Origin of the sequence: Pseudomonas syringae (assembly GCF_001698815.1) — a bacterium.
Classification (GTDB): domain Bacteria; phylum Pseudomonadota; class Gammaproteobacteria; order Pseudomonadales; family Pseudomonadaceae; genus Aquipseudomonas; species Aquipseudomonas syringae_A.
Map to the genome: position 1 here is coordinate 113570 of NZ_LGSI01000037.1, position 57334 is coordinate 170903.

The 57334-nt window shown below is 59.4% G+C and carries 52 protein-coding genes (2 of these 52 cut by a window edge); 27 read left to right on the forward strand and 25 right to left on the reverse strand.

Annotated elements, in window-relative coordinates; genetic code table 11:
- Positions 1-833: the 3' end of an ABC transporter ATP-binding protein gene (locus AFK24_RS10365; protein WP_065833144.1), read on the forward strand. Its footprint begins 979 nt before the window's first position; only the last 833 of its 1812 coding nucleotides appear in the window; its start codon lies off the left edge, out of view; it ends in the stop codon at positions 831-833.
- A gap of 209 nt (positions 834-1042) precedes the next feature.
- Here the strand turns inward: AFK24_RS10365 and AFK24_RS10370 are convergent, their stop codons facing one another.
- From AFK24_RS10370 to nac, 12 genes are all read right to left on the reverse strand, one after another.
- Complete coding sequence (locus tag AFK24_RS10370) at positions 1043-1876, reverse strand: ABC transporter substrate-binding protein (protein ID WP_065833145.1); 834 nt, start codon at positions 1874-1876, stop codon at positions 1043-1045.
- Positions 1877-1934: 58 nt separating this feature from the next.
- The gene (locus AFK24_RS10375) at positions 1935-2663 is read right to left on the reverse strand and encodes an amino acid ABC transporter ATP-binding protein (protein WP_170826316.1); all 729 of its coding nucleotides are present in this window, start codon (positions 2661-2663) and stop codon (positions 1935-1937) included.
- Positions 2664-2685: 22 nt separating this feature from the next.
- Positions 2686-3429: an amino acid ABC transporter permease gene (locus tag AFK24_RS10380; protein ID WP_065833147.1), complete on the reverse strand. Its 744-nt coding sequence runs from the start codon at positions 3427-3429 to the stop codon at positions 2686-2688.
- A gap of 6 nt (positions 3430-3435) precedes the next feature.
- Positions 3436-4137: an amino acid ABC transporter permease gene (locus tag AFK24_RS10385; protein WP_065833148.1), complete on the reverse strand. Its 702-nt coding sequence runs from the start codon at positions 4135-4137 to the stop codon at positions 3436-3438.
- Positions 4138-4257: 120 nt separating this feature from the next.
- Positions 4258-5010, reverse strand: coding sequence for an SDR family oxidoreductase (locus AFK24_RS10390; protein ID WP_065833149.1), 753 nt, complete (start codon positions 5008-5010; stop codon positions 4258-4260).
- A 166-nt stretch (positions 5011-5176) separates the two neighbouring features.
- Entirely contained in the window at positions 5177-5944 is a 768-nt protein-coding gene (locus tag AFK24_RS10395) for a LamB/YcsF family protein (protein WP_065833150.1), read from the reverse strand.
- Entirely contained in the window at positions 5941-6372 is a 432-nt protein-coding gene (locus AFK24_RS10400; RefSeq protein ID WP_065833151.1) for a hypothetical protein, read from the reverse strand. Before AFK24_RS10400 ends, AFK24_RS10395 begins: the two co-directional genes overlap by 4 nt.
- An 11-nt stretch (positions 6373-6383) precedes the next feature.
- Entirely contained in the window at positions 6384-7355 is a 972-nt protein-coding gene (locus AFK24_RS10405; protein ID WP_065833152.1) for a biotin-dependent carboxyltransferase family protein, read from the reverse strand.
- A complete protein-coding gene (pxpB, locus tag AFK24_RS10410) occupies positions 7352-8023 on the reverse strand; it encodes a 5-oxoprolinase subunit PxpB (RefSeq protein WP_065833153.1) in 672 nt (223 codons plus the stop codon). Before pxpB ends, AFK24_RS10405 begins: the two co-directional genes overlap by 4 nt.
- Positions 8020-9372 carry an acetyl-CoA carboxylase biotin carboxylase subunit gene (accC, locus tag AFK24_RS10415; RefSeq protein WP_065833154.1) on the reverse strand — a complete coding sequence of 451 codons (1353 nt, stop codon included), beginning with the start codon at positions 9370-9372 and terminating at the stop codon, positions 8020-8022. The genes pxpB and accC overlap by 4 nt, the downstream gene beginning before the upstream one ends.
- Positions 9373-9402: 30 nt before the next feature.
- Positions 9403-9849 carry an acetyl-CoA carboxylase biotin carboxyl carrier protein gene (locus AFK24_RS10420; RefSeq protein WP_065833155.1) on the reverse strand — a complete coding sequence of 149 codons (447 nt, stop codon included), beginning with the start codon at positions 9847-9849 and terminating at the stop codon, positions 9403-9405.
- A gap of 104 nt (positions 9850-9953) precedes the next feature.
- Positions 9954-10868 carry a nitrogen assimilation transcriptional regulator NAC gene (nac, locus tag AFK24_RS10425; protein ID WP_065833156.1) on the reverse strand — a complete coding sequence of 305 codons (915 nt, stop codon included), beginning with the start codon at positions 10866-10868 and terminating at the stop codon, positions 9954-9956.
- 299 nt (positions 10869-11167) lie between these two features.
- Between nac and AFK24_RS10430 the strand changes: the two genes are divergently transcribed.
- The 10 genes from AFK24_RS10430 to AFK24_RS10475 all read left to right on the forward strand — a co-directional run bounded on the left by AFK24_RS10430 (position 11168) and on the right by AFK24_RS10475 (position 27954).
- Positions 11168-12376 carry an aspartate transaminase gene (locus AFK24_RS10430; RefSeq protein WP_065833157.1) on the forward strand — a complete coding sequence of 403 codons (1209 nt, stop codon included), beginning with the start codon at positions 11168-11170 and terminating at the stop codon, positions 12374-12376.
- A gap of 10 nt (positions 12377-12386) precedes the next feature.
- Positions 12387-13937, forward strand: coding sequence for an MFS transporter (locus AFK24_RS10435; RefSeq protein WP_065833158.1), 1551 nt, complete (start codon positions 12387-12389; stop codon positions 13935-13937).
- 52 nt (positions 13938-13989) lie between these two features.
- Positions 13990-15321, forward strand: coding sequence for an OprD family porin (locus AFK24_RS10440; RefSeq protein ID WP_065833159.1), 1332 nt, complete (start codon positions 13990-13992; stop codon positions 15319-15321).
- Positions 15322-15585: 264 nt separating this feature from the next.
- Positions 15586-16623 carry a zinc-dependent alcohol dehydrogenase family protein gene (locus tag AFK24_RS10445; RefSeq protein ID WP_065833210.1) on the forward strand — a complete coding sequence of 346 codons (1038 nt, stop codon included), beginning with the start codon at positions 15586-15588 and terminating at the stop codon, positions 16621-16623.
- Between the two features lie 81 nt (positions 16624-16704).
- A complete protein-coding gene (locus AFK24_RS10450) occupies positions 16705-17781 on the forward strand; it encodes an HlyD family secretion protein (RefSeq protein WP_065833160.1) in 1077 nt (358 codons plus the stop codon).
- Positions 17778-20513: a ribosome-associated ATPase/putative transporter RbbA gene (gene rbbA, locus AFK24_RS10455; protein WP_065833161.1), complete on the forward strand. Its 2736-nt coding sequence runs from the start codon at positions 17778-17780 to the stop codon at positions 20511-20513. The genes AFK24_RS10450 and rbbA overlap by 4 nt, the downstream gene beginning before the upstream one ends.
- Before the next feature lies 1 nt (position 20514).
- A complete protein-coding gene (locus AFK24_RS10460) occupies positions 20515-21630 on the forward strand; it encodes an ABC transporter permease (RefSeq protein WP_065833162.1) in 1116 nt (371 codons plus the stop codon).
- 134 nt (positions 21631-21764) lie between these two features.
- Positions 21765-24263: a phosphoketolase family protein gene (locus AFK24_RS10465; RefSeq protein WP_065833163.1), complete on the forward strand. Its 2499-nt coding sequence runs from the start codon at positions 21765-21767 to the stop codon at positions 24261-24263.
- Between the two features lie 15 nt (positions 24264-24278).
- Positions 24279-26792, forward strand: a complete 2514-nt coding sequence (gene glgP / locus AFK24_RS10470) for an alpha-glucan family phosphorylase (RefSeq protein ID WP_065833164.1) — start codon at positions 24279-24281, stop codon at positions 26790-26792.
- Between the two features lie 154 nt (positions 26793-26946).
- Positions 26947-27954 (forward strand): alpha/beta fold hydrolase, encoded by a 1008-nt coding sequence (locus tag AFK24_RS10475; RefSeq protein ID WP_065833165.1) that lies wholly within the window; start codon positions 26947-26949, stop codon positions 27952-27954.
- 132 nt (positions 27955-28086) lie between these two features.
- On the opposite strand, the gene AFK24_RS10480 is transcribed toward AFK24_RS10475, so the two are convergent.
- From AFK24_RS10480 to AFK24_RS10510, 7 genes are all read right to left on the reverse strand, one after another.
- On the reverse strand, positions 28087-29289 hold the full coding sequence (locus AFK24_RS10480; protein ID WP_065833166.1) for an acetate/propionate family kinase: 1203 nt from the start codon (positions 29287-29289) through the stop codon (positions 28087-28089).
- Positions 29286-30713, reverse strand: a complete 1428-nt coding sequence (locus tag AFK24_RS10485; RefSeq protein ID WP_065833167.1) for a bifunctional enoyl-CoA hydratase/phosphate acetyltransferase — start codon at positions 30711-30713, stop codon at positions 29286-29288. The genes AFK24_RS10480 and AFK24_RS10485 overlap by 4 nt, the downstream gene beginning before the upstream one ends.
- A 43-nt stretch (positions 30714-30756) precedes the next feature.
- Entirely contained in the window at positions 30757-32046 is a 1290-nt protein-coding gene (locus AFK24_RS10490) for an MFS transporter (protein WP_065833168.1), read from the reverse strand.
- Positions 32047-32148: 102 nt separating this feature from the next.
- Complete coding sequence (locus AFK24_RS10495; RefSeq protein ID WP_065833169.1) at positions 32149-33378, reverse strand: OprD family porin; 1230 nt, start codon at positions 33376-33378, stop codon at positions 32149-32151.
- 91 nt (positions 33379-33469) lie between these two features.
- The gene (locus AFK24_RS10500) at positions 33470-34783 is read right to left on the reverse strand and encodes a dicarboxylate/amino acid:cation symporter (RefSeq protein ID WP_065833170.1); all 1314 of its coding nucleotides are present in this window, start codon (positions 34781-34783) and stop codon (positions 33470-33472) included.
- Positions 34784-34839: 56 nt separating this feature from the next.
- Positions 34840-35703, reverse strand: a complete 864-nt coding sequence (locus tag AFK24_RS10505) for an amidohydrolase family protein (protein WP_065833171.1) — start codon at positions 35701-35703, stop codon at positions 34840-34842.
- A gap of 116 nt (positions 35704-35819) precedes the next feature.
- Positions 35820-36704 carry a LysR substrate-binding domain-containing protein gene (locus AFK24_RS10510; protein ID WP_065833172.1) on the reverse strand — a complete coding sequence of 295 codons (885 nt, stop codon included), beginning with the start codon at positions 36702-36704 and terminating at the stop codon, positions 35820-35822.
- 160 nt (positions 36705-36864) lie between these two features.
- On the opposite strand from AFK24_RS10510, the gene AFK24_RS10515 reads away from it, so the two are divergent.
- Entirely contained in the window at positions 36865-37704 is an 840-nt protein-coding gene (locus AFK24_RS10515; RefSeq protein WP_065833173.1) for a TauD/TfdA dioxygenase family protein, read from the forward strand.
- A 48-nt stretch (positions 37705-37752) separates the two neighbouring features.
- Here AFK24_RS10515 and AFK24_RS10520 read toward each other — a convergent pair whose 3' ends face one another.
- Positions 37753-38370 (reverse strand): TetR/AcrR family transcriptional regulator, encoded by a 618-nt coding sequence (locus tag AFK24_RS10520; protein ID WP_065833174.1) that lies wholly within the window; start codon positions 38368-38370, stop codon positions 37753-37755.
- A gap of 336 nt (positions 38371-38706) precedes the next feature.
- Between AFK24_RS10520 and AFK24_RS10525 the strand changes: the two genes are divergently transcribed.
- A complete protein-coding gene (locus AFK24_RS10525; protein ID WP_065833175.1) occupies positions 38707-39372 on the forward strand; it encodes a DUF3313 domain-containing protein in 666 nt (221 codons plus the stop codon).
- Between the two features lie 20 nt (positions 39373-39392).
- Here AFK24_RS10525 and AFK24_RS29880 read toward each other — a convergent pair whose 3' ends face one another.
- From AFK24_RS29880 to AFK24_RS10540, 3 genes are all read right to left on the reverse strand, one after another.
- Complete coding sequence (locus AFK24_RS29880; RefSeq protein WP_080482117.1) at positions 39393-39824, reverse strand: GFA family protein; 432 nt, start codon at positions 39822-39824, stop codon at positions 39393-39395.
- Between the two features lie 55 nt (positions 39825-39879).
- The gene (gene chrA, locus AFK24_RS10535; RefSeq protein WP_065833177.1) at positions 39880-41079 is read right to left on the reverse strand and encodes a chromate efflux transporter; all 1200 of its coding nucleotides are present in this window, start codon (positions 41077-41079) and stop codon (positions 39880-39882) included.
- A 64-nt stretch (positions 41080-41143) separates the two neighbouring features.
- Positions 41144-41713: a cytochrome b gene (locus tag AFK24_RS10540; protein ID WP_065833178.1), complete on the reverse strand. Its 570-nt coding sequence runs from the start codon at positions 41711-41713 to the stop codon at positions 41144-41146.
- A gap of 170 nt (positions 41714-41883) precedes the next feature.
- On the opposite strand from AFK24_RS10540, the gene AFK24_RS10545 reads away from it, so the two are divergent.
- From AFK24_RS10545 to AFK24_RS10575, 7 genes are read left to right on the forward strand one after another with little or no spacing between them, the layout of a single operon-like run.
- Positions 41884-42561 (forward strand): thermostable hemolysin, encoded by a 678-nt coding sequence (locus tag AFK24_RS10545; protein WP_065833179.1) that lies wholly within the window; start codon positions 41884-41886, stop codon positions 42559-42561.
- Positions 42551-44032, forward strand: coding sequence for an AMP-binding protein (locus tag AFK24_RS10550; RefSeq protein WP_065833180.1), 1482 nt, complete (start codon positions 42551-42553; stop codon positions 44030-44032). Before AFK24_RS10545 ends, AFK24_RS10550 begins: the two co-directional genes overlap by 11 nt.
- The gene (locus AFK24_RS10555; RefSeq protein ID WP_065833181.1) at positions 44029-44721 is read left to right on the forward strand and encodes a TenA family transcriptional regulator; all 693 of its coding nucleotides are present in this window, start codon (positions 44029-44031) and stop codon (positions 44719-44721) included. Before AFK24_RS10550 ends, AFK24_RS10555 begins: the two co-directional genes overlap by 4 nt.
- Positions 44708-45517 carry an SDR family oxidoreductase gene (locus tag AFK24_RS10560; protein WP_065833182.1) on the forward strand — a complete coding sequence of 270 codons (810 nt, stop codon included), beginning with the start codon at positions 44708-44710 and terminating at the stop codon, positions 45515-45517. The genes AFK24_RS10555 and AFK24_RS10560 overlap by 14 nt, the downstream gene beginning before the upstream one ends.
- Complete coding sequence (locus AFK24_RS10565) at positions 45514-46158, forward strand: tetratricopeptide repeat protein (protein ID WP_065833183.1); 645 nt, start codon at positions 45514-45516, stop codon at positions 46156-46158. Before AFK24_RS10560 ends, AFK24_RS10565 begins: the two co-directional genes overlap by 4 nt.
- 12 nt (positions 46159-46170) lie before the next feature.
- Entirely contained in the window at positions 46171-46833 is a 663-nt protein-coding gene (locus tag AFK24_RS10570; RefSeq protein WP_020291224.1) for a response regulator, read from the forward strand.
- Complete coding sequence (locus AFK24_RS10575; protein ID WP_065833184.1) at positions 46830-48197, forward strand: ATP-binding protein; 1368 nt, start codon at positions 46830-46832, stop codon at positions 48195-48197. Before AFK24_RS10570 ends, AFK24_RS10575 begins: the two co-directional genes overlap by 4 nt.
- Here AFK24_RS10575 and AFK24_RS10580 read toward each other — a convergent pair whose 3' ends face one another.
- Entirely contained in the window at positions 48198-49628 is a 1431-nt protein-coding gene (locus AFK24_RS10580) for a mechanosensitive ion channel family protein (RefSeq protein WP_065833185.1), read from the reverse strand.
- Positions 49629-49734: 106 nt separating this feature from the next.
- On the opposite strand from AFK24_RS10580, the gene AFK24_RS10585 reads away from it, so the two are divergent.
- The 3 genes from AFK24_RS10585 (at position 49735) to AFK24_RS10595 (ending at position 52844) form a co-directional block, all read left to right on the forward strand.
- Positions 49735-50634 carry a LysR family transcriptional regulator gene (locus AFK24_RS10585; RefSeq protein WP_065833186.1) on the forward strand — a complete coding sequence of 300 codons (900 nt, stop codon included), beginning with the start codon at positions 49735-49737 and terminating at the stop codon, positions 50632-50634.
- Positions 50635-50888: 254 nt separating this feature from the next.
- Complete coding sequence (locus AFK24_RS10590; protein ID WP_065833187.1) at positions 50889-51893, forward strand: MBL fold metallo-hydrolase; 1005 nt, start codon at positions 50889-50891, stop codon at positions 51891-51893.
- An 81-nt stretch (positions 51894-51974) separates the two neighbouring features.
- Positions 51975-52844 carry an AraC family transcriptional regulator gene (locus AFK24_RS10595; protein WP_080482118.1) on the forward strand — a complete coding sequence of 290 codons (870 nt, stop codon included), beginning with the start codon at positions 51975-51977 and terminating at the stop codon, positions 52842-52844.
- Between the two features lie 9 nt (positions 52845-52853).
- On the opposite strand, the gene AFK24_RS10600 is transcribed toward AFK24_RS10595, so the two are convergent.
- A complete protein-coding gene (locus AFK24_RS10600) occupies positions 52854-54062 on the reverse strand; it encodes an MFS transporter (RefSeq protein WP_065833188.1) in 1209 nt (402 codons plus the stop codon).
- Between the two features lie 418 nt (positions 54063-54480).
- Between AFK24_RS10600 and AFK24_RS10605 the strand changes: the two genes are divergently transcribed.
- The 4 genes from AFK24_RS10605 to AFK24_RS10620 all read left to right on the forward strand — a co-directional run.
- Positions 54481-56052: an ATP-binding protein gene (locus AFK24_RS10605; RefSeq protein ID WP_065833189.1), complete on the forward strand. Its 1572-nt coding sequence runs from the start codon at positions 54481-54483 to the stop codon at positions 56050-56052.
- A gap of 24 nt (positions 56053-56076) precedes the next feature.
- Positions 56077-56691 (forward strand): response regulator transcription factor, encoded by a 615-nt coding sequence (locus AFK24_RS10610; RefSeq protein ID WP_065833190.1) that lies wholly within the window; start codon positions 56077-56079, stop codon positions 56689-56691.
- A 94-nt stretch (positions 56692-56785) separates the two neighbouring features.
- Positions 56786-57151: a response regulator transcription factor gene (locus tag AFK24_RS10615; protein WP_065833191.1), complete on the forward strand. Its 366-nt coding sequence runs from the start codon at positions 56786-56788 to the stop codon at positions 57149-57151.
- Positions 57152-57168: 17 nt separating this feature from the next.
- Positions 57169-57334 carry the 5' end (the start) of a trifunctional serine/threonine-protein kinase/ATP-binding protein/sensor histidine kinase gene (locus AFK24_RS10620; RefSeq protein ID WP_080482120.1) on the forward strand. 5381 nt of this gene lie beyond the right edge of the window, so only the first 166 of its 5547 coding nucleotides appear in the window; it begins with the start codon at positions 57169-57171; the stop codon falls past the right edge of the window.

The following is a 57334-nucleotide window of genomic DNA, read 5'->3' on the forward strand; positions in this document are numbered from 1 at the left end:
ATCTGGCCGATCTGTATGAATACCTCGGGCAACCCGTCACCGTGGAAGTCGGCGGCGTGACCGAAGGTACCTTGCCCGGCGATGGCCTGCGCTTTGAGGGAGTGAGCTTTACTTATCCGGGTTCCAGCCATACGACCCTGGAAAACATAGACCTGCATCTGGCGCCCGGTCGCAGCGTTGCGCTGGTGGGCGAGAACGGCTCCGGCAAGACCACGCTGATCAAGCTGTTGACCCGTCTGTATCGACCGAATCAAGGGCGCATACTGCTTGATGGCAGCGATCTCAACGACTGGAATGAAGATGCTTTGCGGCGGCGTATCGGCGTGATCTTCCAGGACTACATTCGCTACCAGTTCATCGTCGGCGAGAACCTCGGCGTCGGTGATATCGACGCTTTCGGCGAAGAGCAGCGCTGGCGTGATGCTGCCAGCCAGGGCATGGCGGCAGAGTTCATCGAGCGGCTGGACAAGGGCTACGCAACGCAACTGGGCCGCTGGTTTGCCGGTGGCCAGGAGCTGTCCGGCGGGCAATGGCAGAAGATCGCCCTGTCCCGGGCCTACATGCGCCGCAATGCGGACATTCTGATCCTCGACGAACCCACCGCAGCCCTTGACGCTGGCGCGGAGGCGGCGGTGTTCGAGCATTTTCGCGAGTACGCGAAGGGCAGGATGACGCTGCTGATTTCCCACCGTTTTTCCAGCGTGCGTAATGCCGATCACATCGTGGTACTGGACCAAGGACGCGTCCTGGAACGCGGCGACCACGCCAGCCTGGTGGCTGCGGGCGGGCGCTATGCCACGCTGTTTGACTTGCAGGCGCGTGGATATCGCTGATGAACAATCAGGCCGCATACCGGCCTGACTCTATGGTTGGGCTTGCGACTTTCAGTGTCAGGGAAGCCACTTCGCGAACGAGGATTGCCAATTTGTAGGAGCGAGGCTTGCCCGCGAACCGGATTTTCAGTCGACTTTATCTATCGCCTGAAACGAAGCCTTCGCGGGCGCGCCTCGCTCCCATGAACGATCAGGCTATCCCCGAACCATCAAGGCAGCGGGTCGAACTTCAGCGCGCTCAGGCTTTGTACCTTGTCCTCACGGACCATCTTGTATTCGGTATTGGGGCCAATCCAGCGTTCCCAGATGGCGTCGATCTCGCCAGCATCGTCCATTGCCTTGAGGGATTCATTGACCTTGGCCAGGAACGCCGGTTCGTCTTTGCGCATACCGGCACCAATGGGTTCCAGGGCCATTGGCTCTTTGACGATAGCCAGCTCAAGACCCGATGCCTTGGCCTGATTGACCAGTTTGATCGCGGTCATGGTGTTGGTCACCAGCCCGACAACCTTGTTCTGTTGCAGTGCCATGTAGGCAGAACCGGTGTCCTGGAAGGTTACCGGAGTTGCGCCAGCGATACGGATCGACTGTTCGGAAGTTGAGCCCTTGGTAGAGCTGATGCGTTTGTCCTTGAAGAAAGCCTTGTCCTTGTCGGCGTTGGCGGCGTGGACCACCAGGGTTTCCTTGGCAATGTAGTACGGGTCGCTGAACTGGATCTGGTCGGCGCGGGTTTTGGTGTACGCCAGATTGGCGAAGAGCACATCGACGCGGCCCATTTTTACTTCCGGAATCCTGGCTTCCACCGACATTGGCTTGAGCTCCAGCTTGACCCCCAGCTTCTTGGCCAGCGCAGTACACAGATCGACGTCCATGCCCACCAGCTCGCGGGTTTTCGGGTCCGGCGCGGAGAACGGCGGAACATCGGCATACACGCCGCAGCTCAACGACTGCCTGGTCATGATGTCGCTCAGCTGATCGGCGTGGGCGAGGGTGGCTGCCAGGGGACTGAGTGCTACGACGGCGAACAAATGCTTGATACGCATGGGAATGCTCCAGAAAAAGTAAGTTTGGGTAAGACCGGATCCAACGGCAGTTAGAAAATCAATGCGCACGCAAGTCCGCGATAAAACGCTGGGCGCGCGGGTGTTGGGGCTGACTGAAAAAGCTCTCTGGGTCGCTTTTTTCCAGAATCTGTCCGGCATCCATGAACCAGATGGTGTCGGCGACTTCACGGGCGAAGTTCATTTCATGGGTCACGCACATCATGGTCATGCCGTCTTTGGCCAGACCTTTCATGACACTCAGGACTTCACCGACCATTTCCGGGTCCAGGGCACTGGTGGGTTCGTCGAACAGCATCACCGGCGGCTCCATGGCCAAGGCCCGGGCAATGGCCACGCGTTGCTGCTGGCCGCCGGATAATTGCGCGGGGTAGGCGCCAGCCTTGTGCGCCAGGCCGACGCGCTCCAGCAGTTCCATGGCCCGTTGTTTGGCGGCCGAACCCTTCAGTCCCAAGGTCTTGGTGGGTGACAGGATGATGTTGTCCAGCACCGACAGGTGCGGAAACAGGTTAAAGCTCTGGAATACAAAACCGACCCGGCTACGCAGCCGGTTCACATTGGCGTCGGTGCCATTTACATCCTGGCCGTCGAACAGAATCTGGCCTTCCTGGATGTCTTCCAGGCGATTGACCGTGCGGATCAGCGTCGACTTGCCGGAGCCTGAAGGGCCGCACAGCACCACCACTTCACCGGTATTCACCTGGGCCGTGAGATTGGTCAAGGCCTGGTACTCGCCGTACCACTTGTTGACGTTGGAAAACATGATCATTGGACGCATGAGTCAGCCCTGTTCAATTAATAGGGGGCAGCAAAGGGCTGTCGACGGCGGCAGCGGTTACGGTACCCAGACGCTTGCGGGCAATGCGCCGCTCCAGCCAGTCGGCCAGATGGGTCAGGGCGAAACACAGCAGGTAATAAATGACCGCAAGGATGAAGAACACCTGAAACGGCTTGGTCAGCAGTTGGTTGTTGACCTGATTGGCGGCGAACGTCACTTCCTGAACGTTGATCACATAGCCCAGAGACGTTTCCTTGATGATGGATATGAACTGGCTCAGCAGGCTGGGCAAGGCGTTGTAAAGCGCCTGGGGCAGGATGACCCAGGTGGTGGTGCGCAGGTAGCTCATGCCCAAGGCGCGGGATGCTTCGTATTGGCCGCTCGGCAATGCCTGGATGCTGCCGCGAATGATTTCGCACAGATACGCGCTCTGGTAGATCACCAGGGTGCAGAGCATGGTGGTGAACCCGGTGATGTTGTGGCCGATGAGCAAGGGGACCAGAAAGTAGGTCCAGAAGATCACCATGAGCAGCGGAATTCCACGCAGCACATACACCCAGACCGTCGCGCAATAGCGCAGCGCTTTCCACGGCGAGATTCTAGCGACAGCCAGCAGCAGGCCGAACGGAAAGGCCAGCAACAAGGCCAGTACCGCCAGAATCAGCGTACTTGCCAGCCCACCCAATGGACCGTGAGGGTATTGGCCGATCAGGAACAGTGTCCAGTTTTCCTGGAGGATCTTGAAGATATCGAACATGCTCGCTTACCTCGCCAGGGCTTTGTTGAACCGCTTGGCCAGCAGGGCGCCGAGCCCCATCAGCAGCAGCGAAATGGCCAGGTACACCACTGAGGCAACCAGAAAGGATTCGAAGGTTCGGAAGGTGTAGTTCTCGACTTCTCGCGTTGCATATGTCAGCTCCATCACTCCGATAGCCATGGCCAGACTGGTGTTCTTGAACAAGAGCACGGTGTGGTTGATCAACGACGGCAGAGAGTTGCGCACGCCCTGGGGCAGGATCACGTAGCGCATTGAACGCACATAGCCCATGCCCAGCGCTCGCGAAGCCTCGGTTTGACCGACCGGAATGGCCCGCAGGCCACTGCGGATGTCTTCACTGAAATAGGCCGCCTGACACAGGCCCAGGGCGATGATCGAGAACAGGTATTCAGTGTTGTAATTGGCCAGCCAGATCTGCGTCGAGGTGGACAGCAGTGTTGGGATACCGAAATACCACAGCATCAGTTGCACCAGTGTCGGCACGTTGCGGTGGTAGGAAACATAGGCCGCAACGATGCGGTTCGCGTATTTGTTGCCGGTCAGGCGCACGGTCACCAGAACGAGCGCCAGTGCCATGGCCAGGCACCAGGCGAGCAGCGCCAGTTGCAAGGTCATTTCGATGCCCTTGACGATCAGTTCGGCGTATTCACCTTGCAGGATCGGGGCTAAATCGAAGTCATGCTTCATGGTCAATCCCTATCAGCATTGGGTAGGGGCAGAAAAAGTGCCAGACATTGGCCTGGCCAAGGAGCGCATCGACGGATGAGTCCGTTCTGTTCGCAGTGCAACGGCGCAGCGCTGGCAGGTTCAGCCGTGGTAATCCTGCGGGCGGACGGTCGACAGGCCACCGGGGACTTGCAGGGTCGGAGTGATTTCCATATGACCGATGTTGACGGCGACCGGAGCGGCAATGGCGAAGGCGATGGCATTGGCGATGTCCGCGGCCACCGGCAACTCGAAGCCCTCGACGAAGCGCTTGTAGGTTTCTTCGGAATCGCCGTGGACATGGGCGAAGATGTCAGTGGCAACGCGGCCAGGGCAGATTTCAGTAACCCGTACGCGTTTGCCGAAGGCATCGATACGCAGTTGGCGGGAAAGCATGCTCACGGCGGCCTTGGTGGCGTGATAGGTCGAGTTACCGCCAAAGTTATAGGCCGCAGCAATGGAGCTGATATTGATGATGTGGCCACTGTCGCGTTCGACCATGCCTGGCAATGCCAGACGCGCCAGATGCAGCACGGCGCGCAGGTTGACATCGATCAGAAAATCGATGCCCTCGGCATCTGCCGCAAGGATCGAGCCCGGACGATCCACCCCGGCGTTGTTGACTAGAATATCGAAGCTGTATTGACCGAACAGGGCGGTCAGTGCGGGCAGATCGGTAACGTCGATAGCGTGGGCAATACAGCCGGTGCGTGCGGCCAGATCAGCAAGTTTGTCGGCGCTGCGGGCAATGGCATGAACTTCGATACCTTCCTGACAAAGACGCTCGACCACGGCTGCGCCGATGCCGGAAGAAGCGCCAGTGACCAGTGCGGTTTTGTAATCGGAAAATGGCATTGCGGTTACCCCTGAATCCATTGGTTCACACGCCTGGCATGTGAGCGATCAATACGGTTGTGTTTAGCTAATGTACCGACTCTATCCAGCGTAAACCCTGGCGACCAAGACGGAATGGCTGTGTGGCTATAAGGGTCTCTTATGACGTTGACCCAGAGCGGCCGGCTCAGGCCATCAGCTGTGAGACCGGCACGATTTGCCCCCCCGCAGTTTCGATTTCGCGATGCACGGTGCGAGCCAGTTCAACCGCGCCTGGTGTGTCGCCGTGGAGCAATATTGAACAGGCGTTGACCTTGATCACCTTGCCGCTGATGCTCGTCACAGTGCTGTCTTCAAGTAACTGACGGACCCGCTGCAATACGGTCGTTGGGTCCTTTATCACCGAGTTGGCGATTTTGCGTGGCACCAGCAGGCAATCGTCGCCGTAAGCGCGGTCGGCCAGAAACGTGGTAGCGACCCGCAAATTGCACAGGGCGGCAGCGCTTTCGATGGCCCTGCTGCTTGAGGAGCTGATGATAATTGCCGGGTCAAAGGCGGCCACGGTCCGAATCAGCGGCGTTGCCAGCTCGATATCAGCGGCGGCCATGTTGCCCAGGGCGCCATGAAAGCTCATGTGCGTCATGCGATGCCCGGCGACTTTGGCAATAGCCGCCAAAGCCCCCAACTGGTAAGTCACATACGTGCATAGCTCGGCGATGTCGATATTCATCTGACGTCGGCCGAAACCCTGCAGGTCGGGGAAACCCACATGGGCGCCCAGATCGATGCCTTTGGCTTTGGCCATGCGTGCAGTGTTATTCATGATCAATGGGTCGCCGGCATGAAAGCCGCACGCGACGTTGGCCGAGGAAATGATCTCCATCAACGCCTCATCCTCGCCCATGCGCCAGGCACCGAAACCTTCACCCAGGTCCGCATTCAGATCGATCTTCATGGCAGCATTACTCCGGCTTCAACAGGACAAAGACTGATCAGCGTCTGGCCGTAACCCACGGCGGTGCCGCTGGGTACGAGCAGGCGGCAGACCTTTCCGGCGTGCTGGCTGCGTACCGCAAGCAGCAGCGAGCCGATTGCCAGGAGTGCCACCAATTGTCCCACCACCACGTCGCTGCCCATGGGCGCGAGCACTATGTTGTCGTCGGGGTGTGCATCCAGAAACCGTCCCAACGAAGTTGCCTTGATGTCGAGCAGGCTTGAGACAGGCCCGGCTTCCGGGTTTGCCGGATCGGGAGCTGCCGAAGAGGGGGCGTGGGCAATGCCTAGCTTGAGGGTCAGCTTGAATCCCGGTTTCTCGATTTCTGCGCCGCAGAGGCCTGCCTGTTGCAGGTCCGCCGCCAGCTGGCGAATTTCTTCAATATTCATTGTCAGTATCCTCAACGCCGGGCCAGGCCATGCAGGGCCACAAGACGCCGTGTTTCGGCGAGATAGCGCAGGTTGTGTTCAAGGGCGTCCAGCGCCTGGTCATAACTGCATTCGATAAAGCGCACCCGGCTGCCAATGGCGGCCTGACCCAGGCGCCACAGGTCGGCCTCGATCACTGTGCCGAATTTCGGGTAGCCGCCGCTGGGTTGAGCATCACGCATCTGGATAATGGGCTGGCCGCCATGGGGCACCTGAATGACGCCCGGCACGATGCCGTGGGAGCGAACCTCCATGGCGCGCTCAGGCAGGATCGGCGTGCCGGCGAGGCGATAGCCGTAGCGATTGCTCTGGGCGGTGATTTTCCAGTCCCCGGCCCAGAACGACGCTCGGGAGTCGGCGGTAAAACCCAGATACTCGGCGGCGGGCAACACACGAATGGCGGGGATGTCATGCACGGCCAGAGGCAGCGCCCGAGCGGCACCCAGCACGCCGAAATCCGTCGGCCCGGCGAGTAATCCCGGCTTGCAGGCGCCCAGTTGATCACCTTGCTGCAAGGCGCGGCCCTGGAAACCGCCAAACTCACCGCGCAACTGGGTGCTGCGTGAGCCGAGTACCAGCGGCACGTCGATCCCGCCTGCCAGGCACAGATAGGCTCGGCAGCCCGAAGCAGGGCGGTCGATGGTCAGGATCTGGCCTTTGTGACCTTGCATGACCCAGTTCGGCGGGAATGCGCTGCCGTCCAGATTCGATGCGCAGGCTGCGCCAGTCACCGCAAAGGCACAGTCCGCCAGCAGGCGTACCTGGAAGGGAAATACCGGAATCTCGATAGCCGCTGCAGCATCGTCATTGCCCAGCATTATATTGCCGGTCACAACGGCCAGCGCGTCCATTGCACCTGAAGTGCCCACCCCATAACCCAGGCTGCCGATTCGGCCCAGATCCTGAACGGTGGCCAGGGCCGTGGCGGATAGAATCTCGATCATCGAATGATCCTCTCGATGCGAAAGCGCAGCAGATCACCCGGCTGCAGGAGCGCCGGAGGGGATTGTTCCGGGTCGAAGAAGACCATTTCGGTACGGCCGATGGTGTTCCAGCCGCTGGGACCGGCGGACGCCGAAACCCCGGTCTGCACGCCACCGATAGACACTGAACCGGCGCCTATGCTGATCACCGGAACCTGGCGCCTCGGTGTCGCGATACGCGCATTCATGCCTCCCAGATAGCAGTAACCCGGATGGCTACCCAAGGCGTACACCGGATAAAGCGGCTCGCTGTGCAGGTGAGCAATAGTCTCGATATCCAGCCCGGTGTGGGCAATCACGTCATTCATGTGTGGCCCGTGTTCGCCGCCGTAAGTCACCGGCAACTCGATGATGCGGCCCTCCAGTGGCAAGGGTTCGCAGGCTTCCCAGGTTTCCAGCAGGCGTCGGGTCAGTGCGCCGAGCTCCCTCGGCGCACGGGTGAACGTCAACATCAGGTTATTCATGCCCGGCACAGATTCGCGAATTTCCGGCCATTGCACGGTCACTCGGGCCATCGCCCAGAGGCGCTGTTGCGGGGCCAGGTCCAGGCTGCCTGGCGCCTCAAAAAGCAGGGCCGTGGTGCCCAACAGACTGATGGTCGGACTCGGGTCCGCAGGGGAGATGCTCATTGGGTGCTCCGTTGCTGCAGCCAGTGCTCCAGATGGTGAATGTCAACGCCACCGTGGCAAAAATCCGGGTCTTGCAGAATCTCGCGGTGCAAGGCGATGTTGGTGGAAATACCCTCCACGTAGAGTTCACTCAACGCCAGGCGCATACGTGCCATGGCTTCTTCACGAGTGGCGCCGTGGCTGATGACCTTGGCGATCATTGAGTCGTAATAAGGCGGCACCCGGTAGCCGGTAGTGACATGGGAATCGACCCGCACACCAAAGCCGCCCGGCACTTCCCAGCGGGTGATCTGGCCCGGAGTCGGCATGAAGGTCAGCGAGTCCTCGGCATTGATCCGGCATTCCAGGGAATGGCCGTTGGCAACGATGTCGCTCTGGCGCAACTCAAGACGTTCGCCTCGGGCCATGCGCAGTTGCTGTTGAACAATGTCGATGCCGGTCGTCATTTCGGTCACGGGGTGCTCTACCTGCAGGCGGGTGTTCATTTCAATGAAGAAGAACTGACCGTCTTCAAAGAGAAACTCGAAGGTGCCGACGCCCCGGTAGGCGATCTGCTGGCAAGCCTTGACGCACCGCTCTCCGACATGGGCGATCAGTTGCGGATCAATGCCGGGCGCGGGCGCTTCTTCCAGCACTTTCTGATGGCGGCGCTGCAACGAGCAGTCGCGACTGCCCAGCCACACGGCGTTGCCGAACGCGTCGCACAGGACCTGAATTTCAACGTGTCGCGGGTGACCAAGGAATTTCTCGATATAGAGCTCCGGGTTGCCGAACGCCAGGCGGGCCTCTTCACGGGTCAGGGCGATCGCGTCCAACAGGTCTGCTTCGCGCTGGACCACGCGCATACCGCGCCCGCCGCCACCGCCCGCCGCCTTGACGATTACCGGGTAACCGATTTCCTGCGCCACCGCCAGGATGGCTTGGGGATCGCTGGACATGCTGGAATCAGGGCCGGGAACGCAAGGTACACCGGCTTCGCGCATGGCACGTTTGGCAGCGACTTTGTCGCCCATGGTGCGAATACAGGCAGCGCTGGGGCCAATGAATGTCAGGCCGGCATGCTCGATACGTTCGGCAAAGCCAGCACTTTCGGAAAGAAAACCGTAACCGGGATGGATTGCCTGGGCGCCGCTGATTTCTGCAGCGAAGAGCAGCGCGGCTTGGTTCAAATAGCTTTGAGTGGGGGCGGCAGGTCCAATGCAAATCGCCTCATCGGCTTGTAATACGTATTGTGCGTGACGATCGGCTTCGGAATAAACCACCACGGTTTTCAAGCCCAGGCCACGGCAGGCGCGCTGGATACGCAAGGCAATTTCGCCACGGTTGGCGATCAGCACTTTTTCGAACATTTGGATGCACCTAAAGAGTTCGGGTCGTGATCAACCGAGACGGAACAAGGGTTGGCCTGCTTCGACCTCAGTGCCCCCGGTGGCCAGAATCGCTTCCACGACACCTGAATGCGGGGCCTTGAGCGGATGGAACATTTTCATCGCTTCGATAATTGCCAGTGTCTGACCGGCCTCTACGTTGTCGCCGACTGTGACAAAGGGCGCTTCGCCCGCCGCAGGAGTCAGATGCAGGACGCCATAGAGGCTGGCTTTGACCGCATTGTCAGCGGTTGCGGGCACGACCGGTTTGGCGGGCGGCGTTGGTGTGTTCGTTGCCAGACCTGGCTGCGCATTGGCGGGCAGCGATGGCGCTCGCGCCACAGCAGTAGTGCCCTCTTTGAACAGACGTATCGTGCTGTCGCCTTCTGTCAGGCTCAGTTCGATCAGGTCGGACTCAGCCAGCAAATCGATCAGTGCCTTGATGCGTTCTTGGTCCATACCCTTGCTTCACCTTTGCAGCGTGTCGTATTGAATGGAGTTCAATCTAACGAGGGCTGTCCGGGACCGCCAAGACGGTTTGGCTTTGGGGTGATAAGGCTCGCTTATGACGCGGAAACGGTCTGGTTGCGCATCTCTGCGACCAGCTCCAGAAGGATTGCCTTGACCGCCTGGGCCGGGACCGACAGCGGCAAATGACCGGACAGGCACAGGGCCAGCGGCGCTTGGATGCCAGGTTCGACAATATGCAGCATGCGCGCACCGGTGGCGGCCATCAGCACTCTGGCAGCTGATTCGGGGAGGATGGTTGAACCGAAGCGCTCAGCAACGGCTGCGGTAAGGGTCGCAGATGATTCCACCTCGGCCACCACATTGGCGCTCAGACCGATGCTGACGAAAGCTTCGTCCACCAGCTTGCGCATGATGTTGTAAGGGCGCGGCAGGAGCATTGCCATGGGCGCCAGCTCGGCAAGGGATATTTCATCCCGCTCGCTCAGGTGAGCTTCGGCGCTGACCAGATACAGGTTTTCCCTCAGCAGCGGCACAAAACTCAGGCCATGGACTTCACGCCCGCCGTACAGAACCGCCATGTCCATGCGCCCGTTCATGATCAGTTCGCTGAGGGTGGTGCCAAAGTTCTCGTTGAGGTAAAGCAGGATCCCCGGGTAGCGCTCGCGAACCCGCCGCAATAGCGGCAGCGACAAGGTCGACGCTGCGGTGCCCGGTGCAAGGCCCACCGATACTTGACCGGACAGGGCATGGCCGGTGTCGTTGACGTCGCTGATGGCCTGTTCGCACTGACGCAATATGTGTTGGGCATGGCCATAGAGAACCTTGCCCGCTTCGGTGGGCGTCACGCCGCGCTTGGTACGAATCAACAATTGCTGATGCAGTTCGGCTTCCAGAGTCGCCAACTGTTGGCTAAGGGCCGGTTGGGCAATATGCAAGACATCGGCGGCCTGAGTCAGGCTGCCGATATCGACGATTTTTACGAAGTACTTCAGGCGGCGAAGATTCAAAAGACAGGACTCATGGATGAAATGGCATCCAGACGGGTTTAGCAAAAGGCAGGCCATGAAGCGCTACAGGTTTGAACGCTCAGCTATTGAGCTATAAGCCTTTGCTATGACCAGAGGTGCCGCTGCGGATTTTGCTTTGAGGAGGCGCAGTAAATCCTGATGTGTTCCATTTTGGTGCGCCGGTGTTCGGTAGGCTGTCATAAGGACTTCCTATTAGCCCAGAACGAAACTGTCTTATCTGCTTGAGGATAGCGACTCGTAACGTAGTGCCTCGAATGTCACCTCCGAGGATTACGACCTTGAACGCCTCCCGCATCGCCGCCCGCGTGCAACGCATCAAACCTTCGCCGAGCAGTGCCGCCGCCGACCGTGCCATTGAACTGCGGCGCCAGGGCAAGTCGATCATCAATCTGGTAGTAGGTGAGCCCGATTTTGATACGCCGCAGCACATCCGTCAGGCCGCCTGTGCCGCTATCGAGCGCGGCGAAACTCGCTATACCTCGAACGCCGGCACGCTGGAGCTGCGTCAGGCTATCGTGGCCAAGCTGGCGCGGGAAAATGATCTGGAGTACTCGGCTGCTCAGGTCGTGGTGACCTGCGGGGCGAAGAGCGCGATTTTCAATGCATTCGCCTCAACTTTGGGCGCAGGTGATGAGGTGCTGATCCCCGCGCCTTACTGGGTTTCATACCCGGACATGGTGCTGGCTTGCGAAGGCGAGCCGGTGACCATCCCCTGCCCGGAAGAGAACGGCTTCAAGCTGACCGCAGAACAGCTGCGCGGCGCGATTACCGAGCGGACCCGCTGGTTGCTGCTCAATTCACCGAGCAATCCGACCGGCGCCAGTTACAGCGTGGATGAACTGAGGCTGTTGGCTGACGTGTTGCTGGAGTTTCCCCATGTCCTGGTCATGACCGACGACATCTACGAGCATATTCGCTTTGAAGGTGCCGATAACGGCCACATTCTTGGTGTCGAGCCTGCTCTCCGCGACCGCGTGTTGGTCATCAATGGCGTTTCCAAGACCTATGCCATGACCGGCTGGCGTATTGGCTACGCTGCAGGCCCGGCGGACTTGATCAATGCCATGGCGACGTTGCAGTCGCAATCGACCAGCAATGCGAGCTCAGTGGGCCAGGCCGCAGCGCTTGCTGCCTTGAGCGGCGATCAATCGTTTGTCAAAGAAAGCGTCGTGATCTACCAGCAGCGCCGCGACCGTTGCCTGGACCTGATCAACGGCATTGAAGGACTGAGCTGTCTGAAACCCGATGGCGCGTTTTATCTGTATGTGAACTGCGGTGCATTGATTGGCAAACGTACGCCGGCCGGGCACATCCTTGCGACCGACACGGATGTCGTGATGTATCTGCTGGAAAGTCAGGGCGTGGCCGTGGTCGCGGGTACGGCCTACGGCCTGGCGCCGTTCTTCCGCATGTCGATTGCTACCGCTCTGGAAACCCTTGAACAGGGTTGCAGCCGAATCGCCACCGCTGTTGCGGCCTTGGGCTGAGGCGTTGGTCATGACGACTCAGGCGAGTGCGTTGAGCTTCAGGCAGGCGTTGCTGGCAATGCTCGGCATCTCGCTGGTGCTGATGCTGTCGGCTCTTGACCAAACGGTGATTGGCAATGCCTTGCCAAGCATCGTGGCCGAACTGCAAGGGTTTGAGCTCTATGCCTGGGTCGCCACGGGTTATCTGTTGACTTCAATCGTGACCATTCCGGTATTCGGTCGGCTGGGTGATTACTACGGTCGCAAGCCGTTTGTGGTGGCCGCAACCATCGTGTTCACTTTGGCGTCACTGGTGTGTGCCCTGGCCAATGACATGTGGGTACTGGTCGTCGGCCGCGCATTGCAAGGTGTCGGTGGCGGAATGCTTATCGGCACCGCGTTCGCCTGCATTCCCGAGTTGTTTCCGGACACCCGGCAACGGCTGCGCTGGCAGATGATGCTCAGTGCTTTGTTCAGCGTGGTCAATGCTATCGGTCCTGGCCTGGGGGGATACCTCACTGGAGCCTATGGCTGGCGTTCAGTGTTCTACCTGAATCTGCCGCTGGGTTGCCTGGCGCTGTTTTTCGCCTGGCGTTACCTGCCTCATTACCGGCCGGTGCAGGTGACCGGCATCCGCCTCGACTGGCCAGGCGCACTGTTGATCGCCGTGGCGTTGGGCAGCCTGCAATTGGGCGCGGAGTGGATGGGCCATTCGAGCACAGTGCTCAGCGCGGCGCTGGGCTTGATTTGCGTCACAGCGGTATTGGCGTTATGGCACTGGGAGCGTCGTTGCGACTCGGCGCTTTTGCCGCCGGCGATGTTCGCCATGTCCAGCCTGCGCATCCTGTTTGTGCTGTCGATGCTGGCCGGGGCGATCATGTTCACGCTGTTGTTTTACCTGCCGCTGCTGTTGCAGGGCAGTTATGGGTATTCGCCGCAAGACGCCGGTTTGTTGATCACCCCTCTGGCGCTGAGCATCACCTTGGGCGCTATTGTCAACAGCCGCATCGTGACCCGACTGAGCAACCCGAACCTGTTGCCACTGGCAGGTTTTCTGGCGCTGCTGCTGGCTTGTGCCGGTCTGGCCATCGCAGGTCGTGGCGCGTCGTTTCACACCTTGTTGCTGCTGATTTTGCTGGCGGGTGTGGGTTTGGGTTTCATCCTGCTCAACCTGACGGTATTTACCCAGACCTTGGCCGAACGGCAGTTTCTGGGTATTGCCACGGCGCTGACCCAATCGCTGCGGCTGGTGGGTGGGTTGCTGGGCACTGCGGCGATGGGGGTTTTGGTCAATCTGTTGTACGTCTCCCAGCTGAGTCAGGCCTTTTTGGCACAAGGGCATGAACGTGCGATTGCTCGTTACATCGATCCACAGATTTTGCTGACATCGACGGTTGTCGATACAGCCGAAACTCATTCGTTGCTGGAGCTGGCCCGTGGAGCGTTGGCTAATTCAGTGGGCGTAGGCCTGTTGATGTGCGCCGGCCTCGGCGTTATTGCACTGTTGGTTTTATATCGCTTACCTCCGGTAAGACTGGTCACTCTCCCGACACTCGTTGCTCCCCAAAATAATAAGACTTAACTGCCCAATTCCGCACTGCTTACAACTCTAACTGACAGTAAAGGATATTCCGATGGAGCTCCTCAATCGTTCACCGCGTGTGGTAGCTGGTATTTGCGGCATGGTCATGGTCCAGCAGGCATTCAGTGCTGGTTTCGTGGAAGACAGCAAGGCCAGTATTCTGGCTAGAAACTTCTTTAGTAATGCAGATAACCGAAGTGGTGCGGCAGATCCAAACTACACGCAAGAGTGGGGGCAGGGGTTCATTTTCGATTTCCGCTCCGGTTATACCCAAGGGGCTGTAGGTTTTGGTGTTGACGCTCTCGGTATGCTGGGTATTCGCCTGGATTCCGGTAAAGGTCGTCATTACAACCCGACGAGCACCGCATTCAACGGCAATATTTTCCCGACGGACAGCGACGGGCGTGCCGTGGATGAGTTCGGCAGCGTTGGGCTGACGGCCAAAGCCCTGATCTCCAAGACAGAGTTTCGTTACGGTACGCTGGTCCCGATGCTGCCAGTGGTAATGTCCACCGATCGTATGTTGCAACAGACGTTCAATGGGGGGCAGGTTCAATCCAGAGACATCGACAACTTCACGTTTACCCTGGGTCAGTTGGAACATGTAAAAGGTCGTGGATCAAGTAACCAGATGGGCATGTCGATTCCCGGCGCTAACAATGCAGTTACCGGTGAGTTCGTTAACAAGTTTTACTACGGCGGCGTGGACTACAAGCCGACCAAAGACTTGTTGCTGCAGTACTACTACGGCAACCTGGAAGATTTTTATAAGCAGAGTTTTCTGGGTCTGAAATATGACCTGCCAGTAGGGCCTGGTACTTTGCGTTCTGATCTGCGTTACTTCGACAACAAATCAGACGGCGCCAATGGCAATGATCCAGCGTTCTACACCTTGGGTTATTACGGTAATGGTGTAACCAAGGGCAAGGTTGACAGCCGGCTGTCGAGCGCCTTTTTCACCTATATGGTTAGCGGTCACACCATTGGTGCCGGTTTCCAGCAGGTCAGCGGCGACAGCGATGCGGTCTGGCTGAACCAGGGTGATGGATCCACCGCTTATTTCATGACCGAGTCGATGATCGGCAAATTCCAGCGTGCCGGTGAAAGCACCTGGCAGGTCCGTTATGGCTACGACTTTGCGCAAGTCGGCATTCCTGGCCTGAGCTTTTTGGGTATGTACGAAAGTGGTTCGAACATTCGTACGCCAACAGGCGATACAAAGGAGTGGGAACGCAACCTGACCGTCAGCTATGTGGTGCAATCCGGTCCTCTGAAAAAACTCAATGTCCAATTGCGCCACGCCTCGTTGCGCACTGAAGTCACTACCCAACGTGACAGCGATGAACACCGGGTGATTGTGTCCTATCCGCTGGACATCCTGTGATTCGGAGTGCCTGACGGCTGGGTGAGCGCCTTGAGGACGAGACGCTCGCCAGCCACGATCTGGAGAAATCATTGACGCAATGACTGATCCAGATCATGTCAGGGTCGGACAGGTGCTGCTATACATCAGTGTGCATTGATTGCTGTGTCGCGCGTAGCGCTGCATCGGCGGTCAGGTTTGCTCAGGTTTCCGTGGTCTCAGTGTCTGAGCCGTCACGAGTGAGCGATATCCCTAATGTCCGTCTTGATGGAAGGAGTGATATTCGTGAAAGCTCTCGTCTACCAAGGGCCTGGTGAAAAATCCTGGGTCGATAAAACCGATCCTGTCATTGAAAAGCCCACTGACGCGGTAGTGCGCATCCTGCACACCACGATTTGTGGCACTGACTTGCATATCCTCAAGGGCGACGTACCTGCTGTAACTCAGGGGCGAACCCTCGGGCATGAAGGCGTAGGCGTGATCGAGGAAGTCGGTTCCGCCGTGCGCAATTTCAAAAAGGGCGATCACGTGCTGATCTCCTGTGTCACCTCGTGCGGCAGTTGCCCCAACTGCAAGCGTCAGCTTTATTCCCATTGCGCCGATGGCGGCTGGATTCTCGGCCACTTGATCGATGGTACCCAGGCTGAACAGGTACGCATCCCTCACGCGGACAACAGCCTGTATCCGATTCCCGCAGGTGCCGATGAACAGGCGCTGGTGATGTTGAGCGATATCCTGCCCACCGGTTTCGAAATCGGTGTGCTGTCGGGCAAGGTCAAACCCGGCGATGCAGTGGTCATTGTCGGTGCCGGTCCGATCGGCATGGCGGCGCTGCTGACGGCGCAGTTTTACTCGCCCGGCATGGTGATCATGGTCGATATCGATGCTAACCGTCTGGAGGTGGCCATGCAGTTTGGCGCAACCCATGCGCTCAATCCCGGCCAGGACGATGTGGTCGCCCGGATCTTTGAACTGACCGATGGCATCGGCGCCGACGTCGCCATCGAAGCCGTGGGCATCCCCGCGTCGTTTGATACCTGTCAGCAAATCATTGCCCCGGGCGGACATATCGCCAACGTGGGCGTGCATGGCAAGAGTGTCGAGTTGCATCTGGAAAAACTCTGGATCCAGAACATCAATATCTCCACAGGCCTGGTCAATACCAACACCACGCCGATGCTGATGAAGACCGTCCAGGCCGGGAAGATCGAGCCCGGCAAGCTCATCACGCACCGCTTCGAACTTGGAGACATCATTCAAGCCTACGAGGTCTTCGGCAATGCCGCCAAGGAGAAGGCCATCAAGGTGGTGTTGTCTTCTTAAACCGGTATTCAACCCGCCTCAGCCACAGTGATTAACCGGTTCACGGACGTCCGTTGTCCATCGAGCACTAAGGAAAAGTGGATGCACGTTGAATTCAAGAAGCAGTGGATAAAGTACGCGTTGGGCTGCGTCATCATTGTCGGTTTGGGAATCTGGATGTGGGTGGCGCTGCGGCCCAGCGGGTTGGGGGAGGGTTTCGCCAGTGGCAACGGGCGCATCGAGGCCACTGAAATCGATGTCGCCACCAAGCTGGCCGGGCGGATATTGACCATCGCAGTGGATGAAGGCGACTTCGTTCAGCCCGGACAGGTCATTGCCACCATGGATGTGCAGGTGCTGGATGCGCAACTTAAACAGGCTCAGGCTCAGGTTCGGCAGGCCGACAACGCGGTGCTGACCGCTGAGGCGGTGGTTGAACAGCGCGAAAACGAAAAGAATGCCGCCGAAGCTGAGGTCAACCAGCGTATCGCCGAGTTGACTGCTGCGCAGAAGCGCTATGGCCGCACCGATCAGTTGATCAAGTACAACGCCGTGGCCCGCCAGCAACTGGACGATGACCTGGCGGTACAGCAGAGCAAGCAGGCGGCAGTCGCATCGGCTCGGGCACAGGTCTGGTCGGCGAAGGCAGCAATCATTGCCGCAAAATCGCAGGTGATCGAGGCGCAGTCGTCGGTTGAAGCACTTCAGGCCGGCGTTGATCGCTTGCAGGCCGACATCACCGACAGCCAACTCAAGACCGATCGCGTGGCCCGTGTGCAGTATCGGGTTGCCCAGCCTGGCGAGGTGTTGGCGGCCGGCGGCAAAGTCCTGAATCTGGTGGACCTGAATGATGTCTACCTGACGTTCTTCTTGCCCACGGGTCAGGCGGGACGTGTCGCTCTGGGTTCGGATGTGCGGGTGATTCTGGACGCTGCGCCACAGTATGTGATCCCGGCACAAGTCAGTTATGTCGCCAGCGTCGCGCAGTTCACGCCCAAGACCGTGGAAACCACCAGTGAGCGGGAAAAACTGATGTTCCGGGTCAAGGCGCGGATCGATCGCAAACTTCTGGAGAAACACCTCAACCAGGTCAAGACCGGTTTGCCTGGTGTGGCCTGGCTCAAACTTGATGCCAATGCGCAATGGCCGGCCGATCTTCAGATCAACGTGCCGCAATGACGGCGCCTGGGCTTAACGTCGTGGAGCTTTCCGGAATCGGTTTGCGCTATGGCAAGCAGGCCGCTCTGGATAACGTGGCGCTGCAGATTCCCGCTGATTGCATGGTGGGGGTAATCGGCCCTGACGGGGTGGGAAAATCGAGCCTGCTGGCGCTGATTTCCGGCGCGCGCAAACTGCAGCAGGGCAGCTTGCAGGTGCTGGGCGGCGATATGTCCAGCGCGGCGCATCGGCGCCAGGTTTGCCCGCGCATCGCCTATATGCCGCAGGGTTTGGGCAAAAATCTGTACCCGACCCTGACCGTGTTCGAGAACCTGGATTTTTTCGGGCGGTTGTTCGGCCAGGACGAAGCGGAACGCAACCGCCGTATTGACGATCTGGTGCGCAGTACGGGCCTGGACGGGTTTACCGATCGCCCGGCGGGCAAGCTGTCCGGAGGCATGAAGCAGAAGCTCGGCCTGTGTTGTGCGCTGATTCACGACCCGGACTTGCTCATACTCGATGAGCCCACCACCGGCGTCGATCCCTTGGCGCGCAATCAGTTCTGGGAGCTGATCGCACGGATTCGCAACAACCGGCCGGGCATGAGTGTGCTGGTTTCCACGGCGTACATGGACGAAGCCCAGCGCTTTGACTGGTTGATCGTAATGGACGCGGGCAAGGTCTTGGACACCGGAGCGCCCGCTGAACTGTTGCAACGTACGCACAGCGAGAATCTGGAGCAGGCGTTCGTTGCCTTGCTCCCGGAAGAGAAACGTCGCGGCCACCAAACACTGGTGATCCCTCCACGCAAAACCGAAGACGCCGCAGCAGTGGCCATTGAAGCCCATGGCCTGACCTGTCGTTTCGGGGATTTCGTCGCCGTCGATCACGTGGATTTCCGCATTGAGCGCGGCGAGATTTTCGGTTTTCTCGGCTCCAATGGCTGTGGCAAATCCACGACCATGAAAATGCTCACCGGTTTGCAGCCTGCCAGTGAGGGCAAGGCGCTGCTGTTCGGTCAGGAAGTAAACCCCAAGGACATCGAGACCCGCCGCCGGGTGGGCTACATGTCCCAAGGATTTTCTCTGTACGGCGAATTGACTGTCTTACAGAATCTGGTGCTGCACGCCCGGTTGTTCCATCTGCCCAAAGAGCAACAGGGGCCGCGCATCAAGGAAATGCTTGAGCGTTTTGACCTGACGTCAGTCACCGACAGCCTGCCCAATGATTTGCCATTGGGCGTGCGGCAGCGGTTGTCGCTGGCAGTCGCGGTGATTCACAAACCGGAGGTGTTGATCCTCGATGAGCCCACTTCCGGCGTGGACCCGGTCGCTCGGGACAACTTCTGGGAATTGCTGATTCAGTTGTCCCGGGAGGAGGGCGTGACGATCTTCATCTCCACGCATTTCATGAACGAAGCGCTGCGTTGCGACCGGATATCGATGATGCACGCCGGCCGCGTCCTGGACAGCGGCACCCCTCAAGCCTTGATGAGCAAACGCGGCCTGCCGACGCTGGAAGCGACATTCATTGCCTACCTGGAAGATGTCGCCGATACACGGGCGGCCCCCGGTATGCCGGACACTTCGGCGCAGTCAGGCGTCACCGCGAAAACCCTGCCGCGTTCGGGGTTCAGCTGGCAGCGCCTGTTCAGCTACAGCCGCCGCGAAGCCATGGAACTGCGCCGCGATCCGTTTCGCGCGACGCTCGCACTGCTCGGTACCGGTCTGTTGATGCTGATCATGGGCTACGGCATCAACCTGGACGTCGAGAACCTGCGCTATGCCGTACTCGATCGAGACCAGACTGGCGCGAGTCAGGAGTACATGCTCAATCTCTCGGGCTCGCGCTACTTCATAGAGAAACAGGCGCTGCATGACTACGATGAGCTGGATCAACGCTTGCGTAGCGCAGATATCAGCCTGGCGGTGGAGATCCCTCCCGGTTTCGGTCGTGACTTGAAACGCGGCAGCCATCCGCAGGTGGGTTTCTGGGTGGACGGCGCCATGCCGACCCGAGCGGAAACCATCAAAGGCTACGTGGCTGGCATTCATGCGAGCTATTTGCAGCAACGATTACTGGAAACCACCGGCACGGCGCAAAGCAGCCCCGTTGATATCGCCTTGCGCTATCGCTACAACCCGGATGTGCAAAGCCTGCCGGCGATGGTGCCAGCGGTAATTCCGCTGTTGCTGATGCTGATTCCGGCCATGCTCACTGCGCTGGGCGTGGTACGGGAAAAGGAACTGGGCTCGATCACCAACCTGTACGTCACACCGGTAACGCGCCTGGAGTTCCTGCTGGGCAAGCAACTGACCTACATCGCGTTGGGAATGATCAATTTCTTCATCCTGTTGGTGCTGGCGCTGCTGGTCTTTGACATTGCCGTGAAGGGCAGCCTTGCCACCCTGATCATCGGCGCCTTGCTGTACATCATCTGCGCCACTGGCATGGGCCTGCTCATGTCGTCGATTCTCTCCAGTCAGATCGCGGCGATTTTCGGCACGGCGATCATTACCTTGTTGCCTGCGACCCAGTTTTCCGGGCTGCTTGACCCGGTTTCGTCCCTGGAGGGCATCGGTGCGCTGGTGGGCAACATCTATCCGACCAGCCACTTCCTGACCATCAGCCGCGGAGTGTTTTCCAAGGGGTTGGGGCTGGCGGACCTGTATGCCTATTTCATTCCTTTGCTGATCGCCATTCCGGTTCTGACGTTGCTCAGCGCCGCCGGCCTCAAGAAGCAGGAGGTCTGAAATGTCCAACCTCTCCAACATCCTGCAACTGGGCATCAAGGAACTGCGCAGTCTGTATCACGATCCAGCGTTGCTGCTGTTGATCGTTTTTTCGTTCACCCTGGGTATCTATGCTGCGGCCACCAAGGTTCCCGAGTCGCCCCATCGCGCCACCATGGGCGTGATCGACGAGGATCAGTCCCAAGCCTCGAACCGGATTATCAATGCGTTTCAGATGCCGTACTTTCTCAAGCCGGTGCCGATCGATTTCGCCCAGATTGATCGGGGCATGGACGCCGGGATCTACACGTTCACCCTGAATATTCCAGCGCGCTTTCAGCAAGACTTGCTCGCCGGCCGCCAGCCAACCCTTCAGGTCAACGTTGATGCGACCCAGATCAGCCAGGCGTTCACTGGAGCCGGTCACATACAGCAAATCATCGGCACAGAAGTCGCTGAATTTCTCAAACACTATCGCAGCGCCACGGTGGAGGAGGTCACGGCCGTGGTGCACATGGAATTCAACCCGAACCTGGTTTCCACCTGGTTCGGCGCCATTAACGAGGTGATCAACCAGATCACCATGCTGTCGATCATTCTCACCGGCGCTGCGCTGATTCGTGAGCGTGAGCACGGGACCATTGAACACTTGCTGGTGATGCCCATTACACCGCTGGAGATCATGATCGCCAAGGTCTGGTCCATGGCGCTGGTGGTGCTGGCGGCAGCGGCGCTGTCGATGTTTTTTGTCGTCGAAAAATGGCTGCAGGTGCCACTGCATGGTTCTTTCTTGCTGTTTCTGGGTGGCGCGGCCCTGCACTTGTTCGCGACCACCTCCATCGGGATTTTCTACGGCACGCTGGCGCGTTCCATGCCGCAGTTGGGGCTGCTGATCATCCTGACGTTGATCCCGCTGCAGATTCTCTCTGGCGGCGTGACGCCCAGGGAAAGCATGCCCGTGGCGGTGCAGAACATCATGCTGGTGGCGCCGACCACGCATTTCGTCGAGCTGAGCCAGGCAATCCTGTTTCGTGGGGCTTCGCTGTCGATCATCTGGCCGCAACTGCTCGCGCTGCTGGTGATTGGCAGTGTGTTCTTTTTCGTCGCCCTGTCACGTTTGCGTAAATCACTGAATTAGCGGTCGGTTGGCGTTGCTGTCATCGGCTGTTCGTCGCCTGCTACCGGACCAATCCGGCCCAATCGGGCTGAGCCGTCTACGCTGCACCTTTGCCCTGGCATTCGAAGCCTTTACAACGATCCTCTGGAGCCGTCATGTATACCTTCAATCCACTGCTCTCCAGCGCTGACCAAGCGCCCGCGTCAACCACCCTCAACGCTTCCCCCGACAGTACCGGCCCGCTGAGCGACGAGTTGCTCCAGCGAATGCATCGCTACTGGAATGCCGCCAATTACCTGTGCGTCGGCCAGATCTACCTCAAGGCCAACGCCCTGTTGCGCGAGCCGTTGACGGCCCAGCACATCAAGCCTCGTCTGCTGGGGCATTGGGGCACGTCTGCCGGGCAGAACTTTATCTACGTGCACTTGAACCGGCTGATCAGCGAACGGCATGTCGAGGTGGTGTACATTTCCGGCCCCGGTCATGGCGGGCCGACCCTCAACGCGTGCGCGTGGCTGGAAGGTACCTACAGCGATGTGCATTCCGATATCACGCCGGACGCCAACGGCATGCTGCGTTTCTTCCGCAGCTTCTCCACGCCGGGCGGGATTCCCAGTCATTGCGGGCCGCATACGCCCAACTCTTTGCATGAAGGCGGCGAGCTGGGCTATTCGCTGGTCCACGCGTTTGGTGCGGCGTTCGATAACCCGGATCTGCTGGTGGCGTGCGTGATCGGCGACGGCGAGGCTGAGACCTGCCCGCTGGAAGGCAGCTGGAAAAGTATTCGCTTCCTCAACCCGCTGCGTGACGGCGCGGTGTTGCCGATCCTGCACCTAAATGGCTACAAGATTTCCGGCCCGACGGTTGAGGCGCGCACCGACGACAACGACTTGATCGCCTTGTATAGAGGACGTGGTTACGAGCCGATCATCGTTGCCGGAGACGATTTGCCGGGCATGCATCAACGTTTCGCTGCTGCACTGGACAGTTGCTATGGGGATATCCGTGACATCCAGCAACGTGCCCGACAGTACGGCGACGTGGCCCGCGCGCGCTGGCCGATGATCATCCTGCGTAGCCCCAAAGGCTGGACCGGCCCGAAAGTTGTCGATGATCTGCCGGTCGAGGGCACCTTTCGCGCGCATCAGGTGCCGCTGGCCAATGTGATTCAGAACCCTGCGCACCTGGTTCAGCTGGAAGCCTGGATGCGCAGTTATTCGCCGCAGACGCTGTTTGACGAGGCGGGCGCGCTGGTTGCGGACCTCAAGGCGCTGAATCCGCCGCTTGCGCTGCGCATGGGCGCGGTGCCCCACGTCAACGGTGGGCGGGTGCTGACCGCGCTGGACTTGCCGGATTTTGCCAACTACGGGCTGGAAGTGCCTGGCCCCGGCCAGGTGATTGCCGAAGCGCCGCGCAAGCTCGGGGAATACCTGCGCGACGTGATTCGCGCCAACCCGGACAATTTCCGCGTGTTCGGGCCTGATGAAACCAATTCCAATCGTCTCAACGCGGTCTTTGAAGCCACCAACCGGACCGCTGCCGGGCCGCTGTTGAGCATCGATGAGCACATCGCCGCTGACGGCCGGGTGATGGAAGTGCTCAGCGAGCATTTGTGCGAAGGCTGGCTGGAAGGCTATCTGCTGACCGGGCGCCACGGCATGTGGTCGACCTATGAAGCGTTCGCCCAGGTGGTGGATTCCATGGTCACCCAGCACGCCAAATGGTTGCAGCAAAGCCGGGAGTTTCCATGGCGCCGGCCGCTGGCTTCGCTCAACGTGCTGCTCACCAGTCACGCCTGGCGCAACGACCACAACGGTTTCAGTCACCAGTCCACCGGTTTTGTCGATAACGTCCTGCAGCGCCGTTCGGATGTGGTGCGTATCTACTATCCGCCGGATTCCAACTGTCTGGTCAACGTGTTCGATCACTGCCTGCGCAGTCGCAGTTACGTGAACGTGGTGACGTGCGGCAAGCAGCCGGACTTTCAATGGCTGGATTTCCAGGCCGCGCTCAAGCATTGCTCCCAGGGCGCTTCGATCTGGAAGTTCGCCAGCAACGACGACGGCGAGCCGGATGTGGTGCTGGGCTGCGCCGGGGACGTGCCGACCACCGAAGCCGTCGCTGCTGCCTGGCTACTGCAAAAGCATGTGCCGGGCATTCGCGTGCGTCTGGTCAACGTGGTTGATCTGGGCACGCTGAGCAGTCCGCAACAGCGTCCGCATGGCATGGATCACGTCTCCTTCGAGGCGCTGTTCACCCGGGAAGCACCGGTGATGTTCGCCTTCCACGGCTCGACCTGGGTGATCCATTCCATGGTCCATGGCCGGGCCAACGAGGCGCGTTTTCACGTGCGCGGCTTCTCCGATCAAGGCACCACTACCACGCCATTCGACATGGTGGTGCTCAACAGCATGAGCCGTTATCAACTGGCGCTGGATGCGCTGAGCCACGTACCGCGTCTGCGGCTGCAAAGCCAGGATGCGATCAGCTATCTCGAAGGCCAGCTGCGCGCGCATCACGCCTACATTCGCGAACATTTCGAGGACTTGCCGGAGATCCGCAACTGGCGCTGGACGGACGACTTCAGCGAGTCCGACAGCCCGCCGCCGTTGGCCAAAGGGCATACCCGGGGGCAAACCTTCACTGACGCTTGATCCGGAGGATATTCAATGCCGCACAGCACCTGGCACGATCCGAGCTTCGAAACGCTTCGCCAATTGGCTTTCGACCAGTCAATCCGCTGGTCAAGTCTGAACGATGACATCTGGCGCAGCCTGGACAACGCGTTATGGGAGCTGACCCATAATCCGTGCCTGGTGCTCAATTCAGTGTCCTCGCAGCGTATTGCCGTGCTGCTTGCGGAAAATCACTTCCATGGACGGGTCGCGCACATTGCGCGCTCGCATGCAGAGATATTGGCCCGGCCTTCCTGGTTCGACGATCACAAACAGGCCAGTCATCTGGGCTGCGTGGCGTACTTTTCCATGGAATACATGCTCAGCGAGGCGTTGCCGATTTATTCCGGCGGGCTGGGCAATGTTGCGGGGGATCAACTCAAGGCTGCGAGCGATCTGGGGGTGCCGGTGGTGGCGGTGGGCATGCTCTGGCAACACGGATATTTTCGTCAGGAAATCGGTCCGGATGGAGCGCAACAACCGCTGTATCCAGTCAATGACACTCGGCAACTGCCGGTCGAACCGCTGTTACGTCCTGATGGCAGCCTGTTGCGCCTGGCATTCGAGTTGCCCGGTCTGACGGTATGGCTGCGGGGTTGGCGGGCGACAGTGGGCGGTAATCGATTGCTGCTGCTGGACAGCAACGACCCGGCCAACCCACCGCCAGTGCGCCTGATCACCAGCCAGCTGTATGGCGGCGATCTGGAGATGCGCCTGCGTCAGGAGATCGTTCTTGGCATTGGTGGCTGGCGCTTGCTGGAGGCTGCCGGCTACGTGCCGGATGTCCTGCATTTGAACGATGGGCATGCCGCGTTCGCGGTACTGGAGCGAGTGCGCAGTTACATGCAGGCGCAACGCGTCAGTTTCAGCGTAGCCTTGACGGCCACCCGTGCCGGTAATCTGTTCACCACGCATACGCCGGTCAAGGCCGGTTTTGACTGCTTCCCCGCGCAACTCATCGACAAATATCTGGAGCGTTATATCCAGCAGGAGCTGGACCAGCCTGTTTCGGCGATCCTTGCCCTAGGGCGTCAAAACGCCGACGACGCACAGGAACCGTTCAATATGGCCTACCTGGCTGCGCGTTGCTGCGGCGCGATCAATGGGGTCAGCAAACTTCATGGCGCCACCAGCCGGCATATCTTTCAGAACCTGTTTCCACGCTGGCCTACCCCTTCGGTGCCTATCGGCCATGTCACCAACGGCGTGCATCATCCCACCTGGATTTCCCGTGAATCGGAAGAATACTGGCAAGCCCTGCATGGTGAAATGCTGCCTTGGCGGGGCTTCAGCGAGCCCCGTGTCGCTGAATTCTTCAAGCAGGTCGATGACGCACAACTCTGGGACTTTCGCGGCCGGGCGCGCAGCTGGCTGATCCAGTTCGTGCGTACGCATCTGGCCCGCAGTGCGGCGGTGCACGGTGCATCGCTGGCGGTGATCGAGTCCATCGGCAATCTGTTCGATCCCGACGTTCTGACCCTGGGTTTTGCCCGACGCTTCGCCAGCTACAAGCGCCCCAATCTGCTGCTGCAAGACCCGGATCGACTGCTGCGTATTCTCAATCATCCCAGCCGTCCGGTGCAGTTGCTGATTGCTGGCAAGGCGCATCCCGCCGATCAGCAGGGTCAGCAGTTGATCGCTGCCTGGCAGGCATTCATCGCCCGGCCGGACGTGCAGGGCCGGGTGGCGTTTCTTGATGACTATGACATGCGTGTGGCGCGCAACCTGGTGCAGGGGGTCGACGTGTGGGTCAACACGCCGCGCCGTCCGTGGGAGGCCAGCGGCACCAGCGGCATGAAAATCCTGGCCAATGGCGGACTGAATCTTTCGCAACTGGATGGCTGGTGGGCCGAGGCTTGCACCGATGAAGTGGGCTGGGGCATCGGTGACGGTGCCGAGCACGATGAAACCCATGACATTGTCGATGCGACGCAGCTCTATGAAGTGCTGGAACAGCAGGTTATTCCGGCGTTTTATGAGCGCGACGGGCAGGGGTTGCCCAGGGAATGGATCAGGCGCATGCGGGCCAGCATGGGCAGCCTGGCAACGCACTATTCAGCCGATCGGGCCGTGCGCGAGTACACCGAGCGTTATTACCTGCCGGCCGCGATTGCCTACCGGGCGCGTTCGGCCCTGGATAATCGGCTGGCCATTCAGCTCAATGATGGCTGTGAACACATGCACCGGCATTGGTCGGGGATTCGCTTCCTGGAACAACAGGTGTCGCGTCAGCCCGGACGTTACCGGGTGACCTTGCAAATGGATCTGGCGGGGCTCTCACCGGTTTTTCTGCGGGTGCAGCTGTACGCCGAAGGCATCAATGGCGCCCCGGCCAAGGCTTGGGATTTGCGCGTCGATACGGCTGGTAGGCGCGATGGTTTGTACACCTACAGTGTAGAAGTCCCCGATGATCGCCCGGAGCAGGCGTACACCGCACGAGTGATCGCAGATGCCTCGGCGGGGTTGAATGTGCCCCTGGAAATAGGGTTGATCGCCTGGCAGCGCTAACAAATCGGCAAGGCTGGCGAATCCCTGGCAGTACCGGGTGTCTACTTCCTGCCGCCACCTGTGCAGTGGTCTTGCACATCCACAGGGTTCCGACCGCAACGAGCGTTGCGCCCTGTGGCGTCGCGGTTCGAATTTATCTGCCAGGAGAATCTCTATGCGCGCTGCAACAATCGCCGGCTTCATGCTGGCCGCCGCTTTGCCTTGTGGGGCTATGGCCGACACGCCGGGTTACGGCAAACAGCTGGAAGGGTTCAAATATCCTTATGCGCTGAGTAAATTCGAATTCCAGTCTCAGGGCAAAAGTCTGGAAATGGGCTACATGGATGTCGCGGCCAAGGGCAAGGCCAACGGTCACACCGTGGTGCTCATGCACGGCAAGAATTTTTGCGGCGCGACCTGGGAAGACAGCATCAAGGCCCTGAGCGAGGTGGGCTATCGCGTGGTGGCGCCGGACCAGATCGGTTTCTGTACCTCAAGCAAACCTGAGCATTACCAGTACAGCTTCCAGCAATTGTCGACCAATACCCACGCGTTGCTGGCGAAACTGGGCATCGACAAGGCCGCCGTGGTGGGCCATTCCACCGGCGGGATGCTCGCCACGCGTTATGCATTGATGTACCCGCAGCAGACCGAGAAGCTGGTGCTGGTCAATCCGATTGGCCTGGAAGACTGGAAAGCACTGGGCGTGCCGTATCGCAGCGTCGATCAGTGGTATGAGCGTGAACTGAAGCTCAGCGCCGACGGTATTCGCAAGTACGAACAGAGCACCTATTACGCCGGGCGCTGGAAACCTGAATTCGACAAGTGGGTGGACATGCTCGCGGGCCTGAACAAAGGTCCGGGTCATGAAGCGGTGGCGTGGAACTCCGCGCTGATCTACGACATGATTTTCACCCAGCCTGTGTTCTATGAATTCGCCAAACTTCAGGTGCCAACCCTGTTGATGATCGGTGACGCCGACACCACTGCGATCGGTAGCGATATTGCCCCGCCTGAGGTGAAGGCAAAAATCGGTAATTACAAAGTGCTGGGCAAACAGGTCGCGCAAATGATCCCCGGTGCAAAATTGCTGGAATTCCCCGGCATGGGCCACGCGCCACAGATGGAAGAGCCGGCGCAGTTCAACAAGGCGCTGATTGCGGATCTGGATGGAAAGCCCTGATTGCGGCAAACACCGAATCAGGTAGGACCGGACTTGTCCGGGAAGAGGTCGGCGCAGACATCCGGTTGCCTGATCGGACGTCATCGGGGACAAGTCCCCTCCTACAGGTGGCTACGGTTGCGCCGTGGTGAATCAGTTGGACGATTCGGTCAACCGATAAGCCTCCAGCGCGACGACCCATTCTTCATTGGTCGGCTCGACCACCACCTTGACCTTGCTGGCGGGCGTTGAGATGACCGGCGCGTTCGCCTGGTTGGCGGTTTCATCAAGTTCGACGCCCAGATACTGCAGCCCCGCGCACATGCGTGAGCGAATCGCGGCGTTGTGTTCGCCGATGCCGGCGGTGAACACCAGCATGTCCAGGCCGCCCAATGCCGCTACCAGCGCCCCGGCTTCGTGAATGAAGCGGCGCAGGTACAGCGCAAGCGCCATGGCTGCGCGAGGTTCATCGGCTTCGACGGCGAGCAACGCGCGCGGGTCGCTGGAGATGCCGGAAACCCCCAGCAGCCCTGACTCGTGATAGAGAATGTGGCTGACCTTTTCCAGGCTGAGCTTCCAGATTTCCATGAGGAAAATCACCGCGCCGGGGTCCATGGCGCCGCAGCGGGTGCCCATCATCAGGCCGTCCAGCGCGGAAAAGCCCATGGTGGTGGCGACGCTTTTCAGATCCCGCATGCCGCACAGGCTGGCACCGCTGCCCAGATGCGCAACCAGCGTCCGGCCACGGGCCTGGTCCCCATAGCGCTCGGCAAGGGCAATGGATTGGTAGCAATAGGAAAGCCCGTGAAACCCGTAGCGGCGCAGGCCGTTTTCCCAGGCCGACCAAGGCAGCGGCAGGATCTTCTCGACATCCGGCAAGGTCTGGTGGAAGGCGGTATCAAAACAGACCACTTGCGGCAGATCCGGGCGGGTTTGCAGCAGGGTTTCTATGGCTTCCAGGGCAAAGGGTTGATGCAGTGGCGCCAGCGGAATATAGCTTTTCAGATCGGCCAGCACTTGCGCGTCGATCAATACCGGGTTGGCGTATTTGATCCCGCCATGCACCACCCGATGGGCAATCGCCCGCAGGGTTCGGCCGCCCAACTGCGCCATGACCCGCTGGCGAATGTGCCCCAGCGCATCGTGATACGGCTGATCCTTGCCCAACGCCAATGGCTGGTCCTGGCTGCCGTTCTCGCTGATCACCGGATCTGGTCCGGTGATGCCCTCGACCTTGCCGCCCCACAGCGGGGAGCGGGCGAGCTGGCCGGAGGCGGCGTCGAACAGTGCAAACTTGATACTCGAGGAGCCGGCATTGAGGACCAGAATCACAGCATTGTTGGCGGGATTGTTCATGGCGGCGTTACCCGATAGTGATGGGCGACCAGCACGGCGATTGCGCACGAGGCGATACGCGCTTCCCGTGAATCCGCGCGGCTGGTGAGGACGATCGGCACCTTGGCGCCAAGCACGATGCCCGCGCTGGCCGCACCGCCCAGGTACTCCAGCTGCTTGGCGAGCATGTTGCCGCTTTCCAGATCCGGCACCACCAGAATGTCCGCCTTGCCAGACACCGGCGAGTGGATGCCCTTGATCCGCGCTGCCGCCAGGGAGATGGCATTGTCGAACGCCAGCGGCCCGTCGAGCACCGCGCCAGTAATCTGACCGCGATCCGCCATCTTGCACAGCGCAGCGGCATCCAGGGTTGCCGGCATGTTGGCGTTGACGGTTTCCACGGCGGCAAGGATCGCCACATGGGGATTGCTGACGCCCAGGATGTGCGCCAGGTCGATGGCATTGCGCACGATGTCCACCTTGTCGGCCAGCGCCGGAACGATGTTGATTGCCGCATCGGTGATGATGAATGGCCGGGGATAGAAGGGCGTCTGCATCACGAAACAGTGGGTGATACGCCGTTTGGTGCGCAGCTGCGCGGCCGATGGCACCACCGCGGACATCAATTCGTCGGTGTGCAGGCTGCCTTTCATCAAGGCCTCGACCTGGCCATCGCGGGCCATTTCGGCACCGCGCACGGCGGCGGCATGGCTGTGGGGTACGTCTTCGATGGTGAGGCCCGCAAGGTCATGATTGCCCTTGGCGGCCAGGGCTTGCAGCTTGTCGCGTGGGCCGATCAAAACGGGCTCGATCAAGCCGGCATCCCGGGCATCGAGCGCGGCCTCGAAACTCACTTCATCGCACGGATGCACCACCGCGATGCGAATCGGCTCCAGGGTCTGGCAGGCTTCCAGCAGGCGATTCAGGCCGTCGGCGCTGTGCCGCAGCTCAATGCCCGGCAGGCTGACCCGATGCACGTCGATGTGCTCGCTGGCCGCATGCACCAGGGATTCGCCTTCAAGGACCACGACGCCTTCCTGATTGATGCCGCTGCAGGCCAGCGTCAACAGATGCCGCGCTTCATCCCGGGCCGTTACGGTGACCGAAACGGTCAGGGTATCGCCGATGCGCACCGGGGCGAGAAACTTCAGGGTTTGCCCCAGCGACACCGAGCCCGGCCCCGGCAACCGCGTGCCAATCAACGCGGAAATCAACGCGCCGCCCCACATGCCGTGGGCGAAAACCGTGTTGAAGTGGGTCGTCGCGGCAAAATCCGGATCGACATACAGCGGGTTCACATCGCCCGAGACGAGGGCAAACAGCTGAATATCCTGCGCGGTTAACGTGCGCTGTAATGAGGCCGACTCGCCGAGCAAAATCTCGTCGAAGGCGCGGTTCTGGATGCGTTCCAGATCGTTGGTCGGGAAGGGCATGGAGCTGGTCATGAGTGTTGATCCTGAGAGTGCGTCGGCATGGAGGCGATGACGTTCAAGCGGGCACTGTGCGTGACTTGCCCTTGGGGCCGGTTTCAATAAGGAATATCGCCAGCACAATGGCCAGCACGATGCCGCCCAGCAGCCAGGCACCGGCTTGTTGGAACACCGGCAAGGTCAGCGGATTACCCGCCGCCAGGCGTGCCAGCAGATAACCGAACACCGGCGTGAGCAAGGCACTGAAGGTGAACACCAGAAAGTTGATGGCGCCGGTGGCGCTGCCTTTGACGTTGTCCGGGTTGACCTCCTTGATGATCGAATAAGGAATCATCGCTGCCCCCGAGCCGATGCCCAGCAGCAGGCCGAACATGTACGGCGGTGCGATACCTGCGGGCAAATAGACGATGGCCGCGCTGGCGATCAGCATCAGCAGCGCGCCGCCGATCAACACCGGTTTGCGTCGACCGAGCTGGTCGGAAATATAGCCCAGTAACGGGCAACCGATAACCCAGCCCAGCGGGATCATGCTGCTGCGATTCACCGCTTCGGTGTAGCCCACCGCCAGACCGTCACGCAAGAACGGCACGCCCCAGATCATGTCGCCGATGGTGGTAGGCAAGAACAGCAGCCCGGCGGTAAAATCGCACAAATATGACTGAGGGTTGCTCAGGACTTTTTTGTACGGGGTGAACACCGATCCCAACGAATGTGTGCTGTCGGCGGGGCGTGGATCGTGGCCTTTGGGCGTCATGCACAGCACCAGAATGGCGATGAGCAACAGGCAACCGGCGGCGATAAACCAGAACTGCTGCCAGGCAATCGTGCCGTGAATGATCGGTGCCACGGCGAACTGCCCGGCAAAACCACCGAGCATGCCGAAGCACTGGGTGAAGCCGACTGCGGTTGCCAGATAGCGCGGCGGGAAACCATGGGTTGCCAGGTACACCGCGCCGATGAAGGCGCATGCCGAGCCCGCGCCCTGCAACAGCCGACCGACTTGCGCAATCTGCAGCTCGCCCAAGCCGAACAATGCCGCACCAATGGCAACCAGCAGAATGCCGGCGGGGATCACGTACTTGGCGCCCAGCCGATCCAGTGCAGCACCGGCAATGATCGAGAAAATCGAATAGGTGTAGTAATAAAGCCCGACCAAAGCGCTGACGGCCACCACATCGCGGCCAAACGCCGAGGTCAGTTCCGGCATCATCACGCCGGGGGCCGACCGCAGTGCGTATTGCACAAAGTAGAACAACGCGCAAAACAGCCAGGCGATGACGAAACCGATATGCAGACGCTCGGATTTAGCCGGGAGAGTTCCTGATAGTCCTGATAGAGCAGGGGGCATTGCATTGGCCTTGAGCGCGGAAGGAAGCCGCTAGCCTACGCTTTTCTCATGACCGACATCTTGCGAAGGGTCAATGGATGGCGACGTCCCCCGGCGTAACCTTCAGAACGAGGTAAACAGATAGCTTGCGATCAGGCGCGTTTCATCCATGTTTCTTGCGTCATCACTGCGATAAGTCGCATTGCGCACTCTCACCGAGAAACCCTTGAGCTGGCCCTGAAAGGCATAGTTCACGTCTATATCGCGTTCCCATTCGTTCTCGGTGCCGACTTTCTTCAAGTGATCACCTTTGATGTAGGCCGTGAAAACACTCAACCCCGGGATGCCCAACGCGGCGAAATCGTACCCGTAGCGCAGCTGCAGGCTGCGTTCGCCGGCGCTGCCGAAGTCGTGATATTGGACGTAGTTGGGCAGGTAGGGGTTGTTGATATAGGGAAAGCCGGTATCGCCAGCCATGAGCTGCCAGGCCGCCATCACGCTGTGCCCGGAGTCAAAGCTGTAGCTGAGCGCTGCGGCGTACGCCCGGTTATCAACCTCGCCAGCCTTTGCCGCACCGACATCGGAGGCTGTGAAGGCGCGCAGATCAGTGGTCAAAGTGCCGTTGCCGACACGGCCGTTGTGTACCAGGCCGAAATATTGTTGACGGTAGACATCATCAAGTTCGCCGACGTAATAAGTGGCACTCAACTCGGGCGTCAGCTGGTAAGTACCGCCGCCATAACGGTAGTCGCCGCCAATGCCCGTGGCACGATAACGCCCGTCCTTCACCGCAATCGCGATATCCCGCAAGTCAGTGGAGTCGGGCGTGATGGTTTTGTCGAACCGAGCCAGATTGAGCGTCAGGCGCTCTACGTCCGTGGAGTTGATCTGCCAGCCCTGGAACGTCTGGGGAAGCAATCGGCTGTTGTTGTATTGCAATACCGGGACCTTGGGCAGCGACATGCCGTAGCGCAATGAGGTTTTGGATAGCTTGAGTTTGGCGCCGTATCCGGCCTTCGAGTATTCCGGCGCAGCTTCCCCGGAAGCGCGTTTGGGCAACAGGCCGCTGCCCGAACGGTCCGGGCTGGAATCCAGCTGGTAGCCCGCGAAGATCAATGCATCTGCGCCAAAGCCGATCAAGCCCTGGGTGTATCCGGATTCATAGTTGAGCAGAAAGCCTTGCGCCCATTCCTCTCTTTTGGAAGCGCCAGCGCCATCGCGAAAGTCGCCGTTGTAGTAAAAGTTGCGGGCTTCCAGGCGAAGCTTGCTGTCGGCAATGAAACCGTCTGCCAGTGCGGCTTCAACGGAGAAAACTGCAGGTGCAAGCAAAACGGTATACAGAGTGCGGTTCATTTTTATTGTTTTCCTGACGCAGAGAGTCGCTGCTCGGCCGGGGCCGAACAGGGGGACTTTTAGAGTTGTTGGTGTCGACAGGTTTGACGCGTTACGGCTTGGTGCCCAGCTCCCGGGCAAGCATGTCGCGGTCCAGCTCTTTTTCCCATGCTGAAACAACCAGCGCGGCGACACCGTTACCGACCAGGTTAGTCATCGCCAGGCCCGTTCCCATGAAACGGTGGATGCCCAGAATCAAGACCATGCCGGCGACAGGTACCAGCGGCACGACCATCAATGTGCTGGTCAGCATGACAAAGGCCGCGCCGGACACGCCGCTGGCACCTTTGGAGGTGAGCATGGCGACGATCACCAGGGTCAGTTGTTGTGACAGCGAGAGGTCGATATTCAATGCCTGGGCGATGAACAGCACCGACATCGTCAGGTAGATATTGGTGCCGTCCAGATTGAACGAATAACCGGTCGGGATCACCAGCCCGACCACAGGTTTGGAGCAGCCCAGGCGTTCCATTTTTTCCATGATTTGCGGCAGCACCACTTCAGAAGAACTGGTGCCGAGCACCACCAGCAGTTCCTCTTTGATGTACGAGATAAAGCGCAGGATGCTGAAGCCGCAGACTCTCGCCACGCCGCCCAGAATGAGCACCACGAACAGAACGCAGAGCAGATAGAAACTGCCCACCAGCTTCATGAGCGGCAACAGGGCGCCGACGCCGTAAGTGCCCACGGTGAACGCAATGGCACCGAATGCACCGATGGCCGAGAGCTTGGCGATGATGTGCACGATGCGAAAGAACACACCGGACAGGCCTTCGATGATGTCGTAGACCGGCTTGCCTTTTTCGCCCAGGCCGGACAGGGCACAGCCGAACAGCACTGATACCAGCAGGATGCACAACACGTTGCCTTCGGCAAATGCCTGGACGAAGGTCGACGGAATGATCCCCATGAGGAATTCGACCATGTTCATGTGCTTGGCCTTCTCGGCGAAGCCGGTGACTGCCGAGGCATCAAGGCTGTTCACGTCCACGTTGAAGCCGCCACCGGGGTTGAACAGGTGGCCGCCGATCAGACCGATGATCAGCGAAAGGGTCGAGATTACCTCAAAGTACAGCAGCGCCTTACCGCCGACCCGACCCACCTTTTTCAGGTCCCGCATCCCGGCGATGCCGCTGACGACGGTGCAGAACACCACCGGCCCGATGATCATCTTGATCAGCTTGATGAACGCATCGCCCAGGGGCTTGAGGTCAGCTGCAAAGGTCGGCCAGAAGTGGCCGACGGCGATCCCTGCGATAATCCCCAGGAGGACCTGAAAGTACATCGCCTTGTAAAACGGCTGCCTGGCCTTGACCTTGACGGGCGTCGTTATGTCGACCTGAGCGGATGCAGGACTGGGATTCATGGCGTTTCACTCACTTGAATGTCTTATTTTTGGAGGTATGACAGGTTTTGCTGCGCTTAGCGTCCGTATAACCTCATCGGGTTATCGACCAGCAGTTTTTGCCGCAGCAGTGGATCGCGACAAAAGCCGAACATCAGGTCCACCAGTTCGCCATCGTTGGGCATGTCCTGGCTGATATTCGGATGCGGCCAGTCCGTGCCCCACAGGACGCGATCCGGCGCTAGCTCAATCAGGCGCTGGGCAAAGGGAATGGCATCATCGAATGGCCGGCGACCTGCGGATACGCGCTCCGAGCCGCACACTTTGACCCATGCCAGCGGGTTTTCCATCAATTGCTGCAAGGCCAGGAACGATGCCTGTTCGATGCCGCTCCCGGCTTTGACCCGGCCCATGTGATCAATGATGAAGGGCACCGGTATGCGCGCCAGCCTGTCGGCGTAAGTCAGGATGTCTTGTGCGTCCAGATGCAGGACAACGTGCCAGCCGAAGTCGGCCAGACGATCCACCGTGGTGTCAAACACTTCAAGATCCGGCGCGCCACCCAGATGCGCAACGAAGTTGAACCGCACGCCTCGAACACCGCCCGCGTCCATCTCGGCGAGCTGTTCGTCGGTCTCACTGCCATCCACAATCGCGACGCCTCGATAGCGCCCTTCGCTGCGTGCGATGGCGTCCAGCATCGCGCGGTTGTCATTGCCATGGCAGCTGGCCTGGACGATGACGCCGCGACTGATTCCCAGCTGATCGTGCAAGGCGCGCAAGGTCTCGAAAGGTGCGTCGGGCGGGGTGTAGCTGCGGTCTTCGGCGTACGGGAAAACGGCGGCCGGGCCGAACACGTGGCAGTGGGCGTCCCAGGCGCCAGCGGGGAGCGGTTGTTGCGGTTTGGTCGGGTGGGCATCGGGTGCGAGGCAGGTTTTCATCGCGTGTCCTTTTTGGGTCGTTGTTTACGCAAGTGATGACCCATGGTGGCCGCCCCTCTGCGATACAACAACCGGACCCAGGCTCTAGCAGTTATGCTGATTTCGCATACATCTCTTCATGCTATGCAGATTTCACGAACCAACTGCATGGTCTGCGCTGCCAGGCGCGACAGCGGACGTTGTTCAAAGGTGGCGATGAACAAATGAGTCTGGATGGAAGGCGAAACGATCTGTGCCGCTTTCAAACCTTCCAGCTGGCCGTTGTTATTGGCCAGGGCCGAGCGAAACAGCACGCCATAGCCCATGTCGAGATTGATCAGCTCCAGCAGCGACGGGATGCTGTCCACTTCAAGGCACACGTCCAGATGCACCTCATGGCGCGACGCTTCGGTCTCGATCAGCCGGCGAATGGAGTGCGGTTCACTGGGTGTGATCAACGGGTAGCGCTCCAGATCCTTCATCGCGACCTGGGCGGGGAGGTCCGAGTGCTGGCTGCCTATTAGCATCAGCGGCTCGGAGTGAATATGTTCATATTGCAGCTGCGCGCTGTGGCCCGGATTGAAGAGCAGCGCGAAATCCAGTCGACCCAGCAGCAGCCATTCGCGCATCGAATGAGTCAGCCCTTCCTTGATGCCCAGAATGCAGTGCGGGAAGCGCTCCCGAAAAGCCGTGACCACCGCCACGGTGTGGCGTCGTGAAATACTCGGGGGAAGGCCGACCACGACCTTGCCGGACAGCGTGTCGCGTTGTTCGCGCAGATCTTCACGAGCCACTTGCACCTGACGCAGGATGCCTTTGCCGTGATCGAACAGGCGCTGGCCGGAAGCGGTCAGCAAAACGCCGCGCCCATTGCGCAAAAGCAGATGCTCCTGCAGCTCAACCTCAAGCTGGCGAACCTGACGACTGACGACCGGCTGAGAAATGTTCAATACGGCGGCGGCCTTGGTGAAACTTCCGAATTCGGCCACCCGTACAAAACATTCGAGCTGTTTCAGATCCATGGCTGCGACTCTGGCAAAAAAAACATGGTAACGCTTTTTTCCGGGTGGGCTTTGGTCAGCCAGTGGGCGGCTTCAAGGTCGTCGAACCTTTCATTCGGACGTGCTTGTGTTGGATCTTTCAAAAGTGTACTTTAGTGTACACATATGGAGGAGTGCAGTGATGAAAACCGCTTCTAACGCTCGTCTTTCCCACAAACCCATCAAAGGCTGTATCGGCACCCATATTTTCAACGGCAAGGAAGATCTGCTCTGCGGTGAGTTTGCCGGTGAAATACGCGATTTGCTGGAGCAACGGGGCGTGCTGGTCTTTCCGGCCATTCAGTTCACGGATGCCGAGCAAATCGCCTTCACTCAAACCCTGGGTACCTTTGCTCCGGAAGCCAGCGATGGTCAGGGGATCACCAAGATCACTCTGGACGTGAAGGAAAATCCGGCGGGTGCGGAGTTTCTCAAGGGATCGCTCTATTGGCATATCGACGGCACCCGAAACGAGTCACCTATCCTTGCTTCACTGTTGTCCTGCAAGGTGCCGGCGACCTGGGGCGGGAACACCGGTTTCTGTAATACCTACGCGGCCTATGAGGCGTTGTCTGCTGCCGACAAGGAACGTTACGAGACGCTGCGTGTGGTGCACGCACCCTGGGCATCGCTGCTTTATTACGATCCGGAACCCAGCCTGACCAGGCTGACCGCGATGCAGGCGATTGGCGAGAAGGAATTGCCGCTGGTGTGGAAACACCGGTCTGGGCGCAAGTCGCTGATCCTGGGCTGCACATCACAGCACGTGATTGGCGTCACCCCTGCGCAAAGTGCGCAAATCATCATCGGTCTGCGCGAGTGGGCGACGTCTGAGCCATTCAGCTATAGCCATCGCTGGCACGCGGGGGATCTGGTTATCTGGGACAACACGGGCACGATGCACCGCGCGGAAGCCTACGATCCGGCCTGCGGACGCATGATGCACCGTACCAAACTTGAGGGCGAAGAGCCGTTTGAGTGAGCATGCACGTATGCGGCGAGAGCACTGATGACGGGTGATCCCAGGCCTTCAACGTGGCAGCGCGCCCCGGAGAAACATGTCGACTGCTGCCGCCACCAGCTCGTCAATCTGCGCCAGCGTCATGGGTTTCGGATCCTGCTGAAACAGACGCTCATCAACTTCGCAAGTCAGCAGCGAGAGGAACTGTTTGGCGAGAACTCGCGGATTACCCTTTCTCAGTACGCCATTTTCAACGGAGGCGGACATGAGCGTTGACAGTGCCTCGATGCTTTGGCTGGGTCCTGATTCGTAGAACAGCGTGCCAATGTCGGAACGCCCTGACTCGGCCAGAACCATCCGGTAAACCTTGATCGCGGTGGAGTCGTTCATCACGATTTTCAGCATGCTCCGCCCGAATTGCAGCAGCGACTGTTCCAGGCTGACGCTGATCCCGGGATCTGCTGCAAGGTCAGCAACGGCGTTATACAAACTCGAGGTGGCATACATCTGGACCACCGCAATGAACAGGGCTTCCTTGGAGGAGAAGTAGCCGTAGAGCGTGGCTTTGGAACCACCCAGGCGTATCGAGACCTCTTTCATCGACGCGCCTTCGTACCCCAGATCAAGGAACACGCCGGCAGCAGTTTCCACGATGGCAGTACGGCGAGTTTCAGTACGGACCTTCATTGCTTCTCCAAAAGTAGACGAGTGTGTACATTTTAGTGTTGACGAGCGTCATCGGAACGGCTAAAAGTATACACGTTGGTACGGTTTTGATCGATGGCAGGTTTCATGCTGGATCAAACGATGTCTGTTCACTGTTTTCAGCAGTCCACATTCTTTGTTTGAGTCTATGGAAGTTAATGTTTGGTATGCAGGGAAATAACTTTCCCTAGCGCGTTATGGGTCTATCAACAATTTTCAGCCGGTTCTTATGCAAGCCCAATAAACAGGGCGGTGTATCCGCACGCCCGTTATAAGCCGTGATGGCGATCCCGAGTGTTATAGACGAGAGGAAAGAGTATGTGCAGTGCAGAGCCAAAAGCAGGCGTATTTCTATTGTTGGTATTAGCAATCGGAGGCTGCGCGACGCAAGAGCCTTTTCCTTATTCCGGAATTGAATCGTCGCGGGAAATGCGGCTGAACAAGGAGGATACGTCGGGACGTATTCCATTCCAGTACACCAGTAAAGTGGACTGGAGCAGATACAAAAACGTAATGCTCGAGCCGGTGGTTATTTACTCCGGGGCTGATGGTCAGTTTGCAGACATGACAGTCAACGATAAAAGGACGTTGGCCAACTTTATGACGACTGAGTTTTCCGAGGCGCTGGGACAACGCTTTCGCTTTGCCGCCAAGCCTGGGCCGGACACCCTCAGGATCCGCCTGACCTTGACCGGGGCCGAGACGACCACGCCCGTCCTGGCGACGTTTTCCAGGTTCGACATCGGCATGGGCTCCTACAACCTGGTTCAGGCTGCGCGAGACCGCAAGGGCACATTTTCCGGTTCGGTCAGCTACGCGGTGGAAATCTATAACGCTTCCACGTCACGCCTTCTGGAGTCCTACGTGACCCGACAATATCCCAGGACTTACGATATAAGCTCCACATTCGGTTCCTTGTCAGCGGCCAGGGAGGGTATATCCATCGGCGCTAAAAGTCTGGTCGATAGTTTCGGTTCTTATTGAACCTGCATAAGTAGCCGACTTTATACATCATCTGAACATGCCTCTTCGTCGACGGGTTGGCGATCGGCAGGATGATTGGCGCCGTTACTGATCGGGACCTGGCCCAGGTCATAAGGATTGACACCTTCCAGGCAACCAACGTTATAACCGTATTGGTCCGGATTGGAGCGGCGTTGATGATGGGTATAAATCCCGCAATTACCACAGAAGTAATGTTGCGCGGTGCGGGTATTGAACTGGTACAACTTCAGCTGACTTTGGCCCTGGACGATATGGACACCCTCCAGCGCAACGGTCGCGACTATTGCGCCTCGTCGTCTGCACATCGAGCAATCGCAGCGGCGGGGGTCGACGATGCCATCGGGCAGGTCAAGCTCCAGAACCACCGCGCCGCAGTGGCAAGAGGCGCGGTGTCTGGGCAGGATTGGAGTCGGACCGATTTTCTTGATCATGACTGTTGCTCCCGTTGCGTAAGAAAGTGGACAGGGTAGTTGTTAAGGCGTCTGATCACCAGACCAACAGCCAACCGATCAACGCGCTGGCGACCACCACCAGCCACGGCGGCAGCTTCCAGTACATCAGGGCAACCATGGCCAGCAGCGCCAGGGCGATATCCTGTAGACCGAAGATGGCGCCGGTCCATACTGGGTGATACAGCGCGGCCAGCAACAGGCCCACCACAGCGGCATTGATGCCGCTGAGCGCGGTCTGCATGCGTCGATTACGTTGCAGCGCGCCCCAGAACGGCAGCGCGCCAAACACCAGTAGAAAAGCCGGCGCAAAGATTGCCAGCAGGCAAATCAGGCCACCGCTGAAACCCGATGGCTGACCCTGCAGCGACGCTCCGAGAAACGCAGCAAAGGTGAACAGCGGCCCGGGCATGGCCTGGGCTGCGCCGTAGCCGGCGAGAAACGCCTGATTATCGACCCAACCGGTCGGCACTACCTCCGCTTGCAACAGTGGCAAGACCACATGCCCGCCGCCAAACACCAATGAGCCTGCCCGGTAGAAGGCATCCACCAATGCCAGCGTGTGCCAGGGCAGCAATTCGGCCATCATCGGCAAGCCCGCCAGCAGGATGCCGAACAGCATTAGCCAGAGGAATCCGGCACGGCGGCTGATGCGTACCTCAAGCGGCTGATGATTGCTCACTTCGCCGGGTTCGAGCAGCAGCACGCCAGCAATTCCGGCAAGGGCGATCACGCTGATCTGCGTCCATATGCCTGGCAGCAGCAGGGCGCCAGCAGCAGCGAGGAGCATCAACACGATGCGCGGCGCATCCGGGCACAGCGTGCGGCCCATGCTCCACACCGCTTGGGCGACCACCGCCACGGCGACCACTTTCAGGCCATGCAAGGCGCCAGGCGAAACAGCCTCGCCGAGGCCGGACAAACCCATGGCAAACAGCATCAGCACGATAGCCGAGGGCAGGGTGAATCCTGTCCAGGCGGCCAGTGCGCCAACATAACCGCCACGAGACATTCCCAGCGCAATCCCCACCTGACTGCTCGCCGGCCCCGGCAAGAATTGACAGAGGGCGACCAGATCCGCATAGCTGCGCTCGGACAGCCATTGCCGACGGGTGACGAACTCGGCGCGAAAATACCCAAGATGAGCGATGGGGCCACCAAAAGAAGTGAGCCCCAGACGCAGGAAAATCAGAAAAATCTGCAGGGAGGTTTGAATGTGCTGTCGCGAATTGGACATGGGCGGTTCTGGCGAGAGTCCTGAGAACTCAGTTTTCAGGACCTGAGCCGTGGTGAACCGAAGCTTACGCGTGATCCGGTTTTTTTTCGATGAGGCGTGCCGGCAGCATGCGTTTGAGCGTGTTATCGCCAATCCAGTAATGGTGAAACAGGCCGGCTGCGGCGTGCAGCCCGATCAGCCAATAACCGGCATTGCCCAGCAGTTCGTGCCACTCCTTCATCTGCTGCGCCATGGTCGGGTCGATACTGATCGGAGCCGGCAGCATGAAGCCGAAATACGGCACAGGTTTACCCTGAGCACTCAGCATCAACCAGGCGAAAACCGGCGTGGCGATCATCAGGCCATACAGTGCCAGATGCATCAAATGTGACACGCCGGTTTGCCAGCGTGGCGGGCGCGGTGCAATGGCCGGGGCCGGCATGATGCGCCCCAGCAGGCGGATCCAGACCATGACGAAGATAGCCAGACCGAATAAGGCGTGCAAGCCGAGCGAGAGACTCCTGGCCGCACTGCCTCGGGGCATCAGGCCCTTGAGCTCGATGCAGGCGTAAACACCGACAAATAGAAACAGCATCAGCCAGTGCATCGCAATCGAAAGCGTTGCATAGCGTTGTGGCGCGTTGGTTGAGTTCATGTGGGACCTCGTGATGGCAAGTTCGATAGCAGATCGCGACTCTGCCGGTCTTGGCTTAAGGCAGTCTGAAGAGACGTTGAAGTTCAGAAATATCGCACCTTGCTCACCTTCAGATTCCGTTAAGAATCGCTGTCGATACTCCACCCACTTACTCAAGGGGGGAGCGCCCTATGTCAGGTTTCGACTGGAACATTCATTTGCCACTGCGGTTCGGCACTGCCGGTACACCCGGTCTGGAACTGACGCGTTCGCTGTCCGGCGATGCGTCGCGCCAGGATCTGGAAGCCTTCATTCATGAGTGTTTCCACCAGGCTTATGGCGCCCGGATCAGCCACTTCATGCCTGAACTATTCGGCCTGAGTGACCGTCACAGCAGTCTTTTTGCTGTCGCTGGGGTTCGCCGGGCCGTTACGGGTCCATTGTTCCTTGAGCATTATCTGGATGAGCCGATCGAGCAGCTTGTTTTTGCGCGTGCAGGGCGGCCGGTGGATCGTGAGGGTATCGTCGAAGTCGGAAATCTGGCCGCCAGCAATCTGGGCAGCGCACGTTTGAGCATCATTACCGTGACCTGGTTGTTAGCCATGGGTGGTTTTGAGTGGGTGGCCTTCACCGGCAATTCCAGTCTGGTCAACAGTTTCACCCGGCTGGGTTTGCGCCCGGTCACACTGTGTGCGGCGGACCCGCTACGGCTGGGCGACGATCGTCATGCGTGGGGTACCTATTACGAAACGCAACCCAGCGTGCATGTCGGCGATATCCGGGCGGGCTTCATCCACCTGAGCAAGATGGGGTTGTTCGAACGATTCGGCTTGCCCCTGACACTGGAGCAAACCTGCAATGTCGCCTGAGCTGAACGCGTTCAAGACCCGGCTGCGTAACTACGCCTCAACGCAACCGGAGACGGTGGCGCTGTGGGGTGACGACCTGCGCCTGGACTACGCCGCCCTGTATACCGAAGTCGAGTTTCGCCAACAATTGTTGCGCGCCTCGGAGGTCAAGACCATTGGCCTGGCCCTGGACAACGGCCCACAGGCATTGCTTTGGGATCTGGCGGTCCTTTTTGAAGGGTTGACCTGCGTCACGCTGCCGCCTTTCTTCAGTGCAGGGCAACGTTTGCATTGCCTGCAGCAAAGTCAGGTCGGACTGGTGATCGCCGATGAAGCATTGGCGCCTGAATTGACTGGCGCCGGGTACAAGCGCTCAGGGGAGTTCTGGTTTCATGTTCAAGCGCAGACCAATGCCATGCCCCAAGGCACGGCGAAACTCACGTTCACCTCCGGCACCACCGGCACGCCGAAAGGCGTGTGCCTGAGTGCCGAGAGTATGCTGGCGGTCGCCAGGCAGCTGCATGAGGCGAGCCTCGATGCTGCGCCTTCGCACCATCTGGCCATCCTTCCCCTGGCGATCCTGCTGGAAAACGTAGGTTGCTATGCGGCGCTGTATGCCGGCGCGACCCTGAGCCTGCCCAGCCAGACTACCCTGGGCATCCAGGGCGCCAGCGGCGTCGACGTGCCACGCATGCTCGAATGCCTGCAGCGGCGCCGCCCTGAAAGCCTGATTCTGGTTCCGCAGCTGTTGCTGATGCTGGTCAGCGCGTGCGAGATGGGGGCTTTCGATGCGTCAATGCTGCGCTTTGCAGCTGTTGGCGGGGCAAGGGTCAGCAGTGAATTGTTAGTGCGGGCGCAACGTGTCGGCCTGGCGGTTTTTGAAGGGTATGGTCTTTCCGAATGCGCCTCTGTCGTGGCCTTGAATCAGCCCGGCGCACAACGTCTGGGTAGCGTTGGCAAACCATTGCCCCATGTTCAGGTGCGTCTGGCCGAAGACGGCGAGGTGCTGATCGGCGGATCGCCCATGCTGGGTTATCTCGGCGATCCAACCCCTGCACCAACGTGGTGGCCCAGCGGTGACCTGGGCGAGTTCGACGCCGAGGGATATCTCTATCTCAAGGGCCGCAAGAAACATCAATTCGTGACCAGTTTTGGCCGCAACGTCAATCCGGAATGGGTCGAGGCCGAACTGACCCAAAACAACCGGATCGCCCAGGCGTTCGTGTATGGCGAGGCGTCGCCGCGCAATCACGCACTGCTCTGGCCCGTCAGCGCGGACTGTACTGATGTGCAGCTTGCCGAGGCTGTCGAGCGCGCCAATCAAGCGTTGCCCGATTACGCCAGGGTTCACGACTGGACCCGGCTCGAACAGCCATTCAGCACCGCCAACGGCATGGCTACCGCCAATGGCCGTCCGCGCCGGGAAGCCATTCTCGGACGCTACGGGCATTTATTTTCTGCATCGATTCAAAGTGAGGAATCCCCATCATGAGTTTTTTCGACACGCTCCAGCATGCGACCCGTCAGGAACGCGACACGTTGTTCAACCTGCCGCTTATTCGCAAGGCCCTGATGGGCGACGTCAGCCTGGAAAGCTACCGGGCGTTTCTCACCCAGGCCTATTACCACGTGCGGCACACCGTACCGCTGATGATGGCTTGTGGTGCGCGCTTGCCCCAGCGTCTGGAATGGCTGCGCGCAGCAGTATGTGAATACATCGACGACGAGTACGGGCACGAAAAATGGATTCTCAATGACATCGCGGCGTGCGGTGGCAACGCCGATGCCGTCAGCGCCGGCCGGCCGCAATTGCCCATCGAACTGATGGTTGCGTACCTCTACGACCTGATAGCCCGGGACAATCCGGTCGGCCTGTTCGGCATGGTCAACGTGTTGGAAGGCACCAGCATCGCGCTGGCGACACATGCCGCCGGCAGCATCCGTGACCAGCTGCAGCTGCCGGAAACGGCCTTCAGCTACCTCAGTTCCCACGGCAGCCTGGATATCGAGCACATGCAAACCTATCGCCGACTGATGGACCAACTGGACGACCCGGCTGATCAGGCTGCTGTCATCCATGCCTCAAAAGTCGTCTACCGCCTTTACACCGACATGTTCCGTGAGCTGCCGGGCGCAGAGGTCGCAGCACCTTTGAAGGATGCAGCGCATGCGTCTCTCTGAAGCCAAGGTCGTACTGACGGGTGCCAGCGGCGGCATCGGACTTGCGATTGCCGAGGCGCTGTGTGCCAGCGGCTGCGAAGTGCTTGCGGTTTCTCGGCACAAGGAACCTTTGCTGCCACTGCTGGAGCAATACCCCCATTTGCTACGTTGGATCGAGGCAGATCTGACCACGGAGGAGGGACGCCAGCGCGTGGTGACGTCGGCGCGGACGCTGCACGGCGTCAACCTGCTCATCAATGCGGCGGGGACCAACCATTTCGCCATGCTTGAACAGTTGGATGAAAGCGCGATCAGCTCGATGCTGGCCGTAAATGTACATGCGCCGATACGCCTGACTCAGCTGCTGCTGCCGCTGCTCAACAAAGCCAGCAGCGCCACGGTGGTCAACGTGGGATCGACATACGGGTCAATTGGCTATGCCGGCTATGCCACTTATTGCGCCAGCAAGTTCGCTTTGCGCGGGTTTACCGAGGCATTGCGCCGAGAGTTGGCAGACACACGGATCAGCGTGCTTTACGTCGCCCCTCGTGCCACCCGGACATCAATGAACAGCGGTGCTGCGCAGGCCTTGAACGATGCGCTCAACGCCAATGTCGATGATCCCCGGCAGGTCGCCCAAGCGGTGGTGCATGCCATCGCCGGCGATCGTCGCGAACTGTATCTGGGCTGGCCGGAGCGGTTTTTCATCGGCCTCAACAGCATCCTGCCCAGCCTCGTCGACCGAGGTTTGCGCAAGCATCTACCACTGATTCGACGCCTCAGTCACGTTCCTGCCAACGAGAAAACCAAACCATGAAAACGATCATCATCGGGCTTGCTTGCGGGTTGCTGAGTCTGCCGCTGTGGGCACTGGACGCTCCCGACCAGCAACGTCTGGCCGCCATCCAGCAGGAATGGGCGCATGTGCAGTACGAAGTTCCCGCGCCACAGCGACCCGACGCTTTCGAAAAGCTTGCCGCGCAAACATCATCCTTTGTGCAAGCGCGCCCCCAGGCGGCCGAAGCCTGGATCTGGTCGGGTATCGTCACCAGCAGTTGGGCGGGAGCCCAGGGTGGTCTGGGTGCGCTGAGCAAGGTCAAGCAAGCCAAGGCTGATCTGGAAAAAGCGCTGTCTCTGGACCCCAAGGCGCTGCAAGGATCAGCCTACATCAGCCTGGCAGCACTTTATGATCGGGTACCGGGATGGCCTCTCGGGTTTGGCGATGCCGACAAGGCCGGGCAATTGCTGGAGCAGGGCCTGAAGCTCAATCCGGACGGTATCGATCCGTTGTATTTTTGGGGTGACCATTTGTACCGACAAGGCCACTATGCTCAGGCCAGGGATGAGCTCAACAGAGCGCTACAGGCCGCGCCACGTCCTGGCCGGGAAAAGGCCGATGCTGGCCGACGTCAGGAAATAGGGCAGTTGCTGGCCGATGTCGAAAAGAAACTTAAATAAAACGGAGCCTCCATGCGTTTGCTGCTCATTGAAGACGATGTCGCGTTGGGGGAGGGGATTCATCAGGCATTGAGCCGTGAAGGCTACACCGTCGATTGGCTCAAGGATGGCGCCAGCGCCCTGCATTCACTGCTCAGCGAAAGCTTTGACCTGGCGATCCTTGATCTGGGCCTGCCGAAACTCGACGGGCTGGAAGTCCTGCGACGTCTGCGACAGAGCGGCTCAGGCCTGCCGGTGCTGATCCTCACCGCGCGTGATGCCACTGAAGACCGTATCGCCGGACTTGATGCCGGCGCTGACGATTACTTGATCAAACCCTTTGACCTGTCTGAGCTGAAGGCGCGTTTGCGGGCGTTGTTGCGGCGCAGCGCGGGCAGGGCGCGGGCTTTGATCGAACACGCGGGCATTACGCTGGACCCCGGCACCCAACAGGTCACCTATCACGATCAGGCGGTATTGCTGACTCCCAAGGAATACCAGTTGCTGCATGAATTGCTGTCACCGCCAGGCCGGGTGCTGACACGCGATCGTCTGATACAGCTGTTGTATGGCTGGAACGAAGAGGCCGAGAGCAACACGCTGGAAGTGCATATCCATCACCTGCGCAAAAAGTTCTCCAGCGATCTGATCCGCACCATTCGCGGCGTTGGCTACCTGGTGGAGGAGCAGCGTTGAACTCGATACGGCGGCGTACCCTGACGCTGATCATTGGCTTGCTTTTGGTGGGTTTGCTGATCCTGAGCGTGTTCAACGTGCATGACAGCAACCATGAGATTGCCGAGGTGTACGACGCGCAGTTGGCTCAGAACGCACGGCTGTTGCAGGGCGTGATGAGGATGCCTCTGGCCCGCACCGAACAAAGTCAGCTGTATCAAGCCTTCAATACGGCGCTGGGACAGGCTGAACCCAGAGTTGATGGCCATCCTTACGAAAGCAAGATTGCCTTTCAGGTGTGGGACCACGGTGGCAAGTTGCTGGTGCATACCGCCAGCGCACCGACCTTCGTTCAAGTGCCGCAGACAGCGGGCTTCAGCGATGTGACGGATCTGACCGGTCACGGCTGGCGTGCCTTCGTTCTCGACGATAGCCAGAACGGCATGCGTATCTGGGTTGGCGAGCGGGACGATGTGCGCACCGATCTGGTCCACCGGATTGTGCGGCACACCCTGGGCCCGAATCTGATCGGCAGTCTGTTGCTGGTCGCGGTGATCTGGCTGGCGATTGGCTGGGGACTCAAACCTCTGGCTGATCTGGCCAAGACCCTGCGCGCTCGCAACCCAGGGTCGCTTGAGCCGCTGCGACTGGCACCGCTGCCCAGTGAGCTGGAGCCGATGCAGGCGGCATTGAACCGATTGCTCGGCCAGATCCAGGACGTCTTGCACCGCGAACGCCGTTTTATCGCCGACGCCGCCCACGAAATGCGTACCCCGCTGGCGGTGCTCAGGGTCCATGCGCAAAACGTTCTGGAAGCGCGCAACGAGGAGCAGCGTCAAGAATCCCTGGGTTATCTGATCATCGGTGTGGATCGCACCACCCGACTGGTGAATCAACTGTTGACCATTGCACGCCTGGAACCACAAGCCAGCGCTACGCCCATGGCGTCCATCGATCTGGTGGAGGCAGTACGCGAGAGCCTGGTGCAATTGACTCACTGGGTGCTGAGTCGAGGACTTGAGTTGTCATTCGATTGCAGTGAAGAGTCACATTTCGTCCAGACCGATCCAGGATTGATCAACATCGCGCTGCATAACCTGGTGACCAACGCGGTGAACTTTTCACCCGAGGGCGGCCAGGTCAGGATTGGCTTGAGCTTCGATGACCGGACGTTTTCGCTCAGCGTCGAGGATCAAGGTCCCGGCATCGATGAAGCGGAGCGTGAACGTTTGTTCGAGCGCTTCTACAGTCGGGGTAACGATCAGGGCGTTGGTCTGGGGCTGACCATCGTGCAAACCATTGCCCAGCGTTTGGGCGGGCAGATCCGCCTGGAAAACCTGCCGACAGGAGGCTTGCGCGCGGTGTTCCAGGCCCCGGCCAATTGATCAGCGCTTCTGCAGCCAGCCCAGGAAGCTGCCTTTTTTGATCGCCGCCGGTTTTTCGGTCAGCAGCGACTGGCTGCTGTGTTGGCGAACCGCCTGGAGCTTTTTCAAGGCGTTCTTGATTTGCCCTTCCTGCTCCATGGTTTCCCGAGCCGTTGCCTTATCGATACGGTAGACCACGCACGAGGTGAGGGCGGTAAAACGCGCTTCGGACGGGGCGTCGTTGAGCACGCCTTGTTCGCCCATCACTTCGCTGGGGCCCATGCGCCCGGCTTCGAGGTAGTCCTGACCATCGGCAACAGTCGCCGAGACCACACCGGTAGCGATCACCAGCAGGCTGTCGGCGATCTCGTCCTTCTCCAGAATCACCTGCCCGGCGGCATACTCCCGTGAAGACATGTTCTGGGCCAGATGGTTTTTCTCTTCGCTGTTCAGCGCGCGCAGGACTTTGACTTCATCGAGCAAGGTGCGAGCCCGGGACACCGGCTCGACCGTCACGTCCGATTGCCAGGCAATGCCCGCCGCTTCCAGATGACGATAGGCCAGGTCGAACAGCAGGTTGCGCACATCAGCCTTTTTATCCAGATTCTGGATGTAGCCGGTCAGCGTGTATTCGATGGTGGTCGGGCTGGCTTCCTTGACCACGGCACGGGCCTTGGGGAAGGGCAGCAGGGCGCTGCTGCCCTGCAAGGCACGGTCCAGCGCATCCAGCACGCGACGCGGGCGGATATGCGGCGAAACCATGATGTTGATCGAGACGCCGAACATATCCTTGGGACGACTGAGGTTGACGATCTTGGCCTTGGCCGCTACAGAGTTGGGGATAACGGCAGTGCTGCCGGTGCCGGTCAGCAAATGCGTGGCGCGCCAATCGATGTCGACGACTTTACCTTCCACACCGTCGATGCTGATCGAATCGTCTACCTGATAGGGTTTGGTGGTGTTGAGGACGATGCCGGAAAACACATCGCTCAAAGTACTTTGCAGGGCCAGGCCGACGATGATCGCCATGGCGCCGGAGGTGGCGAGCAGGCCTTTGACGGGGAGTTGCAGCACGTAGCCCGCGGCGGCAACGATGCCGATCAGGAAAATCACGGCGCCGATCACTTCCTGCAACAAACGTCCGCTGTGCCCGATGCGCTGCATCAGCAACAGGCCGAGTACTTCGGTGAGGGTCCGCGAGGCGAAAATCCACCAGATGATTTCCAGGGCGGTCGCTGCCAGATGCCGGGCGCTGTCGTCTTCCCACGGCGCGGTATCCAGTGGGCTGAGGCCGGCGCTGATGATCACCACGCTGTACAACAGGAACAAGCCCAGCCGCGCGGCGACTTTCGGCAGCCGGTGCTGATACGGCACCGCGTGCCAGCTCGCCAGATCGACGAGGATCAGGAAGACGCTGCACGCCAGCGGGTAGGTTTGAATGAAAGCGAGCATGGGCGAATTCCTTGGCGCGAGAGATGACCGTGATGGCCAGATTAATGCTGTGCAGGAAGGCGATAAAGCTGGTAGAAAGTGTTTGACTGTCAACCGGTGAGCGACAATGAACCCATTCGAAGACATGCGAATCTTTACTCAGGTGATGGATTCCGGAAGTTTCACGGCCGCCGCCGATCAATTGGGGTTGTCCAAACAGTTCGTCAGCCGGCGCTTGATGCAGCTTGAAGAACGGCTGGGCGTGCGCCTGCTCAATCGCTCCACACGGCGGTTGGATGTCACGCCGTTGGGGCAGGCGTACTACGAATCGGCGCTGAGGCTGCTGGCCGACGTGGAGCAGGCCGAACAAAGCATCGCCGGGCAGAACAACCAGCCGCGCGGCACCATTCGCCTGACCGCGCCGTTGTCCTTTGCCATTGAGCATCTTGGCCGGCTGCTGCCGGTTTTTCTTCAGCGTTACCCGGAGGTCTCGGTGGAAGTGGACCTCAGTGACCGCTCCGTGGACTTGCTGGGCGAAGGCTATGATCTGGCGCTGCGCATCGGGGTGCTGGAGGATTCAACCTTGATCGGTCGGCACATCGCGCACATCGAGCGGGTGTATTGCTGCAGCCCGGATTATCTGGAGCGGCGTGGCGAACCGACCGAACCTGAAGCGTTAAAAGGCCATGACTGCCTGCCTTATGGCCATAGCCGTCAGGTGCAATGGCGGTTCGAACGCCAGGGCAAACCTGTCGCCGTGAGCCTGTGCGGCCGAATGCGCGCCAATAACGGCGAGCTTTTGCGTGATGCAGCGATTGCCGGCCTGGGCATCACCTACCTGCCGCTGTTCATTGTCGGCGCGGCGCTTGAGGAGGGGCGGCTGGTCCGGATTCTGGATACGTTCCGCACGCCGCCGCTGGCCTTGTCGGCGGTGTATCCGCAGCATCGCCAGGGCGCGCGGCCGGTGCAGGCGCTGATCGAATTTCTCAAGGAAGCATTGACCGAGTGTCCGGCGTTGAGTCGCTGAGTGATAAATCGTGGGAGCGAATTTATTCGCGAAGAGGCCGGGACAGGCTCCGACTGTTTCGCTGACTGCACCGACGTCTTCCCGGATAAATCCGGTCCTACAGGATGACCGTGTTCAGCCTGTGGGTGTGATTCAGGATTATGTTCGTCGCTTTGTGCTGCAACAGCAAAGCCAGCACAAGCGTTCAATCCGTCGCCCTCACGTTCCTCGCATCATGCGGACCCATTCCAGTCCGTTATGTTTGAGAGGTACTCATGCGTCTGTCCACTTCACCCATCCTGCGGGGGCTTGCGCTGATCCTTGCATCGGCCCTTGCGTCGACTTCCGGACTGGCGCTTGCCCAGCCGCCAGCGCAACAGAAGACCCAGGTGCCGGGTTATCACCGTCTTGCGGTGGGCGATTACGAAGTGACGGCGCTGTTTGACGGCTACAACGATTTGTCGCCGGACTTGCTCAAGGGCTTGAGCCCAGGGCAGATTCGCGCGCTGCTGGCGCGTCGCTCCATTGATACCCCTGGCGTGCAGACGGCATTCAACGCGTTCCTGATCAATACCGGCAAACACCTGATCCTGGTCGATACCGGCGCAGGCGCGTGCATCGGCGAGACGGCGGGTTTCCTTTTGGCGAATATCAAGGCAGCGGGGTATGAACCGGCGCAGGTGGACACCATCCTGCTTACCCATCTGCATCTGGATCATGTGTGCGGTCTGGTTGATAGCCAGCAAAAGGCAATCTTCGCTAACGCCACCGTCTATGCCGCCAAGCCTGAGGCGGATTACTGGCTGGACCCGACCGCCATTGATCGCGTCCCGGCCAGCGCCAAGGGCTATTTCAAGATTGCGCAGCAATCCACGGCGCCCTATATCGCAGCGGGCCGGTTCAAGACCTTCACGCCGGGAACCTCGCCGGTGCCTGAAGTGCAGACGACGCTCGAAGCCGGTCACACCCCCGGCAGCACCACGTACCTGTTCAGCTCGGCAGGGCAAAGCATCCTGTTCATGGGCGATTTGGTGCATAACCTGGCCGTGCAGTTCGACCATCCGGAAGTGACCATCGGCTTTGACGTCAATGCCCGGCAAGCCAAGGCCAGTCGCGAGCAGGTGTTCAGCTCGGCAGCGGCCAAGGGCATCTGGGTAGCGGCGGCGCATCTGCCGTTTCCAGGCATTGGCCACATCGCCGCCGTCGACAAGCATTTCCAATGGGTGCCGATCGAATACGGCCCTTACCAGCGCGCCGCGCACGTGCCGCTGATCAAATAGCGTTTATCCCGGACGCTCGCGGCCTCACTGGTTTGGCGCTACAGTAGGCCGCAGCGATTAACCGATGGATAGATAAACGCTGTGAACGCCCCCGCGATTGCTCATCTGAATAGCGAAAAATTCGCTGCCACGCGGGTGGTTCACGCCTGTCCCGACCCCGACAAAATCATTGATATCCCTTGCGCCGATGCCTTTTCGATCATCGTCCAGCTGGAGGATTTTGCCGAGCACCGGTTGTGGCGCGGGCGACGTTTGAGTTACTCCGGCGGTTATCGACAAGGCAGCGTGTCTCTGCCGTTCATGGGTGATGAGCTGCGCTGCCAGCATCGCGCCTCGTATGACAATCTGCGCTTCAACATTCCCCGACAAACCCTGGATGAGATCCAGGCAGAGAACAACGGGCGCAAAATCGACGGTTTCCGTTACGAGCAAGGCGTTCAGGACCCGGCGCTCTATCACTTGGCCCAGGCCATGCTGCCCGCGTTGCAGCATCCAGATCAGGCCAATCAATTGTTCATCGATCACATCTTGTTGGCGATGTGCGCGCATTCGATTCAGCACTACGGACGGGTTGCCTCGACTGCTGGCAAATTCACCACCACGCTGACCCCTCGCCAGGAGCGCCTGGCCAAGGAAATGATTGCCGGCAACCTGGGCAAGGATTTGTCCGTGGAGCGTGTTGCCCAGGAATGCTCATTGTCGCGCAGTCACTTTTCCCGGGCGTTCAAGCAAGCTACCGGCGTCGCCCCACACACCTGGTTGCTGCAAATGCGTGTCGAGAAGGCCAAGGAACTGCTCCAGGCGCAACCGCAGCTGCCATTAGCGGTGATTGCCGGGCAATGCGGCTTTTCCGATCAGCCGCATCTGACGCGAGTATTCACTCGTCTGGTTGGGGCCAGCCCCAGCGTCTGGCGGGCCCGGCAGCGCGGAGCAATCGTTTTATTGAATTGAGGCTGGGGATCAGGCCGCGATTCTTTCTCGGCGCCCGCTCAGCAAAAACACCCCCAGTGCAATCAGCGGCAATCCAGCGCCGAGCAGCGCTACGCCGTGCCAGCCGGCTTGTTCATAAAGACTGCTGGCCACCGCCGAACCCACGGCACCGCCGATAAAAATGCTGGTCATGTAGAGCGCGTTCAAGCGGCCACGGCTGGCGGGGTCCAGCGCGTAGACGGCGCGCTGGCCGAGCACCATATTCAGCTGCACCGCGAAATCCAGCAGCACGCCAGTAACCGCCAGACCAATGACGGTGTAGCCGGGTTGCGTCAGGCCAATCAGCAGCGCAATCGGTGCCAGCGTCAGAGCCACCAGTGAAGCGCGTCGGGTATGCCCGGCATCGGCCAGTCGACCGGCAATTGGCGCCGCGATGGCACCAATGGCACCGACCAGCGCAAACAGGGCGATTTGTGTTTGCGACAAGCCGAAGTGGCGCGAAAGCTCGATAGGCGCAGCGGTCCAGAACAGACTGAACGCGGCGAACAGCAGGCCTTGATACAGCGAGCGCTGACGCAACACCGAATGCTTGCGCAGCAGAGTGATCAATGAGCCAAGCAGTTGGCCGTAGCTCGCCTTGTGATCGGGCGCACGTTTCGGGATGGTCAACGCCAGCAAGACAATGATCGCCAGCATGACCACTGAAGCGCTCATGAATACCGCACGCCAGCCAAAGTGATCGGCGATCAGGCTGGAAACCGGACGTGCAAGCAGAATGCCCAGCAACAGGCCGCCCATGATATTGCCGACGACCTGACCGCGGGTTTCTTCCGGGGCCAGATGCGCGGCCAGCGGGATCAGCATCTGCACCGACACCGAGCTGAAACCGATCAACAACGAGATCATCAGGAAACCGTTGGGGTGCTGGCTCATGCTGGCGGCGAACAGGCTGCCGGTGGCAATGACGGCGGTGCCGATCATCAGCTTGCGGTTTTCCAGCAGGTCGGCCAGCGGTACCAGAAACAGCAACCCCAGGGCGTAACCGATCTGGGTCAGGGAGACGATCAGGCTGGCGCTATGGGCCGATAGACCCACGTCCGGCGCAATGAGTTCAACGATGGGTTGCGCGTAATAAATATTGGACACAATGGCCCCGCAGCAAAACGCAAACAACAGCACCAGGCCGCGGGTCAGGGTGTGCTGCGAGGCATGCAGCGGTGTAACGCTCGATTGGGTCATGCACGTTGGCTCATGTCTGTGATGAGGGCAGTTCCGCCTGGAACCGGTATGGAACGCACATTAGGCGAACGTATCGGGTTGGAGAATCCGTCGCCTGCGCAACAGAGCATTGCATAAAGCGCACTCCGGGCGGTGCAACGGTTGGTTCGCCGCGCTGGCGGATATAAAAAGCGTTTGTGGCGCATAGCTAGTACTTCAAGTTAAACCGCTATTTAATTGTATTATTGTGCGCAGTTCAAACTTCGTGATATTCGGGTATTTACCTGGACTATCCCTATAGATAATATCGGGCGTTGGATTTACCGGGTTATATAGGGTTTACCGTCAGTGATGAATGCCATTTGATAGCGATCGATCCCCAGGGCACTGCCGTGTTGCGGCAGAAAATCACCGCCACCCTAAGGACAGCGTGAATAGAATGATTAGTCTCGGTCAAGCCCATGTATCTCTGGAACTAAGAGAAGTATTCAAGTGTGGAACGGCGCTGCGCATTGGTGCGCGGGCGTTCGATATTCTGGAGCTGTTGATCAATCGTCCTGGTCGTCTGGTGACCAAGGACGAGATTCTGCAAAAAGTCTGGCCCGAAACCGTTGTCGAAGAAAACAATCTGCAGGTTCACATTTCCGCCCTGCGCAAGGCGCTGGGAACCGACCGCGACCTGATTCGCACCATTGCGGGTCGCGGCTACATGCTGATCAGCGGCGATGAAGATCTGTCGCAGAACTCTCCGGCCAGTGCAGGCGTTGACGAAAGTGTCCTGTCCAGTCCATTCGGCTGTCCGATGCTGCGAAAGAGCAATTTGCCCCATGACGTTGCGCTGATTGGTCGGGTAACGGCGCTGGACGATGCGTGTCAGGCCCTGGAAAGCGCTTCGTTGCTGACCCTGACCGGCTCAGGCGGCATCGGCAAGACATCGCTGGCAGTGGCAGTTGCTCATCGGCTGTCCCGGACGCAATCGCTGCCGGTGTGTTTTGTCGCGCTGGGGCAACTTAATTGCTCCGAGCGGGTTATCGACGCATTGGCCTGTGCGTTGGATGTCGATGGCGTTCAGGGGCAGTCGATGCTCGACGTGGTGGTCGGCCGCCTCAACGAGGTAGAGCCTTTGCTGGTCCTCGACAACTGCGAGCATTTGATCGAAGCCGTGGCAACCTTGTGCGCGCATCTTGCCCAGCGCTGCCCGACCCTGAAAATCCTTGCTACCAGCCGTGAAGCCTTGCGTATCAATGGGGAACGCAGCATGAATGTCGCGCCCCTGGACGTACCGGAGCCGGGCACCGATCGAGCGCACATCTTGCGCAGCGATGCCGCACAGCTGTTTCTGACCCGATTGCGCGCACTGGACTCCTGCTTTCCGAGCGATGCCAGCGACAATCTCGATGACCAAAGCGTCGAGCTGGTTGCGCAGGTCTGCCGTACCCTCGACGGCATCCCGTTGGCCCTGGAAATGGCGGCTGCCCGGGCGTCGGCACTGGGGCTTTATGAGCTTCTCGCCAGCCTGCGGGACGACCTGCACTTGTTGGCCGGTGGTTTACGCAGCGCGCCGGAGCGGCATCAGACCTTGCAGGCTTCGGTGGATTGGAGTTACCGCCTGCTCACCCACGACGAACGTCAGGTGCTGGGGCGGATCACTGTGCTTGACGGGCGGTTTACCCTGGATCAGGCTTGCGAGGTCGCGCAGTCCCTGGATATTTCCAGAGCGCAGGTCATGGACGCGATTGTCGGTCTGGCGCTCAAATCCCTGCTGGCAGTGCTGGCCGAAGGACCGTTCAAGTTCTACCGCCTGTTGGGCGCGACCCGGACCTGTCTCGTGCAAAGGCTCAAACAGGCACCGGGCACGGCAACATCGACGCGTTCATCAGGGCAACGCATCGAACTGCTGGCAATCAGCGCACCGCAGGCTTCGCTGAGCACCTTGCGCGCGACCCACGTGGAGCAGGAACTGGATCAGTTTCACCGTAACCATCAACGCGTCCTGGCGACCAGCCAGTAGCACCAAGTTCCCGGATTACTGTTTATGCCTGCGACATCCATGGTTTATGTGGTCGACGATGAGAGCTCGATTCGCTCTTCACTGACTCGACTCTTGAGCTCGGCCGACCTCAGCGCCCAGTGCTTTGCGACGGCTGACGAGTTTCTGGAGCAGGCGTTCGCCGAGCAACCCACCTGTTTGTTGCTGGACGTCAATATTGCCGCCGCCAGCGGTTTTGACGTGCAAGAGGAGCTGCTGCGCCGCGGGCATCGTTTCCCGATTATTTTCATGACCGGTTTCGGCACCATTCCGATGTCGGTCAAAGCCATCAAGGCCGGCGCCCACGAATTTCTGACCAAACCCTTCGAGCCGGATCAGTTGCTCGAAGTGGTCCGCCAGGCGCTCGAATACGATGAGCGCGGGCTGATCGAGCGCGTTCAGGTCGAAAGCATCCGGCGCCGTTTTGAAACCCTGACGCCCCGCGAGCGAGAGGTGATGGCACAACTGGTGACCGGCAAGATGAACAAGCAGGTTGCCCACGAGTTGGGCACCAGCGAAATAACCGCCAAAGTGCATAAACGGCACATAATGACAAAAATGAATGCGCGAACTTTGATTGAGCTGGTCAAGATGTGGGAACAAGTGGCTCCCGTGAATTGATTAAAACAGCACAATTATACATAGAGACAATCCCTATCTTTGAATCAAGAGCGTATTGTCCTCTAATTACTTTTCCTGTCATGAAGTTCAGCCTATGATCCTCATCTGCGTTGTTGATGACGACGCTTCCGTGCGAAATGGCCTTGGCAATCTTCTCAAGTCTTTGGGTTATCGCACTGTGGGCTTTGCTTCGGGGGAAGAGTTCCTGGCTTCATCCGCAAGCGACGAAGCGCACTGCGTATTGCTCGATCTTAAGATGAAAGGCATGCAAGGGTTGGAAGTGCTTGAGCGATTGAAAGCTGCGCGCAAAACAGTTGGCGTTTGCTGCATGTCCGCACATGACGATGAAGTCACCGTGCGGCGCACGCGCGATGCGGGCGCCCTGGGTTTCCTGCACAAGCCATTTTCCGAGGAAGCGTTGCTTGAATCGATAAAGCAGGCACTTGAGAAGGTAGTTTAAGCATGTAAGGACCCGTTATGAGTGGCATCAGAGCAGAGCCAACGTTGAGTATGCGGGGCCTCCCTGACCAGCAACCAGAAGGTTTCAGCCTGCAATGGCTGGCGCTGCTTTCCTGGGAACAGCTGTATGCCGACGGCGAGATCGATCATTACCGGGTGCATGTGCCTGGCTGTTCACCCACCT

What these genes read in the sequence shown, in the direction of transcription:
- AFK24_RS10490 (WP_065833168.1), bottom strand. Translation starts at nt 32,046, where the DNA reads ATGCCCCCTGCTCTATCAGGACTATCAGGAACTCTCCCGGCTAAATCC.
- AFK24_RS10395 (WP_065833150.1), bottom strand. Translation starts at nt 5,944, where the DNA reads ATGAAGATCGATCTGAATGCGGACCTGGGTGAAGGTTTCGGTGCCTGG.
- AFK24_RS10495 (WP_065833169.1), bottom strand. Translation starts at nt 33,378, where the DNA reads ATGAACCGCACTCTGTATACCGTTTTGCTTGCACCTGCAGTTTTCTCC.
- AFK24_RS10520 (WP_065833174.1), bottom strand. Translation starts at nt 38,370, where the DNA reads ATGAAGGTCCGTACTGAAACTCGCCGTACTGCCATCGTGGAAACTGCT.
- AFK24_RS10475 (WP_065833165.1), top strand. Translation starts at nt 26,947, where the DNA reads ATGCGCGCTGCAACAATCGCCGGCTTCATGCTGGCCGCCGCTTTGCCT.
- AFK24_RS10615 (WP_065833191.1), top strand. Translation starts at nt 56,786, where the DNA reads ATGATCCTCATCTGCGTTGTTGATGACGACGCTTCCGTGCGAAATGGC.
- AFK24_RS10420 (WP_065833155.1), bottom strand. Translation starts at nt 9,849, where the DNA reads ATGGACCAAGAACGCATCAAGGCACTGATCGATTTGCTGGCTGAGTCC.
- AFK24_RS10370 (WP_065833145.1), bottom strand. Translation starts at nt 1,876, where the DNA reads ATGCGTATCAAGCATTTGTTCGCCGTCGTAGCACTCAGTCCCCTGGCA.
- AFK24_RS10450 (WP_065833160.1), top strand. Translation starts at nt 16,705, where the DNA reads ATGCACGTTGAATTCAAGAAGCAGTGGATAAAGTACGCGTTGGGCTGC.
- AFK24_RS10605 (WP_065833189.1), top strand. Translation starts at nt 54,481, where the DNA reads ATGATTAGTCTCGGTCAAGCCCATGTATCTCTGGAACTAAGAGAAGTA.
- AFK24_RS10405 (WP_065833152.1), bottom strand. Translation starts at nt 7,355, where the DNA reads ATGATCGAGATTCTATCCGCCACGGCCCTGGCCACCGTTCAGGATCTG.
- AFK24_RS10540 (WP_065833178.1), bottom strand. Translation starts at nt 41,713, where the DNA reads ATGAACTCAACCAACGCGCCACAACGCTATGCAACGCTTTCGATTGCG.
- AFK24_RS10555 (WP_065833181.1), top strand. Translation starts at nt 44,029, where the DNA reads ATGAGTTTTTTCGACACGCTCCAGCATGCGACCCGTCAGGAACGCGAC.
- chrA (WP_065833177.1), bottom strand. Translation starts at nt 41,079, where the DNA reads ATGTCCAATTCGCGACAGCACATTCAAACCTCCCTGCAGATTTTTCTG.
- AFK24_RS29880 (WP_080482117.1), bottom strand. Translation starts at nt 39,824, where the DNA reads ATGATCAAGAAAATCGGTCCGACTCCAATCCTGCCCAGACACCGCGCC.
- AFK24_RS10550 (WP_065833180.1), top strand. Translation starts at nt 42,551, where the DNA reads ATGTCGCCTGAGCTGAACGCGTTCAAGACCCGGCTGCGTAACTACGCC.
- AFK24_RS10375 (WP_170826316.1), bottom strand. Translation starts at nt 2,663, where the DNA reads ATGATCATGTTTTCCAACGTCAACAAGTGGTACGGCGAGTACCAGGCC.
- AFK24_RS10380 (WP_065833147.1), bottom strand. Translation starts at nt 3,429, where the DNA reads ATGTTCGATATCTTCAAGATCCTCCAGGAAAACTGGACACTGTTCCTG.
- AFK24_RS10545 (WP_065833179.1), top strand. Translation starts at nt 41,884, where the DNA reads ATGTCAGGTTTCGACTGGAACATTCATTTGCCACTGCGGTTCGGCACT.
- AFK24_RS10510 (WP_065833172.1), bottom strand. Translation starts at nt 36,704, where the DNA reads ATGGATCTGAAACAGCTCGAATGTTTTGTACGGGTGGCCGAATTCGGA.
- AFK24_RS10505 (WP_065833171.1), bottom strand. Translation starts at nt 35,703, where the DNA reads ATGAAAACCTGCCTCGCACCCGATGCCCACCCGACCAAACCGCAACAA.
- AFK24_RS10525 (WP_065833175.1), top strand. Translation starts at nt 38,707, where the DNA reads ATGTGCAGTGCAGAGCCAAAAGCAGGCGTATTTCTATTGTTGGTATTA.
- AFK24_RS10515 (WP_065833173.1), top strand. Translation starts at nt 36,865, where the DNA reads ATGAAAACCGCTTCTAACGCTCGTCTTTCCCACAAACCCATCAAAGGC.
- glgP (WP_065833164.1), top strand. Translation starts at nt 24,279, where the DNA reads ATGCCGCACAGCACCTGGCACGATCCGAGCTTCGAAACGCTTCGCCAA.
- accC (WP_065833154.1), bottom strand. Translation starts at nt 9,372, where the DNA reads ATGTTCGAAAAAGTGCTGATCGCCAACCGTGGCGAAATTGCCTTGCGT.
- AFK24_RS10385 (WP_065833148.1), bottom strand. Translation starts at nt 4,137, where the DNA reads ATGAAGCATGACTTCGATTTAGCCCCGATCCTGCAAGGTGAATACGCC.
- AFK24_RS10480 (WP_065833166.1), bottom strand. Translation starts at nt 29,289, where the DNA reads ATGAACAATCCCGCCAACAATGCTGTGATTCTGGTCCTCAATGCCGGC.
- AFK24_RS10435 (WP_065833158.1), top strand. Translation starts at nt 12,387, where the DNA reads ATGACGACTCAGGCGAGTGCGTTGAGCTTCAGGCAGGCGTTGCTGGCA.
- AFK24_RS10560 (WP_065833182.1), top strand. Translation starts at nt 44,708, where the DNA reads ATGCGTCTCTCTGAAGCCAAGGTCGTACTGACGGGTGCCAGCGGCGGC.
- AFK24_RS10570 (WP_020291224.1), top strand. Translation starts at nt 46,171, where the DNA reads ATGCGTTTGCTGCTCATTGAAGACGATGTCGCGTTGGGGGAGGGGATT.
- AFK24_RS10460 (WP_065833162.1), top strand. Translation starts at nt 20,515, where the DNA reads ATGTCCAACCTCTCCAACATCCTGCAACTGGGCATCAAGGAACTGCGC.
- AFK24_RS10580 (WP_065833185.1), bottom strand. Translation starts at nt 49,628, where the DNA reads ATGCTCGCTTTCATTCAAACCTACCCGCTGGCGTGCAGCGTCTTCCTG.
- AFK24_RS10400 (WP_065833151.1), bottom strand. Translation starts at nt 6,372, where the DNA reads ATGAATATTGAAGAAATTCGCCAGCTGGCGGCGGACCTGCAACAGGCA.
- AFK24_RS10600 (WP_065833188.1), bottom strand. Translation starts at nt 54,062, where the DNA reads ATGACCCAATCGAGCGTTACACCGCTGCATGCCTCGCAGCACACCCTG.
- AFK24_RS10565 (WP_065833183.1), top strand. Translation starts at nt 45,514, where the DNA reads ATGAAAACGATCATCATCGGGCTTGCTTGCGGGTTGCTGAGTCTGCCG.
- AFK24_RS10465 (WP_065833163.1), top strand. Translation starts at nt 21,765, where the DNA reads ATGTATACCTTCAATCCACTGCTCTCCAGCGCTGACCAAGCGCCCGCG.
- AFK24_RS10485 (WP_065833167.1), bottom strand. Translation starts at nt 30,713, where the DNA reads ATGACCAGCTCCATGCCCTTCCCGACCAACGATCTGGAACGCATCCAG.
- AFK24_RS10590 (WP_065833187.1), top strand. Translation starts at nt 50,889, where the DNA reads ATGCGTCTGTCCACTTCACCCATCCTGCGGGGGCTTGCGCTGATCCTT.
- AFK24_RS10610 (WP_065833190.1), top strand. Translation starts at nt 56,077, where the DNA reads ATGCCTGCGACATCCATGGTTTATGTGGTCGACGATGAGAGCTCGATT.
- AFK24_RS10390 (WP_065833149.1), bottom strand. Translation starts at nt 5,010, where the DNA reads ATGCCATTTTCCGATTACAAAACCGCACTGGTCACTGGCGCTTCTTCC.
- pxpB (WP_065833153.1), bottom strand. Translation starts at nt 8,023, where the DNA reads ATGAGCATCTCCCCTGCGGACCCGAGTCCGACCATCAGTCTGTTGGGC.
- rbbA (WP_065833161.1), top strand. Translation starts at nt 17,778, where the DNA reads ATGACGGCGCCTGGGCTTAACGTCGTGGAGCTTTCCGGAATCGGTTTG.
- AFK24_RS10585 (WP_065833186.1), top strand. Translation starts at nt 49,735, where the DNA reads ATGAACCCATTCGAAGACATGCGAATCTTTACTCAGGTGATGGATTCC.
- AFK24_RS10500 (WP_065833170.1), bottom strand. Translation starts at nt 34,783, where the DNA reads ATGAATCCCAGTCCTGCATCCGCTCAGGTCGACATAACGACGCCCGTC.
- AFK24_RS10440 (WP_065833159.1), top strand. Translation starts at nt 13,990, where the DNA reads ATGGAGCTCCTCAATCGTTCACCGCGTGTGGTAGCTGGTATTTGCGGC.